The sequence below is a fragment of the Cellulomonas humilata genome, assembly GCF_013359775.1.
Lineage (GTDB): Bacteria > Actinomycetota > Actinomycetes > Actinomycetales > Cellulomonadaceae > Cellulomonas > Cellulomonas humilata.
In genome coordinates, this window is record NZ_JABMCI010000065.1 from 115,343 (window position 1) to 171,356 (window position 56,014).

General features: G+C 73.3%; 59 protein-coding genes (2 of these 59 cut by a window edge). 19 read left to right on the forward strand and 40 right to left on the reverse strand.

Annotation, left to right across the window (positions count from 1 at the left end; all coding sequences use genetic code 11):
* The 5 genes in view from HP550_RS11575 to HP550_RS11595 are tightly spaced (at most 20 nt apart) and all read left to right on the forward strand, a layout consistent with a single transcriptional unit that may run on beyond the window.
* Positions 1 to 760, forward strand: the 3' portion of a protein-coding gene (locus tag HP550_RS11575; RefSeq protein WP_175347842.1) for a GuaB1 family IMP dehydrogenase-related protein. 695 nt of this gene lie to the left of the window's left edge; the window shows 760 of its 1,455 coding nt (coding positions 696-1,455); its start codon lies off the left edge, out of view; it ends in the stop codon at positions 758 to 760.
* A gap of 5 nt (positions 761 to 765) precedes the next feature.
* Positions 766 to 1,458: a type 1 glutamine amidotransferase gene (locus HP550_RS11580; protein WP_175347843.1), complete on the forward strand. Its 693-nt coding sequence runs from the start codon at positions 766 to 768 to the stop codon at positions 1,456 to 1,458.
* Positions 1,455 to 2,141, forward strand: a complete 687-nt coding sequence (locus HP550_RS11585; RefSeq protein ID WP_175347844.1) for an NUDIX hydrolase — start codon at positions 1,455 to 1,457, stop codon at positions 2,139 to 2,141. The genes HP550_RS11580 and HP550_RS11585 overlap by 4 nt, the downstream gene beginning before the upstream one ends.
* Before the next feature lies 1 nt (position 2,142).
* A complete protein-coding gene (locus HP550_RS11590) occupies positions 2,143 to 3,012 on the forward strand; it encodes a phosphotransferase (RefSeq protein WP_175347845.1) in 870 nt (289 codons plus the stop codon).
* A 20-nt stretch (positions 3,013 to 3,032) separates the two neighbouring features.
* A complete protein-coding gene (locus HP550_RS11595) occupies positions 3,033 to 3,470 on the forward strand; it encodes a DUF1801 domain-containing protein (RefSeq protein ID WP_175347846.1) in 438 nt (145 codons plus the stop codon).
* Positions 3,471 to 3,473: 3 nt separating this feature from the next.
* Here HP550_RS11595 and HP550_RS11600 read toward each other — a convergent pair whose 3' ends face one another.
* Positions 3,474 to 4,277, reverse strand: coding sequence for an LLM class flavin-dependent oxidoreductase (locus tag HP550_RS11600; RefSeq protein WP_175347847.1), 804 nt, complete (start codon positions 4,275 to 4,277; stop codon positions 3,474 to 3,476).
* On the reverse strand, positions 4,274 to 5,122 hold the full coding sequence (locus HP550_RS11605) for an alpha/beta fold hydrolase (RefSeq protein ID WP_175347848.1): 849 nt from the start codon (positions 5,120 to 5,122) through the stop codon (positions 4,274 to 4,276). The genes HP550_RS11600 and HP550_RS11605 overlap by 4 nt, the downstream gene beginning before the upstream one ends.
* Positions 5,123 to 5,204: 82 nt before the next feature.
* Between HP550_RS11605 and HP550_RS11610 the strand changes: the two genes are divergently transcribed.
* Both HP550_RS11610 and HP550_RS11615 read left to right on the forward strand, forming a co-directional pair.
* Positions 5,205 to 6,104, forward strand: a complete 900-nt coding sequence (locus tag HP550_RS11610) for a LysR family transcriptional regulator (protein WP_246280801.1) — start codon at positions 5,205 to 5,207, stop codon at positions 6,102 to 6,104.
* A gap of 67 nt (positions 6,105 to 6,171) precedes the next feature.
* Positions 6,172 to 7,497 (forward strand): hypothetical protein, encoded by a 1,326-nt coding sequence (locus tag HP550_RS11615; RefSeq protein WP_175347850.1) that lies wholly within the window; start codon positions 6,172 to 6,174, stop codon positions 7,495 to 7,497.
* Here the strand turns inward: HP550_RS11615 and HP550_RS11620 are convergent.
* The 17 genes from HP550_RS11620 to HP550_RS11700 form a co-directional block, all read right to left on the reverse strand.
* Positions 7,494 to 8,153, reverse strand: a complete 660-nt coding sequence (locus tag HP550_RS11620; protein ID WP_175347851.1) for a hypothetical protein — start codon at positions 8,151 to 8,153, stop codon at positions 7,494 to 7,496. The two genes, HP550_RS11615 and HP550_RS11620, sit on opposite strands and share 4 nt — an antisense overlap.
* The gene (locus HP550_RS11625) at positions 8,150 to 8,815 is read right to left on the reverse strand and encodes a hypothetical protein (RefSeq protein WP_175347852.1); all 666 of its coding nucleotides are present in this window, start codon (positions 8,813 to 8,815) and stop codon (positions 8,150 to 8,152) included. The genes HP550_RS11620 and HP550_RS11625 overlap by 4 nt, the downstream gene beginning before the upstream one ends.
* Positions 8,812 to 9,498 (reverse strand): hypothetical protein, encoded by a 687-nt coding sequence (locus HP550_RS11630; RefSeq protein ID WP_175347853.1) that lies wholly within the window; start codon positions 9,496 to 9,498, stop codon positions 8,812 to 8,814. Before HP550_RS11630 ends, HP550_RS11625 begins: the two co-directional genes overlap by 4 nt.
* 49 nt (positions 9,499 to 9,547) lie before the next feature.
* The gene (locus HP550_RS11635; RefSeq protein ID WP_175347854.1) at positions 9,548 to 10,372 is read right to left on the reverse strand and encodes a class I SAM-dependent methyltransferase; all 825 of its coding nucleotides are present in this window, start codon (positions 10,370 to 10,372) and stop codon (positions 9,548 to 9,550) included.
* Positions 10,369 to 10,929, reverse strand: coding sequence for a hypothetical protein (locus HP550_RS11640; RefSeq protein ID WP_175347855.1), 561 nt, complete (start codon positions 10,927 to 10,929; stop codon positions 10,369 to 10,371). Before HP550_RS11640 ends, HP550_RS11635 begins: the two co-directional genes overlap by 4 nt.
* Positions 10,922 to 11,581 (reverse strand): hypothetical protein, encoded by a 660-nt coding sequence (locus HP550_RS11645; RefSeq protein ID WP_175347856.1) that lies wholly within the window; start codon positions 11,579 to 11,581, stop codon positions 10,922 to 10,924. Before HP550_RS11645 ends, HP550_RS11640 begins: the two co-directional genes overlap by 8 nt.
* Complete coding sequence (locus tag HP550_RS11650) at positions 11,578 to 12,342, reverse strand: hypothetical protein (RefSeq protein WP_175347857.1); 765 nt, start codon at positions 12,340 to 12,342, stop codon at positions 11,578 to 11,580. The genes HP550_RS11645 and HP550_RS11650 overlap by 4 nt, the downstream gene beginning before the upstream one ends.
* 4 nt (positions 12,343 to 12,346) lie before the next feature.
* Positions 12,347 to 12,793 (reverse strand): hypothetical protein, encoded by a 447-nt coding sequence (locus HP550_RS11655; RefSeq protein ID WP_056090752.1) that lies wholly within the window; start codon positions 12,791 to 12,793, stop codon positions 12,347 to 12,349.
* 66 nt (positions 12,794 to 12,859) lie between these two features.
* Positions 12,860 to 13,390 carry a hypothetical protein gene (locus HP550_RS11660; protein WP_175347858.1) on the reverse strand — a complete coding sequence of 177 codons (531 nt, stop codon included), beginning with the start codon at positions 13,388 to 13,390 and terminating at the stop codon, positions 12,860 to 12,862.
* Positions 13,380 to 14,369: a hypothetical protein gene (locus tag HP550_RS11665; protein ID WP_175347859.1), complete on the reverse strand. Its 990-nt coding sequence runs from the start codon at positions 14,367 to 14,369 to the stop codon at positions 13,380 to 13,382. The genes HP550_RS11660 and HP550_RS11665 overlap by 11 nt, the downstream gene beginning before the upstream one ends.
* Before the next feature lie 2 nt (positions 14,370 to 14,371).
* Complete coding sequence (locus HP550_RS11670) at positions 14,372 to 14,947, reverse strand: hypothetical protein (protein WP_175347860.1); 576 nt, start codon at positions 14,945 to 14,947, stop codon at positions 14,372 to 14,374.
* Complete coding sequence (locus HP550_RS11675) at positions 14,944 to 15,426, reverse strand: hypothetical protein (protein ID WP_175347861.1); 483 nt, start codon at positions 15,424 to 15,426, stop codon at positions 14,944 to 14,946. Before HP550_RS11675 ends, HP550_RS11670 begins: the two co-directional genes overlap by 4 nt.
* A 12-nt stretch (positions 15,427 to 15,438) precedes the next feature.
* On the reverse strand, positions 15,439 to 16,506 hold the full coding sequence (locus HP550_RS11680) for a polyprenyl synthetase family protein (RefSeq protein WP_175347862.1): 1,068 nt from the start codon (positions 16,504 to 16,506) through the stop codon (positions 15,439 to 15,441).
* A 71-nt stretch (positions 16,507 to 16,577) separates the two neighbouring features.
* Positions 16,578 to 19,322 carry an aconitate hydratase AcnA gene (gene acnA, locus HP550_RS11685; protein ID WP_175347863.1) on the reverse strand — a complete coding sequence of 915 codons (2,745 nt, stop codon included), beginning with the start codon at positions 19,320 to 19,322 and terminating at the stop codon, positions 16,578 to 16,580.
* A gap of 203 nt (positions 19,323 to 19,525) precedes the next feature.
* Complete coding sequence (locus HP550_RS11690) at positions 19,526 to 19,696, reverse strand: translation initiation factor 2 (protein WP_175347864.1); 171 nt, start codon at positions 19,694 to 19,696, stop codon at positions 19,526 to 19,528.
* A gap of 80 nt (positions 19,697 to 19,776) precedes the next feature.
* On the reverse strand, positions 19,777 to 21,045 hold the full coding sequence (locus HP550_RS11695) for a methyltransferase domain-containing protein (RefSeq protein WP_175347865.1): 1,269 nt from the start codon (positions 21,043 to 21,045) through the stop codon (positions 19,777 to 19,779).
* Entirely contained in the window at positions 21,035 to 23,038 is a 2,004-nt protein-coding gene (locus tag HP550_RS11700) for an amino acid permease (RefSeq protein ID WP_175347866.1), read from the reverse strand. The genes HP550_RS11695 and HP550_RS11700 overlap by 11 nt, the downstream gene beginning before the upstream one ends.
* Before the next feature lie 101 nt (positions 23,039 to 23,139).
* Here HP550_RS11700 and HP550_RS11705 point away from each other — a divergent pair, with 101 nt between their 5' ends.
* Together HP550_RS11705 and HP550_RS11710 are read left to right on the forward strand one after the other, a co-directional pair.
* A complete protein-coding gene (locus HP550_RS11705; RefSeq protein ID WP_175347926.1) occupies positions 23,140 to 23,790 on the forward strand; it encodes a potassium channel family protein in 651 nt (216 codons plus the stop codon).
* Positions 23,787 to 24,461 (forward strand): NAD-binding protein, encoded by a 675-nt coding sequence (locus HP550_RS11710; protein ID WP_175347867.1) that lies wholly within the window; start codon positions 23,787 to 23,789, stop codon positions 24,459 to 24,461. Before HP550_RS11705 ends, HP550_RS11710 begins: the two co-directional genes overlap by 4 nt.
* Here the strand turns inward: HP550_RS11710 and HP550_RS11715 are convergent.
* From HP550_RS11715 to dut, 4 genes are all read right to left on the reverse strand, one after another.
* Positions 24,394 to 25,065, reverse strand: a complete 672-nt coding sequence (locus tag HP550_RS11715) for a DUF3159 domain-containing protein (protein ID WP_175347927.1) — start codon at positions 25,063 to 25,065, stop codon at positions 24,394 to 24,396. The two genes, HP550_RS11710 and HP550_RS11715, sit on opposite strands and share 68 nt — an antisense overlap.
* Before the next feature lie 79 nt (positions 25,066 to 25,144).
* The gene (locus HP550_RS11720; protein WP_056090724.1) at positions 25,145 to 25,513 is read right to left on the reverse strand and encodes an OB-fold nucleic acid binding domain-containing protein; all 369 of its coding nucleotides are present in this window, start codon (positions 25,511 to 25,513) and stop codon (positions 25,145 to 25,147) included.
* Entirely contained in the window at positions 25,510 to 26,259 is a 750-nt protein-coding gene (locus HP550_RS11725) for a DUF3710 domain-containing protein (protein WP_343048141.1), read from the reverse strand. Before HP550_RS11725 ends, HP550_RS11720 begins: the two co-directional genes overlap by 4 nt.
* 64 nt (positions 26,260 to 26,323) lie before the next feature.
* Positions 26,324 to 26,794, reverse strand: a complete 471-nt coding sequence (gene dut, locus HP550_RS11730) for a dUTP diphosphatase (protein WP_175347869.1) — start codon at positions 26,792 to 26,794, stop codon at positions 26,324 to 26,326.
* A 38-nt stretch (positions 26,795 to 26,832) separates the two neighbouring features.
* Here dut and HP550_RS11735 point away from each other — a divergent pair, with 38 nt between their 5' ends.
* A complete protein-coding gene (locus tag HP550_RS11735) occupies positions 26,833 to 27,312 on the forward strand; it encodes a DUF3093 domain-containing protein (protein WP_175347870.1) in 480 nt (159 codons plus the stop codon).
* A 91-nt stretch (positions 27,313 to 27,403) separates the two neighbouring features.
* Here HP550_RS11735 and HP550_RS11740 read toward each other — a convergent pair whose 3' ends face one another.
* The 3 genes from HP550_RS11740 to HP550_RS11750 all read right to left on the reverse strand — a co-directional run bounded on the left by HP550_RS11740 (position 27,404) and on the right by HP550_RS11750 (position 29,350).
* On the reverse strand, positions 27,404 to 27,703 hold the full coding sequence (locus HP550_RS11740) for a DUF4193 domain-containing protein (protein ID WP_056090713.1): 300 nt from the start codon (positions 27,701 to 27,703) through the stop codon (positions 27,404 to 27,406).
* Positions 27,704 to 27,862: 159 nt separating this feature from the next.
* Positions 27,863 to 28,705, reverse strand: a complete 843-nt coding sequence (locus HP550_RS11745) for an inositol monophosphatase family protein (RefSeq protein ID WP_175347871.1) — start codon at positions 28,703 to 28,705, stop codon at positions 27,863 to 27,865.
* Positions 28,706 to 28,717: 12 nt separating this feature from the next.
* Entirely contained in the window at positions 28,718 to 29,350 is a 633-nt protein-coding gene (locus HP550_RS11750) for a trimeric intracellular cation channel family protein (RefSeq protein ID WP_343048142.1), read from the reverse strand.
* Between the two features lie 117 nt (positions 29,351 to 29,467).
* Here HP550_RS11750 and sepH point away from each other — a divergent pair, with 117 nt between their 5' ends.
* Positions 29,468 to 30,511: a septation protein SepH gene (gene sepH / locus HP550_RS11755; protein WP_175347872.1), complete on the forward strand. Its 1,044-nt coding sequence runs from the start codon at positions 29,468 to 29,470 to the stop codon at positions 30,509 to 30,511.
* A gap of 37 nt (positions 30,512 to 30,548) precedes the next feature.
* On the opposite strand, the gene HP550_RS11760 is transcribed toward sepH, so the two are convergent.
* From HP550_RS11760 to HP550_RS11775, 4 genes are read right to left on the reverse strand one after another with little or no spacing between them, the layout of a single operon-like run.
* Entirely contained in the window at positions 30,549 to 31,208 is a 660-nt protein-coding gene (locus HP550_RS11760; RefSeq protein WP_175347873.1) for a thymidine kinase, read from the reverse strand.
* Entirely contained in the window at positions 31,208 to 32,404 is a 1,197-nt protein-coding gene (locus tag HP550_RS11765) for an alkaline phosphatase family protein (protein ID WP_175347874.1), read from the reverse strand. The genes HP550_RS11760 and HP550_RS11765 overlap by 1 nt, the downstream gene beginning before the upstream one ends.
* Positions 32,401 to 32,976, reverse strand: coding sequence for a DUF5998 family protein (locus HP550_RS11770; RefSeq protein WP_175347875.1), 576 nt, complete (start codon positions 32,974 to 32,976; stop codon positions 32,401 to 32,403). Before HP550_RS11770 ends, HP550_RS11765 begins: the two co-directional genes overlap by 4 nt.
* 59 nt (positions 32,977 to 33,035) lie before the next feature.
* Complete coding sequence (locus HP550_RS11775) at positions 33,036 to 35,771, reverse strand: bifunctional acetate--CoA ligase family protein/GNAT family N-acetyltransferase (protein ID WP_175347876.1); 2,736 nt, start codon at positions 35,769 to 35,771, stop codon at positions 33,036 to 33,038.
* A 103-nt stretch (positions 35,772 to 35,874) separates the two neighbouring features.
* Between HP550_RS11775 and HP550_RS11780 the strand changes: the two genes are divergently transcribed.
* Positions 35,875 to 38,349 carry a DNA gyrase/topoisomerase IV subunit A gene (locus tag HP550_RS11780; RefSeq protein WP_175347877.1) on the forward strand — a complete coding sequence of 825 codons (2,475 nt, stop codon included), beginning with the start codon at positions 35,875 to 35,877 and terminating at the stop codon, positions 38,347 to 38,349.
* A 9-nt stretch (positions 38,350 to 38,358) separates the two neighbouring features.
* Here the strand turns inward: HP550_RS11780 and HP550_RS11785 are convergent, their stop codons facing one another.
* From HP550_RS11785 to HP550_RS11795, 3 genes are all read right to left on the reverse strand, one after another.
* Positions 38,359 to 39,105 (reverse strand): lysoplasmalogenase family protein, encoded by a 747-nt coding sequence (locus tag HP550_RS11785; protein WP_175347878.1) that lies wholly within the window; start codon positions 39,103 to 39,105, stop codon positions 38,359 to 38,361.
* A 119-nt stretch (positions 39,106 to 39,224) separates the two neighbouring features.
* Positions 39,225 to 40,256, reverse strand: a complete 1,032-nt coding sequence (locus tag HP550_RS11790; protein ID WP_175347879.1) for a GNAT family N-acetyltransferase — start codon at positions 40,254 to 40,256, stop codon at positions 39,225 to 39,227.
* Between the two features lie 49 nt (positions 40,257 to 40,305).
* Positions 40,306 to 42,432: a DNA gyrase subunit B gene (locus HP550_RS11795; RefSeq protein WP_175347880.1), complete on the reverse strand. Its 2,127-nt coding sequence runs from the start codon at positions 42,430 to 42,432 to the stop codon at positions 40,306 to 40,308.
* Between the two features lie 162 nt (positions 42,433 to 42,594).
* Between HP550_RS11795 and HP550_RS11800 the strand changes: the two genes are divergently transcribed.
* On the forward strand, positions 42,595 to 42,804 hold the full coding sequence (locus HP550_RS11800; protein ID WP_056092095.1) for a DUF7455 domain-containing protein: 210 nt from the start codon (positions 42,595 to 42,597) through the stop codon (positions 42,802 to 42,804).
* A gap of 126 nt (positions 42,805 to 42,930) precedes the next feature.
* Entirely contained in the window at positions 42,931 to 43,299 is a 369-nt protein-coding gene (locus HP550_RS11805; RefSeq protein WP_175347881.1) for a hypothetical protein, read from the forward strand.
* Between the two features lie 22 nt (positions 43,300 to 43,321).
* Here the strand turns inward: HP550_RS11805 and HP550_RS11810 are convergent, their stop codons facing one another.
* Both HP550_RS11810 and HP550_RS22740 read right to left on the reverse strand, forming a co-directional pair.
* A complete protein-coding gene (locus HP550_RS11810) occupies positions 43,322 to 43,600 on the reverse strand; it encodes a YciI family protein (protein ID WP_175347882.1) in 279 nt (92 codons plus the stop codon).
* A complete protein-coding gene (locus HP550_RS22740) occupies positions 43,597 to 43,722 on the reverse strand; it encodes a hypothetical protein (RefSeq protein ID WP_281362183.1) in 126 nt (41 codons plus the stop codon). The genes HP550_RS11810 and HP550_RS22740 overlap by 4 nt, the downstream gene beginning before the upstream one ends.
* A gap of 254 nt (positions 43,723 to 43,976) precedes the next feature.
* Here HP550_RS22740 and HP550_RS11815 point away from each other — a divergent pair, with 254 nt between their 5' ends.
* Entirely contained in the window at positions 43,977 to 44,678 is a 702-nt protein-coding gene (locus tag HP550_RS11815; protein ID WP_175347883.1) for a 3-keto-alpha-glucoside-1,2-lyase-like domain-containing protein, read from the forward strand.
* Positions 44,679 to 44,759: 81 nt separating this feature from the next.
* Here HP550_RS11815 and HP550_RS11820 read toward each other — a convergent pair whose 3' ends face one another.
* From HP550_RS11820 to HP550_RS11835, 4 genes are all read right to left on the reverse strand, one after another.
* Positions 44,760 to 46,313: an RNA polymerase sigma factor gene (locus tag HP550_RS11820; protein WP_343048143.1), complete on the reverse strand. Its 1,554-nt coding sequence runs from the start codon at positions 46,311 to 46,313 to the stop codon at positions 44,760 to 44,762.
* 219 nt (positions 46,314 to 46,532) lie between these two features.
* The gene (locus HP550_RS11825; protein ID WP_175347884.1) at positions 46,533 to 46,928 is read right to left on the reverse strand and encodes a universal stress protein; all 396 of its coding nucleotides are present in this window, start codon (positions 46,926 to 46,928) and stop codon (positions 46,533 to 46,535) included.
* Between the two features lie 96 nt (positions 46,929 to 47,024).
* Positions 47,025 to 48,149, reverse strand: a complete 1,125-nt coding sequence (locus HP550_RS11830; protein ID WP_175347885.1) for a DUF4192 domain-containing protein — start codon at positions 48,147 to 48,149, stop codon at positions 47,025 to 47,027.
* Positions 48,150 to 48,245: 96 nt separating this feature from the next.
* On the reverse strand, positions 48,246 to 52,121 hold the full coding sequence (locus HP550_RS11835) for a phage tail protein (protein ID WP_175347886.1): 3,876 nt from the start codon (positions 52,119 to 52,121) through the stop codon (positions 48,246 to 48,248).
* A gap of 142 nt (positions 52,122 to 52,263) precedes the next feature.
* On the opposite strand from HP550_RS11835, the gene HP550_RS11840 reads away from it, so the two are divergent.
* Entirely contained in the window at positions 52,264 to 52,815 is a 552-nt protein-coding gene (locus HP550_RS11840) for a hypothetical protein (RefSeq protein ID WP_343048144.1), read from the forward strand.
* Positions 52,816 to 52,825: 10 nt separating this feature from the next.
* Positions 52,826 to 53,947 carry a polyprenyl synthetase family protein gene (locus HP550_RS11845; RefSeq protein WP_175347887.1) on the forward strand — a complete coding sequence of 374 codons (1,122 nt, stop codon included), beginning with the start codon at positions 52,826 to 52,828 and terminating at the stop codon, positions 53,945 to 53,947.
* A 5-nt stretch (positions 53,948 to 53,952) separates the two neighbouring features.
* Here the strand turns inward: HP550_RS11845 and HP550_RS11850 are convergent, their stop codons facing one another.
* Positions 53,953 to 54,366: a helix-turn-helix domain-containing protein gene (locus tag HP550_RS11850; protein ID WP_175347888.1), complete on the reverse strand. Its 414-nt coding sequence runs from the start codon at positions 54,364 to 54,366 to the stop codon at positions 53,953 to 53,955.
* Positions 54,367 to 54,510: 144 nt separating this feature from the next.
* Between HP550_RS11850 and HP550_RS11855 the strand changes: the two genes are divergently transcribed.
* Both HP550_RS11855 and pknB read left to right on the forward strand, forming a co-directional pair.
* Positions 54,511 to 55,656 carry a LysM peptidoglycan-binding domain-containing protein gene (locus HP550_RS11855; RefSeq protein WP_175347889.1) on the forward strand — a complete coding sequence of 382 codons (1,146 nt, stop codon included), beginning with the start codon at positions 54,511 to 54,513 and terminating at the stop codon, positions 55,654 to 55,656.
* Between the two features lie 48 nt (positions 55,657 to 55,704).
* On the forward strand, positions 55,705 to 56,014 hold the 5' end (the start) of the coding sequence (pknB, locus tag HP550_RS11860) for a Stk1 family PASTA domain-containing Ser/Thr kinase (protein WP_175347890.1). The gene runs 1,727 nt beyond the window's last position; the window shows 310 of its 2,037 coding nt (coding positions 1-310); its start codon is at positions 55,705 to 55,707; its stop codon lies off the right edge, out of view.

A 56,014-nucleotide genomic window follows, 5' to 3' on the forward strand; every position in this document is an offset into this window, starting at 1 on the left:
CGTCAAGCAGAAGGCCCTGGAGCTGCTCGAGGCCGGTGTGGACGTGCTCGTGGTCGACACCGCGCACGGCCACCAGCGCAAGATGCTCGACGCGCTCGGCGCGGTCCGCTCGCTCGACCCGCAGGTGCCGGTCGTGGCAGGCAACGTGGTCACCGCCGACGGGACCCGCGACCTCATCTCCGCCGGCGCGGACATCGTCAAGGTCGGGGTCGGGCCGGGCGCCATGTGCACCACGCGCATGATGACCGCGGTCGGCCGGCCCCAGTTCTCCGCCGTGCTCGAGTGCGCGGCCGAGGCCCGGCGGCTGGGCAAGCACGTGTGGGCCGACGGGGGCGTCCGCCACCCGCGCGACGTCGCGCTGGCGCTCGCGGCCGGTGCCTCGCAGGTGATGGTCGGCTCGTGGTTCGCAGGCACGCACGAGTCCCCGGGCGACCTGCACGAGGACGGCAACGGCCGGCTCTACAAGGAGTCGTTCGGGATGGCGTCGGCACGTGCCGTCGCCGCCCGCACGAAGGGCGGCTCCGCGTTCGACCGCGCGCGCAAGGCCCTGTACGAGGAGGGCATCTCCTCCTCCCGCATGTTCCTGGATCCCCGCCGTCCGGGCGTCGAGGACCTCATCGACACCATCACCGCCGGGGTCCGCTCGGCGGCGACGTACGTGGGCGCCACGACGATCGACGAGCTGCACGAGCGCGCGGTCGTCGGGATCCAGTCGGCCGCGGGCTACGAGGAGGGGCGTCCGCTGCCCGACGGGTGGTGACCGGCATGCGTCCCGTCCTGGTCATCACGCACGCGCCGCACGAGGGCCCCGGCCTCATCTCCCGCGGGCTCGACGCGCCGCTGCGGGTGCGCACCGTCCTCGATCTCGAGGACGCGCGGCTCCCCGCGCTCGACGAGGTGTCCGGCGTCGTGGTGATGGGCGGCCCCATGGACGCCGACGACGTGCGGGGTCACCCGGGTCTCGCCGCCGAGCGCGCGCTCCTCGCGGCCGCGGTCGACGCGGACGTCCCCGTGCTGGGCGTGTGCCTCGGCATGCAGCTGCTCGCGCTGGCGCTCGGCTCGCACCTGCACCTGCGGGCCGCCACGGAGATCGGGTTCGCCCCCGTGGACATCGACGTCGAGGACCCTGTCCTCGGCGCGCTCGGCACCCGGCCCACCGTGCTGCACTGGCACTCGGACACCGTCGACCTGCCGCCGGGCGCCACGCTCCTGGCCTCGACCGAGGCCACGCCGGTGCAGGCGTTCCGCGTCGGCAGCGCGCTGGGCCTCCAGTTCCACCCCGAGCTCGACGCCGGGATGCTCGACCTCTGGCTCTCGACGCCGGACATGGTCGGCGAGCTCGGCGACGACGAGATCGAGGAGATCCGCGCGGCCGGCGGCCGGCACCTGCCCGGTCTGGTCCCCGCCGCCGAGAAGATGTTCGCCGGCTTCGGGGAGCTCGTCCGGGCGCGGGGATGACCGACCCGACGCCGGAGGTCGGCGGGGCGCGCGCCGAGCTGCTCGACCTGTGCGCGCGCGGCGTCGACTGGCGGATGGACCCGGCCCGCGTGCTCGAGGACGCCTCGACGGCCCGGCCCGCCGCGGTGCTGGTGCTGTTCGGCGCACTCGACGCCGCCCCCGCACGCACCGAGTCGCCGGCGGTCGCCCGCGACCTCGACGTGCTGCTCCAGCGGCGCTCCCGGACGCTCGGGCACCACGCCGGCCAGATCGCGTTCCCCGGCGGGCGGCTCGAGAAGTCCGATGCCGGGCCGCGGGAGGCCGCGCTGCGCGAGGCCGTCGAGGAGGTCGGCCTGGACGCGTCGGGAGTCGAGGTGCTCGGCACGCTCCCGCCCTTGCCGGTGCCCGTGAGCAACCACCTGGTCACCCCGGTGCCGGCGTGGTGGACCCATCCGTCGCGGGTCGCGGCGGTCGACCACGCCGAGACGGTCGACGTGTTCCGGGTCCCCGTCGCCGACCTGCTCGATCCCGGCAACCGTGCGAGCGTCGAGCACACCCGGTGGGGCCGGACCGTCCGCACCCCGGCGTTCACGGTCGACGGCAGGCTGGTCTGGGGGTTCACCGGGATCGTCCTGGCCAGGATGTTCGACGCGCTCGGCTGGGCCGTGCCGTACGACGTGCACCGGATCGTGCAGGCCCGCTGACGTGGTCCACCCGATCCCGGAGATCGAGGTCACCGAGAGCCTCGCCCGCACGCTCCTGCGCGAGCAGCACCCCGACCTCGCCGACCTCCCGCTGACCTGGTCCGGGACCGGCTGGGACAACGCCCTGTGGCGCGTCGGGGAGGACCTGGCCGCCCGGTTCCCGGTGCGGGAGCTCGCCGCTCCCCTCGTCGTGCACGAGCAGCGGTGGCTGCCCGTCCTGGCGCCGCGGCTCCCGGTCGACGTGCCGGTGCCCGTGCGGGTCGGGACGCCCTCGGGCACCTACCCGTGGGCGTGGAGCGTCGTGCCCTGGTTCGACGCCGTCGCGGCCCACCGGACCCCTGTGGCGGGCCGGGCGGCCTGGGCGCCGCAGCTGGCGGACGTCTTCGTCGCGCTGCACCGCCCGGCCGCCGACGACGCGCCGGTCAACCCGTTTCGAGGCGTCCCGATCGGCCCCCGCGAGCAACCCCTGCGCGATCGTCTCGAGCAGCTCGACCTCGCCGACGCGGACCGCATCCTCGAGCGCTGGCGCGACCTGGCGGCCGCTCCCCCGTGGGACGGCCCCGCCCTGTGGCTGCACGGCGACCCGCACCCGGCCAACCTCCTGGTGCACGACGGACGGCTGCGGGCGGTCATCGACTTCGGTGACGTGACGTCCGGGGACCCGGCCTCCGACCTGTCGACCGCCTGGCTCACCTTCGACGCCGAAGGGCGGGAAGCGTTCCGGGAGCGGCTGGCCCATGACGACGCGACGTGGCGGCGCGCCCAGGCGTGGGCGCTCCACATGGCGGTCGTCCTGCAGATGCATCCCGTGGACCACCCGACGCTCGCGGAGATCGGACGCCACGGGATCGGACAGGTGCTCGCCGACTGATCTCGCGGAATACTGGCGCCATGGCGAACGACCCGAACAAGACGATCCCGACCGACGTCGCCGTCGACGCGTTCCTCGAGACCGTGGAGAACCCCGTGCGTCGTCGGGACGCGATACGCCTGGTCGAGCTGATGACCCGGGTCACGGGTGAGCAGCCGCGGATGTGGGGGCCGACCATCGTCGGGTTCGGCGCCTACCACTACCAGTACGCGTCGGGCCGGCAGGGCGACGCGATCGCCGCAGGGTTCTCGCCGCGCAAGGCCGCGATGACGGTCTACCTCGCCGACGGTGTCGAGGCGCACGCCGGCCTGCTCGCGGACCTCGGTCCCCACACGACCGGCGCGAGCTGCCTCTACATCAAGAATCTCGACACGATCGACCTCGGCGTCCTCGAGGAGGCCGTCCGCCGCTCGTACGCGACCGTGAGCGCGGAGTCGTTCGGCACCGACGCCGGCTGACCGTCAGCTCGACGGTCCCGCCCGCACCATGCCTCGCACGGCGTCCAGGCGGAGCGTCGTGGGGTCGACGTCGGTGAGGACCCACGTCGCGCCGGCGGCCACCCAGGGCGCGGGATCCGTCTCGGGCGCCAGGTCGATCGCGACGTCGTAGGACCGGTCCGGGTCGGTCCGTAGCGCTCCCACGCGCGTCACCGCCTCCGCCAGCTGGTCCGGGGACGTGAGGTTCACGGGGAAGAAGCCGTCGTGACGGGCGGCGCGCCGCAGAGGCCGCAGGTTCCCGGGGAACGCGGCGACCCAGACCGGGGTGTCGCCGCGCACCGGGGTCGGGGAGAAGGTCATGCCGTCGACGAGGTGGTGCGTCCCGTGATGGTGCACGGCCTCACCGGTCCACGCCGAGCGCAGGATCTCGAGCGACTCGTCGAGCATCTCGGCGCGCGTCCGGTCCTCGACGGGTTCGCCCGTGCGTGAGTATTCGCCGGCGAACGAGTCGCTGCCGACGCCGACGCCGAGGACCAGGCGCCCGCCGCTGAGCCGGTCGAGAGCCACGGTCTCGCGCGCGACCTTGGTCGGCCGACGCCGCGCCAGGGGGCTCACCATGGGTCCGAGCACCAGGCGGCTCGTCACCGCGGCCGCGGCCGCGAGGCTCACCTGGGGGTCGCCCACCGCCGTCACCGGCGTCCGCCAGGCGATCTGGTCCCACACGAAGAACCCGTCCCACCCCGCAGCCTCGGCCTCGACGGCGAGACCGGCGACGACCCGGGGGTCGGCGAGCTCGTCGAACAGCGGCAGCCACACCGCGGACCTCATCGTGCGTCCCGCGGCGCTGTGTGCTCCAGCAGCGCCGCCGTGAACTCGTCCCACCGGGCCTGTGGCAGCTCGTGACCTGCACCCTCGAGCACGACCAGCCTCGCCCCCGGGATGGCCTCCCGCAGGGCGTACGCGTGGGCCAGCGGGAAGACCGGGTCCAGCTCTCCGTGGACGACGAGCGCGGGCACCCGGACGTCGCCGAACCCGCCGCGCACCGGACCTGGGGTGTCGATCGCGAAGTGGTTGTTCGCGGCGCTCGGGTCCGTGGCGCGCGCGAGGTCGACCTCGACGAGCCGACGCACGTGCGCCTCGTCGAACAGGGTGGACGGGCCGTGGTAGGCCCGGATCACCGCGACCGTGTGGTCGACCCAGGCGTCGTGGTCGTCGAGCGCGGGGGCGGGCGACTCGACCGCGTCCCGGAACGCAGCAGTCGGGCCGGGCAGGCCGGCGTCACCCGTCGTGGTCGACATGAAGGTCACGCTCGCGACCCGGTCGGGGTGGTCGACGGCCAGGATGAGCGCCGTCCCGCCCGACATGGAGCGGCCGACCACGTGGACCGTGTCGAGGCGGAGCGCGTCGACGATCGCGACGGCGTCGTCGGCCAGGTCCCTCATGTCGTAGGCCGGATGCCCCCCACGGGACACCGTCGACCGTCCGGTGTCCCGCTGGTCGTAGCGGATCACGAACCGGCCGCCGGCGGCGAGCCGGTCGCACAGCTCCTCCTCCCACCCGATCATCGACGCGGCCGCGCCGTGGATGAGAAGGACGGCCGGGTCGCCGCGGTCGCCGGCGGTCTGGACGCAGAGCTCGACGTCGCCGACCTGGATCATCGTCTCGGGGTTCATGGGAGCGACGCTAGGACGGGTCCGTCACCGTGAAAAGCGATTGTTCCTGATGCTGATCATCGCATGGAGCGATACTGGGGCCATGCTGGACCTGCGCCTTCTCGCCGCTCTCGACGCCGTGGCCCGCACGGGCACGTTCGGGGCCGCCGCCGCCGAGCTCGGCTACACGCAGTCGACGCTGAGCCAGCAGGTCGCCGCCCTGGAGCGACGTGTCGGGGGCGCCGTCTTCGACCGTCCGGGTGGAGCCCGTCGACCCCGGATCACACCACTCGGCCGCCTCGTCCTGGCGCAGGCGAGAACCCTGCTCGAGGCCGACTCCGCTGCCCGGGACGCCATCGACCGCTTCCACGCCGGTGCCGGGCGGGTGGACGTCGGCACCTTCCAGACGGTCACCAACGTGCTGCTCCCGATCCTCCTCGACCGGCTCCGGGTCGAGCACCCGGACGCGGACGTCCGCCTGTTCGAGGACGAGACCGAGGAGCCGCCGCTCGAGCTGCTCGACCTCGCGTTCCTCGACGTCCCCGGCCCGGGCGATGCCGACCACCTCGAGGTCTTCCGGGACGAGCACGTGCTCGTGGCTCCGCGCGGCTCCTTCCCGCCCGGACCCGTCGCGCTGGCCGAGCTCGCCGGAAGGGCGATGGTGGCCCTCCCACCGATCTGCGACCAGGCCGTGGTCGAGGCGGCCCTCGCCCGGGCAACGGTCGCGCCCGACATCGTCTTCCGGACCGTGGACAACCAGGGCATCACCTCGATGGTCCGGGCGGGACTCGGCTCGGCGGTCATGCCGGTGCTCTCCGTGTGGGGGCAGCGCCACGACGAGGCGCTGTCGTTCCACCGCCTCGAGCCGGCGGTCCCGGACCGGGTCGTGCGGGTGGTGTCACGGGGCACCCTGTCACCGCTCGCGTCGCGACTGAGGGAGCTGTCCGTCGACGCCGGTCAGCAGCTCGTGCGCGACCTGGCGGCCGACGGCCCGGTGTCCTGAGCGCTCGTCGCTCCCGCGCTGCGGGTCGGGGCCGCACTCGACCGCCAGGCAGGTCATGATGTCCGGCGTGACCGACGCACCGACCCCCGTCCCCGCCGCCGCGCCTGCGGGCCTGCGCGCCTGGCTGCGCGACCTCGGTGCCGTCGTGGCGCACGGGGCACGGCTCTGGATCCGTTCGTGGCCGCTGCTGCTCGTGATCGCGCTGCTCGCCGTGGCCGGGCGGCACGCCGCCGGCTGGGCCGCCGTCAACGCGTCGACCGTCAACAACACGCTCGGCTGGGCGGTGCTCGTCCTCGCGCCGCTGAGCATGGTCGCGGGGATCGTCGCCATGCTGTACGTGCTGCGCCGCGACCTGCCCGCCCTCGACGCCCTCGGCCGCACACGGGGGCCCGACGACGCCGCGTCCGGGCACGAGCGCGGACTGGTCGACGTGCTGGCCTCCGTGTTCGTCCCGTTCCTGGCGCTGTACGCGTCCTACGGGCTGCTCGACGAGGACCGGGCGCGGTTCCTCAACACCGCCGTCTACCGGGAGTTCGTCGAGCGCTCCCCGTTCTCCGCCGACCGGGCGGACGGTTCGTTCGTCGACCTCGCCACCGGGTGGGGGCTCGTCGCCCTGGTGGTCGTGGCAGTCGTGCTGCGCTGGCTGCTCGGCCGGTGGGAAGGCCGCAGCCACCGCCGCGTGCTCGCCTTCGCGGGTGCCTACGTCGAGGCCTTCTGGCTCCTGGTCGTGGCGGCGTTCGCCACCCAGCTGCTGGACAGCGTGTGGGCATGGGTCGAGAGCCGGCGCGCCGTGGCGATCGTGCTCGACTGGTGGCTCGACGTGCTCGACGCGCTCGGCCCGGTGGCTGCGCCGGTCGACGCTGCCGTCGACGCGGTCGCGGGCGTGCTGGGCAACCTGGACGACCTCGTCGTCATCCCGCTCGCGTGGCTCACCGTCGGCGCCGTCGTGTACGGGCACAAGCTCGCGGCGCCGCCCAAGCCCGAGCCGCGCGTGCGCGTGGCGGCGTGGCAGCGGGTGCCGGCGCCGGTGCGTCGCTGGACGACCGAGGCCGCGGCCCCGGTCGTCGGCGACGTGCGCGGGCGGTTCACGGCGCTCGCGGACGGGCTGCGGCGGCTCGCGATCGCCGGTCTGGGCCCGATGCTGGTGTTCGCGCTCGCGTTCCTCGTCGCCACGCGGGTCGAGGAGGGGATCCTGCTGCTCGCCCGCGCGATCAGCGGGCCGCAGGACGTCGACACGTGGCTCGCGTTCGCCCCGATGGTGTCGTCCGTCGCGACGGCCGTCGGGCTGACCCTGACGATGGCGCTGCTCGCGGCCGGCGTGGACCGGATCCTCGCGGGCCAGGCGGCGGCCGCGGCTCGCGTGCCGGTTCCCGCGGAGCCGACCGAGGTCTAGCGCGCCGCCTCGAGCAGCACGTACCGCGGCTTCTGCCACCACACCACGACGTCCGCGATCTCCACGCCGTCGGGCACGACGACCACCGGCGAGACGGACCAGGTGGCGGGCCGCGGCAGGGCGTCCGGGTCGGTGAGGGCGTCCTCGAGGTCGCCCAGCGGCGGCCACGGGCCGGGCGCGTCCTCGGGGACGCACGGCATCGGCGACTGGAGCGCACCCCAGCCGCTCGCGACGTACTCGTACCGGGTGCCGGACGCGTCACGCACCGCGACCGAGCAGCCCGTGAGGACGACGTCGGGGTCCGCGCTCAGCGTGAGGTCCACCCGCACCGCACGGGTACCGGTGGGCAGCTCCATGTCCTCGGGCAGGACCGTCGCGTCGGCGACGCCGTCCAGGCGCACCTGCACGTCGACCGGCAGGGTGCCGCCAGAGCCGTCGTAGACCCGCTGGTGGAGCTCGGCGGTCCCGCCCTCCCCGGCGGTGACGGGCTGGCGCAGGTCCTGCTCCCACCACAGCGTGCGGACGCGGTCGCCCGCCGCGACGAGCGCGAGGGCCAGCGCCACCGGCAGCGCGACGAGGGCCCAGCGGTTGCGACGCCACCAGGTCCCGGACGTCGTCGGCGCGGCGGGGGTCGGGTCGACGGTCTGCGTGCTCACGGCTGCTCCGGCGGCTCGTCGGACTGCGGGCCGGCGAGCACGGGCGTGTCGTCCGCCGCCCACGCGTCCGCGTCGGCCTGCGTGAGGCCGAGGTCGATGTCGGCGACGTCCTCGCGGCGCTGGTCCTTCTGCTCCAGGCCGATGCGCAGGTGCGCCCCCGGCAGGGCCTCGGGCGGGACCTCCACGCGCAGCGTCGCGTAGCGGGCGATCCCGGGCTGCGCCGTGCCGGGGAGGAACCACGAGCGCCCGCCGGTGAACACCACGTAGGTGCGGCCGTCGCCGCCGAGCAGCTCCGCAAAACCGAGCGCGCGCGGCTGTCCGGTGGCCTCGATGGTCAGCGGCACCGTGAGCCACACGCCCGGCGTCGCCAGCAGCGACCCGTCGTCGGGGTCGAGGACCGTGGAGCCGGCAGGCTCGCCGGCGGTCAGGCGCGCGTACCGGAGCTCGACCGGCTCGCCGACGACCGCCGGCCGCAGGAACGACGCCTGCACGCGCTCGTCGACCGGGAACGCGGTGACGACGACGTGGCCGACGGCGAGCGCCGCGAGCACGGCCGCGCCCGCACCCAGCGTCTGCGCGGTCGGGCGGCGCACACGCGGGGCGACCGGGACGGGCGGGGTGGTGTCGGGAGTGGCGGCGGGGGTGGCGTCGGGGGTGCTCATTCGTCGCCCTCCTCGTCGGCGTCGGAGACGGCCTCGCGCACGTCGAGCTCGCCCCGCAGCGCCGTCGTCGGGTCCCACCACGTCACGGTCGGGTCGAGGCTGCCCTTGCGCCACGTGTGCTGCTGGAGCAGCACGGTCGCGGTGGTGGGCGGGGCGACGGACCCGTCCTGCTCGAACAGGAACGCGGCCTCGTAGGTCAGCCCGGGCTGGACGGGGCTGAGGGACGAGCCGTCCTCGAGCAGCGCGATCGACGTGGACGTCACGCCCGGGACCAGCACGCCGGGCTCCTTGACCAGACCGTCGACCCCGGTGAGCGTCAGTGCGTCCCGCAGGGTGACCCCCAGCACGCCGGCATCGCTGGTGTTGCGCACCGTCGCGACGACGCCGACCCAGCGGTTGCCGTCCTCGGACAGGTACTGCCCCGGCAGGTCCGTGGTCCACACGACGCGGTGCACGGTCAGCTCGAACGGGGCGACCTCGACCGCGGCGTCGACGGCCAGCACCTCGGGGCCGTCCTGCGCCTGCTCCTGGAGCCCGCCGAACGCCGCGGTGACGGCGAGCAGCGCGACGGCGCCGCCGATGCCGATGCGGCGCAGCGGCTGGTCGAGGACGCGACGCGCGACCGTGCTGCCGCTCTGCCGCGCGCGGGCGCGCAGGTCGGGAGGGGCGGCGGGTCCGGGCACGCGGCCGAGTGTAGGTGCGACGCCGGGTCAGGGGCGTCAGGTGACCGTGTCAGTCCGGGACGCGCGCCAGGGCGATCCCGAACCCCGGCAGCAGGTCGTACCAGCGCACGTCGACGAACCCGGCCCCCTCGAGCAGCACGCGGAACTGCTCGGGCGTGTGGAAACCGATCCACCCCGGGTCGCCGGCCAGCGAGAGCGCCGACGCCAGCCCGACGAACCACGACGGCCCGGGGTCGATGATCGCGTAGTGGCCGCCCGGCCGCAGGCACCTCCGGATCCCCGCCGCGGCGGCCGCCGGGTCCGGGTAGTGGTGGTGCGCGAGGCAGTTGTAGACCAGGTCGAACGCCCCGTCCAGGTCCCGCGGCAGGTCCCCGACGTCGGACTGGACGAACGCCGTGTTGTCGAGGCCGGCGGCCCAGGCGGCCCGGTGCGCTCCGACGACCATCCCGGCCGCGAGGTCGACGCCCACGACCTCACCGTCCGGGACCCGGCGCGCGACGGCCCGCAGCTCCCGGCCCGGGCCGCACCCGGCGTCGAGCACGCGCGCGTCGGGCGTCAGCAGGGGCGCCAGCATGTCGAGGGCCTCGGAGAAGAGCGGGACCGAGAACGGGCGCACGTAGAAGTCGTAGGCCTCGGCGAGCCGGTCGAACTCCTCGACCAGGCCGTCGTTCTTGGTCGGCGCGTCCAGGAGCCGCGGCCCTCGCTGCGTGCGGCTGAGCAGCGGTCCCCCGCCGGGAGTCGGCGGGATGGCGTCCACCACGAGCGCCTCGCCGCGGGCGCGGGCTGCCTGGCGGGTCGCGCGGGCCGGGTCGGAGACGAGCGCGGCCCACGACCACATCGACGCCGCGAGCACGCCGCTGGCGGCCTCGCTCATGCGTCGGTGCGCCGCAGCACCACGGCGATCGTGCCGGCGGGGATGCCTTCCACGCGCACCGTGCTGCGGTGGTCGACACCCGCCACGACCGTGTCCGGCACGGTGGCCCGCAAGGAGACGACAACCGACTCCTTGGCGCCCAGGTCGAGCGTCGACGGTGTGACCGTGACCTCGACGTCGACCGGTTGCCCGGACGGGTCGCGGAACGGGTCGACGACGACCACGCCCGCCGCCGCGGCGTCCAGCACGTTCTCGACCTCGAACGCTCCCGCGGCCTGGGCTCCCGCCGGTCCCTCCAGCACGAGCAGCGCCGCGGCAGGCGCCAGCGCGTCGTCCGCGGCGTGCTGGTGCGGGGCGGGGGCGTCGTCGTGGCTGTGGGTCGCCGGACGACCGGGGGTCTGGAGCGAGACCACGCCGGGCGCCGCCTGCACCACCGCGGTGACCTCGGCGAGCCAGTCGGTGACCAGCGCGCCCCAGGCCTTGTAGTAGGAGACGTTGGCGTCGACGATCCGGCGCACCAGGTCGTCGGCGCCTGCGGTGGGGCGTGGCTCAGCCATGGGCGACCGGCACCCGGCCCTGGCGCGGCTGCGGGCGGCAGCAGGGCTCCTTGTAGAAGTGGTCGTACCAGTGGTGCACCGTGTCGGGCTCGTCGAGGACCGCGACCTCGTGGACGCACGCGCAGCCGCCCTCGGACGACGACACCTCCCACCGCACCACGTGGTCGCGGCAGCCACGCACCCAGAGCAGCGCCGACAGGGACTCGGACGTGTCGTCGGGCAGGTGCACCGTGGCGGTGAACGTCGCCGTCTCGTACGGCCCGATCTGCTGCTGCACCGGTGCGACCGTCACGGCGCCAGAGTCCGCCCCGGTGACCCGGACGGCGACGAACCGGCTGGCGGGCCACTCGTTGGTCACAGCCAGCCGCAGCGTCATCGTGGCGCCCGGGCAGCCGTGCGCGGTAACCGTGGGCAGCTTCTCCGGCAGGAAGCACGCGTCGGGGATCGCGCACCCGCACGGCTGCGTGCCCAGGGACATCTGCGGCAGGCTCAGGGCCCCTGTGTCGACCTTGCCGACCGCAGAGACGACGTCCGACACGGGGGTGGACGACCGCATGGCGTCCAGCACCGACCGCCCCAGCTTCAGGCCCGCGCACACCACCGCGTCGAGCGCGGCCGTCGTCTGGTCGGTCATGCTCTGCTGAGTGCTCACGATGACCCCTTCGCTCGTGTGCTCCGCGTCCGGGTCGTCGGCGCTGGCGCCGTGACCTGGACCTCGACCCGTACTCGCACCCCGGCGACCACCCAGGTGCCCGCATGCTCGCCGGCACCCAGCCCGGCGGGGACGTGCACCTCGGCCGCCACGAGCGCGTCGGCGGCCGGCGCGAGGGTCCCCGCACCGTCCGTCACCACCACCCGAGCCGCCTCGGACTGCCGCGCGGCCACGGTGTCGGCCACCACCGCCCACCGGTCCAGACCCGTCGCCTTCCCGCTGAGGCCGGCGGCGATCGCGTGCTCGAGCGTCTCGCGCTCCTCGAACGCCAGGACCGCGACCTTGGCGATCTCGACCGGCACGTTCCCGCGGTTCACGGCGTGCACGGACACGGGCACGATCGCGCCGGCCGGCCCGGAGACCGGGACGACGAGCGGCCGGACCTCGACCGCCTGGAACCCGAGCACCTCGATCCGCACGTCGATCGCCCCGCCGTCCCAGAGCAGCTGCGCGCCCCGCTCCCCCGCCGGCGCGTCGTCGGCCAGCAGCAGCCGGACCTCGGTCCGGGCCGGGCCGGCCGGGGCCGTGAGCACGCGCGCGGTCGACAGGACCTCGTCGGGCTTCTTCGACGCCGGCGGCACCAGCACGATCGAGGTGCGCTGGTCGGGGGGCACGTCGACCACCCCCACCACCGCACCGGGCGGGCCGACCAGGCGCGAGACCCGGACGTCGCTGGCGGCGGCACGGCCGGCACGGGCCACGGTCTCAGCCGTCCTTCGGGTCGAGGTCGTCGTCGCGGTCGGTGTACCCGCAGCGCTCGCACGGGCCGGCCTTGTAGGCCTCGGAGATCATCTGCGCCTCACCGCACAGGCGGATGCTGAGCAGGTCCATCCCGAGCAGGCTGAGGCCGACCGTGAAGTCGGCCGGCAGGTGGGCCCGCGTCTCCGGGAGCTCGGTCACGGCGAGGTTGAGGTTCACCGGGTTGAGCGTGACCGGGTTGAGGGTGATCGTCGCGTTCAGGGGATTGAGCGTGACCGGGTCGATGCCCATCTGGATCTTGGGGATCGGCTCGTGGATCGTGATGCCGAACTCGTTCGGGATGCCGGCGACGGTCACCGGGCCGATGGCCCCGATGTGGTCCACCACCACCGGGTTCATCGACACAGGCCCGATCGAGCCGAGGTGCCCGTCGAGGTGGACGTCCGAGCCCATGGCTACCCCCAGGTTGCCGCGCGGGATGTCGTCACCAAGCAGGATCGACCCGGACAAACTCGGGCGTCAACCAGCCGCGCCGCCCAGTTCGTCCGCCAGCAGGTCCAGCTCGGCCAGGAGCGCGATCTCCACGGGACCGATCTCGGTCGGGTACCAGGACGCCCGCGTCGCCGGCCGGGGCGCCACCGGTGCACCCGCGAGGAGCTCGTCGGCGAGCGTCTGCAGCGCGGGCAGCCGCACCGAGGCCGCGATCAGCACCTCGACCACCGCGAAGATCGCCGCCACCTCCTGCACGGTGCCGACGACCTCGATCCGACCCGTCAGCACGGCGTCCCGCACCTCGAGCCGCGCGTCGAGCAGGTCGGCGACGGTCCCCCGGTCGGTCCGGCCCCAGCAGCGCGGCCCGTCGCCGACCGCGGACGTCACCCGCAGCCGCCCGTCGCCGTCGAACCGCACGTCCACCGCCTCGTCGTCCAGGCCGATCCGCGCCTCGTGCGCCCCGGCGAGCCGTCGCACCCGGGCGGCCGCGTCGGGGTCGCCCGCGTCCAGACCGGCCACGAGAGCCGCCACGAAGGCCGCCAGGCCCCTATCCGGCACGCTCGACCACCCCCAGCCCGACCGAGTCGACCCGCACCCCGGCGATCAGGCCGACGCAGCGGAACGCACCGACGAGCTCGTGCAGGAAGGCGAAGCCGGGCTGCGCGGGCTCGGCCATGACCAGCTGGGCCACGTCCCGCACGTCGAACTCCAGGTCCAGGGCGTCGAACCCGTTGCTCGCGTGCACCACGACGCGTGACGGGAGCCGCTCGGCCGTGCGGTCGGTGTGCAGCGCGGCGAGCGCCCCCGGCAGGCGTCGCGACGGCCAGAGCCGCCCGGACGTCTCCACCAGCACCTGGTCGTCGACGAACCGGACCACGCGACCGCGGACCTCCACGGTGAGCAGCACCAGGCCGGTCGTCGTGTGCGCGCGGTTCGTCATGCGCGAGAACACCACCAGCACCCCGTCCGGCGCGTGCCAGCAGGCCCAGTCCCAGCCGGCGTCGTCACCCCACCACCACCGGCCCCAGTTGTGGTCGGCGTAGCCCCCGGCGCCGTCCATCGTGACCGTGCGGCCGGGCAGCCCAAGAGTGCCGGCGACGCTCAGCCTCGGGTAGACGGCCCAGCCGAGATGCCCCGAGCCGAACGGCATGACCGACGTCGCGCTGAGCTCCGGCCCGACCGGCACCCCCTCCAGGGAGAGGTCCACCTGGTCCCTCGGCAGGCGCGCCCGCGCGGCCACCCGCGCCCCCGACGGGTCGACGGCCACCGCGACGCCCGCCGTGGCGAGCGTCAGCACGTCCGTCCCGACCGCGTTCGCCGGCACCACCTCCGCGTTCCCGGCCCAGCCCACCCCGGGCACGTGCACCAGCGCCGCGCCCACCGCGCGGGACGCCTGCGCGTCGGGGTCGCCGTGCACCGACACGTTGACCAGCGCGATCACGCCGGTCTCGTGGTCGAAGGCGTTGACGTGCAGCCACTCCTTGTACGCGCCCCGCGACGGGTCGTTCGCCGGGGGGCGCCGCAGGTGGTCGCGCACGGTCAGCGCAGGACGCCGCCGTCGACCCGCGCGGGGGCGGGGCGACCGGGCACCACCGTGGCGGTCGGGACCCCGGAGCTGTCCGCCAGCGCCTGGACGAGCGCGACCGTGTCCGTGGCGAGCACCCACATCCCGACCATGAGGTCGAGCGGGTCGATGTGTTCCGGGCCGGCCGGACGGTCGGCGCCGGTGGGTTCCGGGACCAGCGGCGGCAGCTCGAAGGTCTCGGCGAGGTCGTCCACCAGCAGCAGCGCGGCGTCGTTGCGCAGCTGGTCGAGGACCCTGCTCGGCGGCATCGTCGACAGCCACCGGTCGATGCCCAGCTGCTTCCACAGCAGCGCGGCGTTCGTCGCGGGGCGGCCGTGCGCGAGCCCGTCGCGCAGCGCGCGCCCCTCCGCGGTCTCCGCCGCCTGCCGGCCGAGCGCCGCGACGCCCGCCGCCAGCGCGCCGACCACGTCGGCGCCGGACACCAGCGGGAGCGCCGCCAGCCGGCCGGACAGCGATGCGACGAGCGCGGCCGTCGTCCGGCCCGCCCGGTCGGGCTCGTCGACCAGCCGGACCTCCGCCCGGGCCGTCACGCGACGACCTCCGTCACGGTGACCTCCAGCGGCACGCCGGCCGGGTGCAGCCCGCGCAGGGTCACCAGGCCGCGGTACAGCCCGGGTGGCACGTCTGCGGGCACCCGCAGGCGGACGGTGACGCGGGCCTGCTCGGCGGGGGCGAGGAGCCGGAACGCCGGCCGCGCGTCGGCGTCGACGAACCAGGTCGTGCCGTCGTCCCCGACCAGCGGGGTGAGCACCGCCGCCAGCGCCGTGTGGACGCGCTGACGGTTCTCGACGTCGAGCTGGACCGAGGTCCGGCCACCCACCGGCACCGTCACGGCCAAGGCGTCCGGGGCGTCCGGTCGGAGCACGGTGCCGGGGCTGTGCGGCTCGAACATGCCCTGCACCCGGCGCAGGTACCGCAGCGTCTCGTCGACCATCCGGCCCTGGAACTCGGTCTGGAGACGCAGGATCTCGCTCAGCGTGTCGCCGGCTCCGTGCGGTGGCTCCGTCATCGACTCCCCCAGCTAGAGCGTCCGGTCGATCACGTAGTGCAGCATCTCGCGCAGAAAATGACGATAGTCCGCCGAGTCGTCGTCGCGGGAGGGGCCGAGCACGCGGGACTCCAGCTCGAGGGCCTTGCGCGAGTAGCGCTGCGCAAGCGCACGCCCGTGGTCGATCGACCCCTCGCGCTCCATCGCCGCCGCGAGCCACGCCACTTCACCAGCGTCCTTGTCCGGCCGCGCGACCGTCAGCAGGCGCAGGGCACGCTCGCGATCCGCAGCGCCGACCGTCCGCAGGAAGTGCAGCAGCATGACGGTGCGCTTGCCCTCCCAGAGGTCGCCCGCCGACTCCTTGCCGTACGCGCCCTCGTCGGCCACGAGGTTGAGCACGTCGTCGGTGATCTGGAACGCGACCCCGGCGTGGAACCCGAGCGCGACCAGGTCCAGCAGCTCGTCCTCGGTGGGCCGGCCCTCCCCCGGCGGGCTGCCGCAGATGACGCCGATGCGCAGCGGCGCGATCACCGTGTACCAGCAGGTCTTCTTGTAGACCATGCGCACGTAGTCTCGGTCCTCCAGGTCGAACGTGCCGGCGGCGATCCAGTCGAGCTCGATGGCCTGACCCTCCACGGACTCGCGGGCCATCCGCTCGAACTCCCGCAGCACCAGCAGCGCCTTGCGCACCCCGACGGTCGACACGTTCTCCAGCAGCACGCCGACCGACAGGATGTTCGTCGCGTCGCCCACGTTGATCGCCACGGGAACGCCGCGGTCGGCGAACAGGGTGGCGCGTCCGCGGCGGAACGTGGAGGCGTCCTCGATGTCGTCGTGCACCAGGAAGCCGTTGTGCAGCAGCTCCAGCGCCGTGGCGGAGCCGAGTGCCTGCTCGGTCCGGCCACCCGCGGCGATCGCCGCGCTCAGGCAGATGGCGGGACGCAGCCCCTTGCCCTCGCGCAGCGGGTAGTCCGCGACGAGGTCGTACAGCGGGCCGTAGCCCGTGGCCCGACGCCGGAGGACCAGCTCGGCGATCTCACCGCGCACGAGGTCGCGCGCGTCGGCGAGGACGCGCGCGACCAGCCGTTCGTCGTGGGCCATGGGGCCGTCCTACCGCACGACGACGGCCCCCCACCACCGTGCGGTGGTCGAGGGGCCGTCGATCGGACGGATCAGGACGCGACGAGCGAGCGCAGCACGTACTGCAGGATGCCGCCGTTGCGGTAGTAGTCCGCCTCGCCGGGGGTGTCGATGCGCAGCACCGCGTCAAACGCGACGACCGTGCCGTCGACCTTCGTCGCCGTCACCGAGAGCGTGCGCGGGGTGGTGCCCTCGTTCAGCGCGGTGACGCCGGTGATGTCGAACGTCTCTGTGCCGTCCAGGCCGAGCGAGTCGGCCGACTCGCCCTCCGGGAACTGGAGCGGCAGCACGCCCATCCCGATGAGGTTGGAGCGGTGGATCCGCTCGAAGCTCTCGGTGATGACCGCCTTGACGCCCAGCAGGCTGGTGCCCTTGGCGGCCCAGTCGCGCGACGAGCCGGAGCCGTACTCCTTGCCGCCGAGCACCACCAGCGGGATGCCGGCCGCCTGGTACGCCTGCGCGGCGTCGTAGATCGACGACTGCTCGCCGGTCAGCAGGTTCTGCGTGAACCCGCCCTCGACGCCCGGGACCAGCTGGTTGCGCAGCCGGATGTTGGCGAACGTGCCGCGGATCATGACCTCGTGGTTGCCGCGGCGCGAGCCGTAGGAGTTGAAGTCGCGGCGACCGACACCGTGCTCGGCGAGGTAGAGACCCGCCGGGCTGTCGGCCTTGATCGAGCCGGCCGGGCTGATGTGGTCGGTGGTCACCGAGTCGCCCAGCTTGGCCAGCACGCGCGCACCGTGGAAGTCCACGACCGGCGACGGCGCCGCCTGCATGCCCTCGAAGTACGGGGGCTTGCGGACGTAGGTGGACTCCTGGTCCCACTCGAACGTGTCGCCCTCAGGGGTCGGCAGCGCGCGCCACCGCTCGTCGCCCGAGAAGACGTCGGCATAGTCCTTGGTGAACATCGCGCGGTCGATCGAGGCGTCGATCGTGGACTGCACCTCGTCGGGCGTCGGCCAGATGTCCCGCAGGAAGATCGGCTGACCGGCCTCGTCGCGGCCCAGCGGGTCAGCCTCGAAGTCGAAGTCCATGGTCCCGGCCAGCGCGTACGCGATGACCAGCGGCGGGGAGGCCAGGTAGTTCATCTTGATGTCGGGGTTGATGCGCCCCTCGAAGTTCCGGTTGCCCGACAGCACGGCGGCCACGGCGAGGTCGTGCTCCTGCACGGTCTCCGAGACCTTCTCGTCCAGCGGGCCGGAGTTGCCGATGCAGGTGGCGCAGCCGTAGCCGACCAGGTGGAAGCCCAGCTTCTCGAGGTAGGGCCACAGGCCGGCCTTCTCGTAGTAGTTGGTCACCACCTGCGAGCCCGGCGCCATCGAGGTCTTGACCCATGGCTTGGCGGTCAGGCCCTTCTCGACGGCCTTCTTGGCGACGAGCGCGGCGGCGATCATCACCGACGGGTTGGACGTGTTGGTGCACGACGTGATCGACGCGATGGCTACGGCCCCGTGGAACAGGTCGAACGACCGGCCCTGGGTGTCCGTCGTCGGGTAGACCCGGGTCGCGGACGACGTGATCGCCGGCGAGTCGGACGCGGGGAACGACTCGCGCTCGGCCTCGTCGACCCCGTTGGTGACCTCGGGCGCGTACGTGGGCAGGTCGCGCTGGAACTGCTCCTTGGCCCGCGACAGCTCGATGCGGTCCTGTGGGCGCTTCGGTCCGGCGATCGACGGGACCACGGTGGACAGGTCGAGCTCGAGGTACTCGGAGAACACCGGCTGGACGTAGCCGTCCGACGTCGGGTCCAGCCACATGCCCTGCTCCTTGGCGTACGCCTCGACGAGCGCGAGCTGCTCCTCGGAACGGCCGGTCAGGCGCAGGTACTCGATCGTCACGGAGTCGATCGGGAAGATCGCGGCGGTCGAGCCGAACTCCGGGCTCATGTTGCCGATGGTCGCGCGGTTGGCCAGCGGCACGGCCGCGACACCCTCGCCGTAGAACTCGACGAACTTGCCGACCACGCCGTGCTGGCGCAGCTTCTGCGTGATGGTGAGCACGATGTCGGTGGCCGTGACGCCCAGCGGGATGGTGCCGGTGAGCTTGAAGCCGACGACGCGCGGGATGAGCATCGACACGGGCTGGCCGAGCATGGCCGCCTCGGCCTCGATGCCGCCGACGCCCCAGCCGAGCACGCCCAGGCCGTTGACCATCGTGGTGTGCGAGTCGGTGCCGACGCAGGTGTCGGGGTAGGCCTTGCCGTCACGCACCATGACCACGCGCGCGAGGTACTCGATGTTCACCTGGTGCACGATTCCGGTGCCCGGCGGGACGACCTTGAAGTCGTCGAACGCCGTCTGGCCCCAGCGCAGGAACTGGTAGCGCTCGAAGTTGCGCTCGTACTCCAGGGCGACGTTGCGCTCGAACGCGTCGGCGCGGCCGGCCACGTCGATCTGCACGGAGTGGTCGATGACCAGCTCGGCGGGCGCCAGGGGGTTGATGCGGCTGGCGTCGCCACCGAGCTCGACGACGGCCTCGCGCATCGTGGCCAGGTCGACGACGCAGGGCACGCCGGTGAAGTCCTGCATGATCACGCGGGCGGGCGTGAACTGGATCTCGGTGTCGGGCTGCGCGTCCGGGTCCCACTGCGCGAGCGCGCGCACGTGGTCGGCGGTGATGTTGGCGCCGTCCTCGGTGCGTAGCAGGTTCTCCGCGAGCACCTTGAGGCTGAACGGCAGGCGCTCGACCCCCGGCACGGCCGAGAGACGGAACACCTCGTACGAGGCATCACCGACCTCGAGTGTTCCCTTCGAACCGAAGCTGTCGACGCTGCTCACGGGGGCTCCTTCGCTGGCGAGTCTGCCGGTGTTCCTGTCCGGGGATGCAAGTCACCCGGACCGCTGGGCGGTGCGACCTCCCAGCCTAGGCGCGGCGAGGATCGCGATTTATCTCGACATCAAGATACATGCTCACGGGCCCCCGCGCACACGCGTCCACGTCGGCGTGGCGCGTGTGCGCGAGGGCCCGCGGGCTGTCTCGGTCAGCTCTGCGCGGCGCGCTCCGCGTCCACGGCGTCCTGCGCCTTGCGCTCCGCCTCGATCGCCCGCTCGTGCGAGCGCGGGTCGTACTCCGGCGTGCCCTGCTTGTGCAGCTCCTGGGTGACCAGCCGCTTCGCCTCCGCCAGTCGGCTGATCGCGTCCTTGTCGCTCACCGTGCCGCTCCCCTCTGCCGGGCCGCTCCGGTCCGGCTACGCGTTCCACGCTAGTCCGGGGGCCGCCGGCGTGCACCCAGTCAGCGGGTCAGGACGGCGACGGCCTCGACGTGGTGCGTCATGGGGAACAGGTCGTACGCCTTCAGGTCCGCCAGCGCGTACCCGGCGTCGGCGAACAGGGCGATGTCGCGGGCCAGCGCGGCCGGGTCGCACGCGACGTAGACCACCCGCTCCGGGCGCAGCTCGGTGATCCCGGCGACGACCTTGCGGCCCGCCCCGGTGCGCGGCGGGTCGAGCACGACCGCGTCGGCGTGCACCACGTCGGAGTCCGAGTCGACCTGGCCCGAGAGGACCTGGGCGACGTCGCCGGCGTGCAGCTCGACGTTCGAGCGGTCGTGCAGGTTGCGCCGCGCATCCTTGACCGCGCGAGCGTCGCCCTCGACGGACACCACCTCGCCCGTCGGGCCGACGGCGTCCGACAGCGGTGCGGTGAACAGGCCGGACCCCGAGTAGAGGTCCAGCACGGCCGCCCCGTCCACGTCTCCGAGCCCGGCGAGCACCGCGCTCACCAGCAGGTCGGGGGCCTCCCGGTGCACCTGCCAGAAGGCAGCGCCCGCCACGCGGAACTCGTACCCGACCTCACCGTGCTGGACGTGCTCCTTGACCGCGGTGCGCGCGTTGGGCCGGCCGTCCATGCGACCGCGCCCGAGGTCGAAGGGCGCGCCGTCGACCAGGACGAGCGGGGCGTCGCCGCTGGACGGGGCGATCGCCTCGACCCGCGCACCGCCGGACCAGCGCCGGCCGAACAGGTCGAGGGCCGCGATCGCCTCGTTGGCCAGGGGCATCGAGTCGAGCAGACGCACGTCGTGCGAGCGGAAGCCGTGCATGCCCGCCCGGCCCTCGGCGTCCGTGACCAGGTCGATCCGGGTGCGGTAGCCGAGGCCGCCACGCTCGTCGTCCCCCGGAGCGGCCAGCACGGGGACGTCCAGGTCCAGCTTGGCCAGGCGGCGCAGCTGCTCGGCGAGCACCGCGGCCTTCCACGCGCGCTGCGCGGGCAGGGAGACGTGGGCGAGCTCGCCGCCGCCGACCCCACCCGGACCGGCGGCCGGCCAGGCCGACTCGACGCGGTCGGGCGACGCCTCGAGGATCTCGACGGCGTCGGCGCGCCAGAACTTCGCCGTCTCCCCCGCGTCGGTCAGGCGCGCGCGGACCCGTTCGCCGGGCAGCGTGTGCCGCACGAAGATGACGCGTCCCTCGTGGCGCGCCACGCAGTGACCGCCGTGGGCCACCGGGCCGATCTCGAGCTCGACGAGCTCGTCGACGCGGTCGGGTGCAGAGTCAGTAGCCACGCGGAACGGTACCCCGGACCGGCTCCTCGAGCCCCGTCTGCCCCTCGGTGGACGCCAGCTGCCAGGGCACGGAGGCCACCACCACGCCGGGGGTGAACAGGAGCCGCCCCTTGAGCCGGAGCGCGCTCTGGTTGTGCAGCAGCTGCTCCCACCAGTGCCCCACCACGTACTCGGGGATGTAGACCACGACGAGGTCGCGGGGGCTGTCGCGGCGGATCGAGCGGACGTAGGTGAGCACCGGTCGGGTGATCTCCCGGAACGGGGAGTCGAGCACGCGCAGCGGCACCGGGATGTTCATGGCCTCCCACTGCTCGCGCAAGGTCACCACGTCCTCGGGGTCGACGCCGACCGTCAACGCCTCCAGGAGCTGCGGCCGCGACGCGCGGGCGTAGGCCAGCGCGCGCATCGTCGGGCGGTGCAGGTGCGACACCAGCACGATCGCGTGCACGCGGCTGGGCAGCGCCCGGGCGGCCTCGGCGTCGGTGCCCAGCGCCAGCTCGGCGCGCACCAGCGCGTAGTGGCGGTGGATCGACTGCATGAGGACGTAGATGACCGCCATGGCCAGGATCGCGATCCACGCGCCATGGGTGAACTTGGTGATGAGCACGACGACGAGCACCGTCGCGGTCATCACCAGGCCCACAGAGTTGATGATCCGCGACCGCTTCATGCGCGTCCGGGCCGCCGGGTCCGGCTCCGTGCGCAGGTGCCGCGTCCAGTGCCGCACCATGCCCAGCTGGCTCACCGTGAACGACACGAAGACGCCGACGATGTACAGCTGGATCAGGCGGGTGACCTGCGCGTCGAACGCCCAGATCAGCACGATCGCCGCCAGCGCCAGGGTGACGATGCCGTTGGAGAACGCCAGCCGGTCGCCGCGGGTGTGCAGCTGGCGGGGCAGGTAGCCGTCGCGCGCCAGGATCGAACCCAGCACCGGGAACCCGTTGAACGCGGTGTTCGCCGCGAAGAACAGGATCAGCCCGGTGACCACCGCGATGAGGACCGCCACGAAGGGCACGTTCTGGAACACCGCGGCCGACAGCTGGCTGATCACGGGGTGCTGGTCGTAGCCCTCGCCCACGGGCACGCCATCGCGCAGCAGCTGGGTCTGGGGGTCGTCGGCGAAGATCACGCCGGTGGCACGGGAGAGCAGCAGGATCGACATGATCATGACGATCGAGAGGCTGCCCAGCAGCGCCAGGGTGGTCGCGGCGTTCTTGGACTTCGGCTTCTTGAACGCGGGGACGCCGTTGCTGATGGCCTCCACGCCCGTGAGGGCGGCGCAGCCGGAGGAGAAGGCGCGCAGGATGAGGAAGAAGCCGGCGAGGCCGGTGAGCCCCTGGTCGAACGCCGCGTCGGGCGCGAGCTCGAAGCCGGAGCTCTCCGCCATCGCCAGGTTGCCGGTGAGCAGCTGGACCGATCCCACGACCGCCAGAGCGCCGATCGCGAGCATGAACATGTAGACCGGGATGGCGAACAGGCTCCCGGACTCCTTGACGCCGCGCAGGTTGGCCACCGTCAGCAGCACGACAAGCCCGACCGCGAACGCCGCCTCGTGCCCCCGCAGCGCGGGGAGGGCGGTCGCCGCGTACTGCGCGGCCGACGAGATGGACACCGCGACGGTCAGCACGTAGTCGACCAGCAGCGCACTGGCCACGGTGACGCCGGCGTTCTTGCCCAGGTTGGTCGTCGCGACCTCGTAGTCACCTCCCCCGGACGGGTAGGCGTGCACGTTCTGCCGGTAGGAGGCGACGACGACGATCATCACCGCGACGACGGCCAGGCCGACCCACGGCGAGACCACCAGGGCCGTCATCCCCGCGAGGGAGAGCGTCAGCAGGATCTCGTCGGGCGCGTAGGCCACCGACGAGAGCGCGTCCGACGCGAACACGGGAAGAGCGATGCGCTTCGGGAGGAGCGTGTGGCCGAGCCTGTCGCTGCGGACGGGGCGTCCGAGCAACAGGCGTTTGGCGGCATCCGAGAGGTCCGACACGATGCGCAATGCTAGGCCCGCGCGCGGCAGCCCACACCACCGCCCGCGGCGCGCCGGTCGAGGCGGACGGTATAGCGTGCCCCACTGTGCACTTCGTGATCATGGGATGCGGCCGGGTAGGCGCCACGCTGGCCAAGAGCCTGGAGGACAACGGGCACTCCGTGTCCGTCATCGACCAGAACCCCGAGGCGTTCCGGCGCCTCGACCCGGAGTTCGGCGGCAACAAGGTGACCGGCCTCGGCTTCGACCGGGACACCCTCACTCAGGCGGGGATCGAGGACGCGTTCGCGTTCGCGGCCGTGTCCGACGGCGACAACTCGAACATCCTCGCGGCTCGCGTGGTGCGCGAGACGTTCGGCATCGAGAACGTGGTCGCCCGCATCTACGACCCGCACCGCGCCGAGATCTACCAGCGCCTGGGCATCCCCACGGTCGCCACCGTGCGCTGGACCGCGCACCAGGTGCTCCGCCGCCTGCTGCCCATGGGCGCCACCGACGAGTACCGCGACTCCTCCGGACAGATCCAGCTCTCGCAGGTGGACGTCCACGAGGGCTGGGTGGGCAAGCCGCTGCGCGTGCTGGAGGAAGCCACCGGCGCCCGGATCGCGTACGTCACCCGCTACGGCGACGGCCTGCTGCCGACGTCGACCACCGTCCTGCAGGAGAACGACACCGTGCACGTGCTCATGCGGGCGGACGCCTCCGCCCTGGTCGAACGCATCCTCACGAGCGCGCCGGCGGTGACGGCGTGAGGGTCGTCATCGCGGGGGCCGGCTCTGTCGGACGCTCGATCGCGCGCGAGCTGCTCGGGCACGGCCACGAGGTCACCCTGATCGACCGCCAGCCGTCGGCCATGCGCGTCTCGCAGGTCGCCGACGCCGAGTGGCTGCTGGCCGACGCCTGCGAGCTGCCCACCCTGCGCCAGGTCAAGGCCGACGAGTGCGACGTGGTGGTGGCCGCCACCGGCGACGACAAGGCCAACCTCGTCATCTCGCTGCTGGCCAAGACGGAGTTCGGCGTCCCGCGCACGGTCGCCCGCGTGAACAACCCGAAGAACGAGTGGATGTTCGACGAGGCCTGGGGCGTGGACGTGGCCGTGTCGACGCCGCGGATCATGACCGCGATGGTCGAGGAGGCCGTCACGGTCGGCGACCTGGTGCGCATCTTCACGTTCCACCAGTCCCGCGCAGACATCCTCGAGCTCACGCTCCCCGACGACTCGCCGCTGGCCGGCGTGCGCGTCGGTCAGATCGAGTGGCCCGCGGACACCGTGCTCGCGTGCATCGTGCGGGACGCGCGACCGATCGCCCCCAGCCCCGACGACACGCTCGAGGGCCGGGACGAGCTGCTGTTCGTCACGGCTCGGGAAGCGGACGAGGCCGAGCTGGAAGCGCTGCTGACCCACGGACCAGCGACCAGCTGAGCCAGAGGGTCAGCGCGGTCAGCGGCAGGCCCATGGCCAGCTTGGCCGTGCCGAGCCACGCGACCTCGTCGGCCAGGTACAGCGGCACCTGGACCGCGAGCCGGACGCCGAACATCGCCACCCACGGCCACGTGGCGAGCGCGTAGCGGCGACGCAGCACCGGATCGGCACGCCACGCCACCGCGGCGCCCCACGAGCCGTTGCTCGACAGCGGCCCCTCGGCCCGGAACAGACCCATGACGAGACCGACCAGAGGCCAGCCGGCGAGGATCGAGACCAGCGTCGCGAGCAGGTACGCGACGTTGACCCAGAGCCCGTAGGCGAAGTAGTCCGAGGCGTCGCCGGACCGCCACGCCCAGATCACGCCGATACCGACGCCCACGAGTCCGGAGAACGCCTGCGTGACGGGCGTGCGCTGCACCAGCCGCACCACCACCGCGACCACTGCCGCGCCCGCCGCGGCGATCAGCGCCGGCGTGAGCCGCTGGCCCGACGCGAGGTACACCACGACGAAGAGCAGTCCGGGGGCGACCGACTCGACGACCCCACGCACTCCCCCGACCGCGTCGGCGACCGAGAACTGCTCGGCCGTGAGCGCGCGCATCCCGCGCAGGCCACCCTCCTCGGGCGGTACGACGTCGTCGATCGCGTCGATCCCCTTCAGGGGATCGGCCGCCTGGTGGTCACTCACCGGGACGCGGCCGCAGCTCGTAGCGGGGGTTGAACACGGTGCGACGGCCGTCGATCAGGCACACCAGGCCTTCGATCTTCAGTCGGCGACCGGGCGTGACGCCGGAGATCTCCCGGCGGCCCAGCCAGACCAGGTCCAGCGACCCGCTCCCGTCGTACAGCTCGGCCTCCAGGGCCGGTACGCCCTCGCGGGGCCGCAGCGTGACGGACCGGATGACGCCGGAGACGCTGGCCCGCGAGCGGTCGCGCAGCTGCTCGACGGGCGTGCACCCCACCGAGCGGTGGGCGTCGGCGCGCTCCTCGTCGGCCTCGATCTCGGCCTGGGACGCGACCGCCTTCTTCAGGCGTTCCTTGAGGCTCATCGGATCTCCGTGATCTCCGGACCCCGGCGCAGGGGGTCGAAGTCGGGCACCGCCGGGGCGGCGTCGGGCGGCGCGGCGGCCTGCAGGTTCGGCGTCCCCGGTCCGGGCAGCCGCAGGGTGAGCAGGTCGCGGGGCGGACGCGCGTCGGTGCCCCGGACCACGACGATGCCGGCGAAGAGCTGCTCGAGGGCCGTGGCGGCGGCCGGGTCCACGGCGGCGCGGCCGGTGATCACACCGCGCACGAACCAGCGCGGACCGTCGGCGCCGACGAAGCGGGCGGGACGGTGCCCGGTGCGCCCCTCAGGGGTCCGCACGGGGAGGCGCGCCAGCAGCTCGCGGCCGAACGGTCCCGGGAGGTCGTCCGCCGAGCCGCCCTGCTGCGTCACGGACTCGGCGATCTCCGCCCGGATCTCGTCCCAGATGCCCTCGGTGCGGGGTGCGGCGAAGGCCTGCACCTGGAGCGACGAGCCGTCGATGAGGATCGACGCCGCGGACACGACGTCCGTGGCCTTGTCGATCTCCATCCGCAGCTCCATGCCCTGCACGCCGGGCACGAGGATCGCCCCGAGGTCGACGCGCGGGACGTCGTCGTCCACCTGCGAGGCGTCCCACGGGCCACCCGTGCGCTCGACCGGCGCGGACGGGAGGTCGTCGCCGGGCTCGTCGACGACGGCAGGCTCGTCGACCTCGGTCTCCACCGCGTCGTCTGGGGCGGAATCCTTTCCACCACGCCGGAACAGCGCCACGTGCTCACTCCTCTTCGACGCGCTCGCGCGCATCAGTTGCCAACAGATCGACAGTAGTCCCGACCTAGACGCTCGGTGCAGCCTTCCAGCCGCCGCTGGAGCCGAAGCCACCGTCGCCGCGGTGCGAGCCGGGCAACGTCTCGGCCTCCACGAAGCGGACCCGCTCCACCCGCTGGACCACCAGCTGCGCGATCCGGTCGCCCCGGTGCAGCTCGAGCGCGTGCTCCACGTCCGTGTTCAGCAGCGTGACCGCGATCTCGCCCCGGTAGCCGGCGTCGACGGTGCCAGGGGCGTTCACGATGGTGAGACCGTGCCGCATGGCCAGCCCGGAGCGCGGGTGCACGAACGCGGCGAACCCGTCCGGCAGCGCGATGGCGACGCCCGTCGGCACCGTCACGCGTCCCTGGGGCGGGATCACGACGTCGATCCTGGAGACCAGGTCGGCGCCGGCGTCGCCGGGGTGCGCGTAGGCGGGCGCGGGAAGGTCGGGGTCGAGGCGCAGGAGGAGAACCTCGGGGCTGGGGTCGGCCGTCACGGGGCCCGACCCTACCCGCCGGATGGGATGCTGGGTGCATGCCCGAAGCTCCCAGCGGCACCCCGCTGCCCTCGTCCCAGACCGCCGCGCCCACGTACGCCGAGCGGCTCTGGCTCGGCCCGCTCGGGTGGGTGCTGCTCGTGGCCTTCGCGCTCATGGTGTTCGTCGCGTTCGTCCCCGTCGACGTGCGTGCCGCCGCAGCCGTCGGGGTCGCCGTGCTGGCCGTCGGCGTCCTCGTGCTCGCCGGTGCGGCGCCTCGCGTGGAGGTGCGGGAGGGCACGCTCCGGGCCGGCGGTGCGCACATCCCGCTGGCCCTGCTGGGGCCGGCCGTCCCGCTCGACCCGGCCTCGACGACCGCGGAGCTGGGGCCGCGCCTGGACGCGCGCGCCCACCTGTGCCTGCGCGGGTGGATCCACACCGCCGTGCGCGTCGAGGTGCGCGACCCGCAGGACCCGACCCCGTACTGGGTGGTCTCCACCCGCCACCCAGCCGAGCTGGCTGCGGCGCTGAACGGCTGAGGGCCCGCCGCGCTGACATGCCGAGGGCCCGTCGCCCGGTGGTGCTGGGCGACCGGCCCTCAGGTCAGTCGTGGAACGTGGGTGGAGGCGATCAGGCCGCGCACTCCGAGCAGACGGGTCGTCCGTCGCGCTCGTAGGCGAGCTGGCTTCGGTGGTGCACCAGGAAGCAGCTCGAGCAGGTGAACTCGTCCGCCTGCCGTGGCAGCACGCGCACCGAGAGCTCCTCGCCGGACAGGTCCGCGCCCGGGAGCTCGAACCCTTCGGCCGCCTCGGTCTCGTCCTCGTCCACCACGCCCGAGTTCTTGTCGGAGCGCCGAGCCTGGAGCTCCTGGAGCGAGTCCTCGCTCAGGTCCTCCTCGGTCTTGCGCGGGGCGTCGTAGTCGGTAGCCATGTGTGGCGTCACACTCCGTGTCTGGATGGAATCTCGTACGCGGGATCAATGCACGCGACGTGCTTTTGTTCCCGCGCGCGGTGGGATTCTGCACCACTTTCGAGCGTTGAGCGAACCGGACGCGTGACCGATTTCGTCGCGGTCGGTGTGGGAGCGTTTTCAGGCGTCCGAGTCGGCGTCCAGGCTTTCGAGGATCGACCGCAGCTCCTCGACCGCACCCGGTACCCCCGCGACCGTCATCGCCTCCTGCGCCTGCCCGCCCCGCAGCCCTGTGACCTGCGCTCCCGCCTCCTGGGCGATCAGCGCACCGGCCGCGAGGTCCCACGGCTGGAGGCCGCGTTCGTAGTACAGGTCGAGCCCGCCGGCGGCCACCGCGCACAGATCCAGCGACGCACAACCTGCGCGACGAATATCACGTACCCGCGGCAACAGTTCTGCGACGATTCGCCCCTGCACCCGCCGCCTGGAGGCGACGTAACCGAAGCCGGTGCCCACCAGTGAGTCGATCAAGGAGCGGGGCGGGTTCACCCGTAGCACCCGCCCGTCGAGCGTCGCACCCAGGCCGAGGCCTGCGGTGAACGACCGTCCGTCCTCCGGGGAGAAGACGGCGCCGGCGAGTGCGGTCCAGGTCGCCGGGTCGGGAGCGACGGTGGGGTCCGGACCCATGACGGCCGCTACGGAGACGGCGTAGGGCGAGTGCCCGTAGAGGTAGTTCACGGTGCCGTCGATCGGGTCCACCACCCAGGTGATCCCGGAGGTGCCGGGGTGGAAGGCCTCCTCCTCACCGAGGATCGCGTCGTGCGGCCGCAGCTCCGCCAACCTCGTGCGCAGCAGCGCCTCCGAGGCGAAGTCCATCGCCGTCACCACGTCCTGGGCGCTGGACTTCGTGGCCGACACGGTGACGTTCCGCCGACCGTCGCTGACCAGCGCACCGGCCTCGCGGGCGAGGGCCTCGGCGATCTCTACGAGCGCGCGGACCTGGTCAGGGGTGTGGGGGGTCACGCGCCCATCCTGTCAGCGAACGGTCCCCCGCCACGGTCCGGGCGCCTTCAGCTGGTACCGCAGCGCACCCACCCGCAGGGCGAACACCGCGGCCACCACGGCGACGCTGGTCGCGGTGGTGATCGCCTCCTGCCACCACAGGACCGCCGTCGCGGTGGACCCCAGCAGCGCGGGGATCGCGTACAGCTGCCGGTGGTGGAGCACGACGGGGACCTCGCCCGACAGCAGGTCGCGCAGCACGCCGCCGCCCACCCCGGTCATCACCCCGACCACCACCGCGGCCGTCAGCGTGGTGCCGTACTCGAGCCCCTTGATCGTCCCGACGACGCTGAACAGGGCCAGGGCCCCGGCGTCGAGGACCTCGATGAAGCGCCGCGCGCGCTCGAGCCGGGGGTGGAAGAAGTAGATGACGGTCGCGCCGAGGACGGCGGTCATGATGAACCGCCAGTTCGAGATGCCCACCGGCGGCACGGCCCCGATGAGGACGTCGCGCAGCATGCCCCCGCCCAGGCCGGCCGCCCAGGCGAGCACGATGATGCCGAACACGTCGAACTGCTTGCGGACCGCGGCGAGCGCCCCCGACATCGCGCCGACGAAGACCCCGATCAGCTCGAGGATGGGCTCCAGCGGGATGTCCGTGTCCACGCCGCAGATCATGACAGCGCGGCGCGTCGGCGGCGTGATCCCGCGCCGCACCGGCCCGGGTCCGCGCCGTCGAGCCGGATCGGTGGCAGGCTCGTGCCCGAGTTACCGGGAGGTCGCATGGGTGAGCTGGAGCTGGTGGGTCTGCACGAGGACGGGGAGCACCTCGTCCTGGTGGCCCCGGACGGCGCACGCTTCCGCGTGCGCATCGACGAGCCGTTGCGCGCCGCCGTGCGTCGCGACCGGCCGCAGCTCGAGCAGCTGCGCGCCGAGAGCGCCGGGACGCTGAGCCCTCGGGAGATCCAGGCCCGTATCCGCGCCGGCGCGACGACGCAGGAGGTGGCGGACTCCGCCGGCCTTCCCGTCGAGCGCGTCCGCCGGTACGAGGGACCGGTCCTTGCCGAGCGCGAGCACATCGCCGAGCAGGCGCGCGGCACCCGCGTCGGGCGGGAGTCCGGTGCGCCGACCCTCGGTGACCTGGTGACCGACCGGCTCGCCGCACGCGGTGTCGAGCTGGCCTCGCTGGCGTGGGACGCCGCCCGGGAGTCCTCCGGGCCCTGGGTCGTCCTCGCCCGGTTCGCCGTGGGCGACTCCGAGCACGAAGCGCGCTGGACGTTCGACCCCGCCAAGCGGACGGTCGTCGCCGTCGAGGACGAGGCCCGGTGGCTGTCCGAGACCGAGCTCGCCGACGAGCCGGTGTCGCGGCGCCACCTGGCGGCCGTGCGGGACGTGGTGTTCGACTTCCAGGGTGACGGCGCTGCGCTCCGCGGCCCGCACGACGCACCCGGACCGGTCGAGCCCGAACCCGTCCCGGACCCGCAGGAGCAGACGGCCTCGCTCCTGGACGACCTGCGCAGCCGGCGCGGTGTCCGGCAGGCGGTCGAGCTCGGCGACGACGACGACTCCGAGGAGTTCGAGGGCTTCGGCCCCCAGCACGCGTTCGACTTCGGCCGGCTGGACACCTCGGTGCCGGGCGCTCATCCGGTCGACGCGGACGACGCCGCCGAGGCGCAGGTCTACCCCGCGCCCGTCGCCGTCCCGGAGCCGGTCACGACGCCGGCGGCTGCCGCCGAGCACGACGAGAACGAACGCCCCCGCGCCCGCCGCGGACGCGCCAAGGTGCCCAGCTGGGACGAGATCGTCTTCGGCGCAAAACCAGAATGACCGGCGGTCGATGACCAGCGGTCGGTGACGCCGGCGCTCAGAGGCTGAGCTCGTCCACGGACGTGAGCGTCTGCGGGCTGGGCGAGGAGGCGCGGGCGGCCGCGGCGGTCATGCGGCGCATGTGGTGCCGTCGGCACAGAACCTCGTAACCGACCTCGTCGGCGCCCGCCTCGACGTCGCCGACCACCACCTGCGCGCCCTCGACCACCATGGTCCCGCCGATCGTGCGGGCGTTGTGCGTGGCCCGCGCCCCGCACCAGCACAGCGCGCGCACCTGGAGGATCTCCACCCGGTCGGCGAGCTCGACCAGGCGGGCGGCCCCCGGGAACAGCCGGGCGCGGAAGTCGGTGGAGATGCCGAAGACGTAGACGTCCACGCCCAGCTCGTCGACCACCCGGGCCAGCTGCTCCACCTGCGCGGCGGTGTAGAACTGCGCCTCGTCGCCGATGAGATAGTCGACCGGCCGGCCGTGCGTGCGGCGGGCGATGACGTCGGACCAGAAGTCGGTCGAGTCGTCCACCTCGTGCGCGCGCTGCGTCAGCCCGAGGCGGGAGGAGATGGTCGCGGTGCCCGCGCGGTCCTGCCGCGTGAACAGCACCCCGTCGCGTCCGCGCGCCGCGTGGTTGTGGTGCATCTGGAGCGCCAGCGTGGACTTGCCGCTGTCCATCGTGCCGGAGAAGAAGACCAGCTCGGCCATCAGGCGACCACCAGGCACGGAACAAGCATCTCGAGGGCGGTCAGGGAGCCGTGCACCCCGACCAGGTCGAGGGAGGCCGGCGTCTGGGTGCGCGAGTCCACGACGGTGGCGCGTCCGGTCATGGCGACCACCACGTCGCCGATCACCGGGAGCACGTGCGCGGAGACGTCACCGAACCAGGAGTCGTCCACGGCCTCGGTGCGCGTGGCGACGACCGCAGCGTCCCCGAGCACCTCCCGCCACCGCCGTGCCACCACGCCAGGGTCGACACCGGCACGCAGGTGCAGGTGCAGCGCGCGCGGCTCCCCCGCCACCAGCTCGACACCGTCGCCCAGCACGGGATCCGTCGCCACGTCCCAGCGCAGCGACCGGTCGACGTCGACCATCCCGTGGTCGGCCGTGATGACCAGCACCGTGTCCCGCGGGAGCGCCCGGGCGAGCCGTCCGAGCTCCGCATCGAGCTCGGCCAGCGCGTCGCCCCACTGCCAGGAGCCCCACCCGTGGCGGTGCCCCGCCTTGTCGACGTCGCCCCAGTACAGGTAGGCCACCCCGGGCCGGCGCAGCGCCTCGATCGTGGCGTCGACGCGCGAGGCGAGGGACTCGGCCGCCTTGTAGGTGGGGCCACGCAGAGCGGCCTCGGTGAGCCCGGAGCCGGAGAACCGCACCGGCCCGATGCTCGTCACGCTCGTGCCGGCCGCGACGAGCCGCTCGAACACGGTCGTCTCGCGCTGCCACTCGCGGGCCGGCGGGAGCCCGGTCCAGCTCACGAGGTTGCCCAGCTGACCGCTGGCGGGATCGCGGACCGTGTACCCGAGCATCCCCGTGCGACCGGGCGGCAGCGCCACCCCGAACGTACCCATCGCGGTGGCGGTGGTGGAGGGGAACGTGCTGGTCAGAGGGGCGGAACCGGCGAGCCGCTGCCGCAGGAAGGGTGCGTGACCCGCGCGCTCGGCGAGGTTCCCGTGCCCGAGGCCGTCGACGAGCACCACGCAGACGCGCGACGCGTCGGGCAGCCCGAGGGTCTTCTGCGCGAGGTCCGCGTCCGGCACGCCCTGCACGCCGATCGCGCCGGCGACCGCCGGAAGGACCCGGCCGAGGCACGGGTACCGGGAGGCCGGCGCCACGAGGTCCGCCGCGTCGAGCGCGTCCTTCAGCCGCGACGGCGCCGTCGGGCGAGGAGTCTCGAGATCGGTCATCGCGCCCGTGCGCTCGCCGCGGACAGCTGACGCGCGAACGCGGTGGCGGCGCGCACCGAGTCGAGCCCCTCTGCGGCGGCGCTCACGCGCACCACGACGTCGTCGGGCGCGAGCGTGCCGGTGAGCCCGTGGTCCGCGTCGCAGCTGGGGTCCCCGCACGTCGCAGGCTCGAGGTCCACCCGGGAGACCGCCCCCCAGCCGATCACCAGCGTGAGCTCCTGCGCAGGCTGCCCGCGCTCGTGCTTCTCCGGCAGGGGCACCACGTGGGTGAGCGCGACCGACGTCAGCTCGGCCAGCGGCACCGCCTCGGTGGTCGCCGACGCCGAGGCCGACGGGTGCTCGGAGTCGGCCGGGTGGTCGTCGACGTGGGCGACGACCAGGCGCGTCGGGGTCAGCACCAGCACCGTGACGTGGCGGCGGACCTCGGCGGCGTCGAACGTCGTCTCGGGGTGGACCAGGTGAGCCACGACCTCCTCGTCGGCGAGGGCCACGTCGAGCACGTCGACGACGAGCTCCGGGTAGTAGCCGGCACGGTGGAGGTCCTGGTGCAGGGCGGGAGCAGCAGCGGGCACCCGCCCATCCTCCCACCTCGACGGCCGTGGCCAGCGACCGGGTCCCCGTCCGGCCACGCTCACACCCTCGACAGCCGGCGGGTGGCGTCCGCGCGGTCGGCCCGCGACACCGCGGCCCGTGCGCCCAGCACCACCGCTCCGTGCTCGGAGACGACCACCGGGTTCAGCTCGAGCGACCGCAGCTCGGGCAGGTCGTCGGCGAGGACGGCGACCCGCGCGATGAGGTCCTCGAGGGCGGCCACGTCGAGCGCGGGCAGGCCGCGGTAGCCGAACAGCCGGGGGGCCGCCCGAGCGGTGCGGACCAGCTCGGCGACGTCGACGTCCGTGAGCGGCGGGACACCGTAGGCGATGTCGCCTAGCAGGTCCGACGCGTCACCGGCGAGGCCGAAGCTGATGATCGGCCCGAACAGCGGGTCCTCCACCGACCGCACGACGCACGCCGACCCGTGCGGGGCCATGGCCTGCACCTCGAGCGGCGCGTCGACGTCGCCCTGCTCGTGGCCCGCAGCCAGCGTCAGCACCTGCTCCACGTCCGCCCGCAGCTCGGTCTCGTCGGCTACGTCGAGCCGCACGCCGCCGAGGTCCGCGCGGTGCCGCAGGGCGGGGACCGTGGTCTTGATCGCGACCGGCCACCCGATGCTCTCCGCGGCGGCCACGGCCTCGTCGGCGTCGTGCACCCGGAAGGACGGCAGGACGCTGACGCCCACCGTGGCGAGCAGCTCGGAGGTCCGCTCGGGGCTGAGCGCCAGGGCCGCGTCGCCCGACGCCTCCGCCTCGAGCCACCCCGCCACGAGCCGCCGGGCGGCACGCGTCTCGACGCCCTCGGGATGCAGGGGACGGCCCCGGTCCCCGTCGCGCCACTGCGCGTACCGGGCGGCGTGCCCGAGCGCCAGTGCGGCGTCCTCCGGCGTGCTGTAGGCGGGGACGGTCCACTCCCGGCCGTCGTCGTCGGTGGCGGTCAGCTCGGGGGTGAGCCCGTGCAGGTCGTAGATGCACGCCACGGTGGTGCGGCCGGAGCGCGCGGCGGTCCGTGCGACCGCCTCCTGGAGCACCGTGTCGGGCCCGCCGACCGTGGGGATCCGGACGACCACCACGACGTCGCTGTCGGGGTCGCCGTACAGCGCGTCGACGGCGGCGTCCACGCGCTCGGGTGGGGCATCCTCGGGCAGCAGCTGGACGTGCCCGCTGACCACCAGCCCGGCGGCCGCGACGGCCTCCGCGACGAGCGCCGCGACGGACGCCGAGCTGGCCAGGATCGCGGTGCGCCGGCCCGCGGGCAGCGGCTGGTGCGCGAGGACCTGCGCCACGTCGAGCATCTGGTGCGTGTTCTCGACGCGGACGACCCCCGACTGCCGGAGCATCTCGGCGAGGGTCCGCGGCGGGGCGTGGGTGGGGCGCACCGCGTGGCCCGGCGGCACCACCTGCCCGGACCGCCCTGCCGTCACGACGATGACTGGCTTGAGGAGCGACAGGCGTCGGGCCACCCGCGAGAACTTCCGGGGGTTCCCCAGCGACTCGAGGTACAGGCCGACGACGTCCGTGTCGACGTCGTCGGCCCAGAACTGCATGAGGTCGTTGCCGGAGACGTCCGCCCGGTGCCCGGCGGAGACGAACTGCGAGAGGCCGATCCCCCGTCGGCGGACCGCCGCGAGCAGCGCCACCGACAGCGGCGCGGACTGGCAGAAGAGCCCGATCCGCCCCGTGGGCGGAGGCGCGTCCGCCAACGACGCGTTCAGCTGGAGACCGCCGGCGCGCGCGGACAGGATGCCGTAGGAGCCCGGGCCGACCACCCGCATCCCGGCCCCGTGGGCGACGCGCAGCAGCGCACGCTGCCGGTCCAGCCCGTCCGGGCCCTCCTCGGCGAAGCCCGAGGTGAGCAGCACCACGCCGTGCACCCCGAGCCGGGCCAGGCCGCGGACGACGTCGGCCGCCTCGTCCGACGGCACCGCGACGACCGCCAGCTCGACCGGTCCGGGGACGTCGGCCAGCGCCGCGTGCATCGGCAGGGCCGGGTCGCCGGGGACATCCACGGCGTGCACCAGCACGGACGGGTCCGCCACCAGCAGGTCCGCCAGCACGCGCGCGGCCAGGCGTCCGGCCAGGGTCTCCCCCGCGTCCACCCCGGGCCCGACCACGACGACCGAGCCCGCGTGCAGCAGGTCCCGCATGGAACGAGCCTCGGCGCGGTGCTCACGGTCGGCCATCACGGCGAGCGAGCGGTCGGTGGGGTCGATGTCGAACCCGACCGCGACGATGCCGTCCTCCGTGCGTTGCCGCACCTCGTACCCGGCGTCCTTGAACACGCCGATCATCCGGCCGTTCTGCGGCAGGACCTCCGCGACGAACCGACGGACGCCCCGCTCCCGGGCCGCGGCGGCGAGGTGCTCGAGCAGGACGGACCCCAGGCCGCGCCCCTGGTGGGCGTCGGCGATGTTGAACGCCACCTCGGCCTCGTCGGTGCCGATCCGGTCGTACCGTGCGACCCCGATGATCTGGTCCGCGTCCTGCGGCTCGGCGCCGCTCGACACCGCCACGAGCGCGACGCGGTCCAGCTGGTCGACGTTCACCAGCCGGGCGAGGTCACGCTCCGGCAGCCGCTCCAGCGGGGCGAAGAACCGCATGTACGTCGAGCGCTCCGACTGTCCGACGTGGAACGCCTGCAGCGCGTCGGCGTCGTCGGGACGCAGGGGGCGGACGTGCGTCGTGGAGCCGTCGTGCAGCACGACGTCCGCCTCCCAGGCGGCCGGGTACACCGGACCCGGGCTCGGGTGGTCGTCGGCCGTGACGTCTGCCATGCCCCTGACGGTAGTGCGGCCAGCCGCGCGCCGCGGCCCGTCCAGGCCCGGGACGGGCCACAATGGTCGCCGCACCGCAGACCGGCACCGAGGAGCAGCACCCATGGCGCGTCGCCCCGCGACCCCCGAACTCCCGCCCGAGGACCTCGTCGAGCGCATCGTCGACATCGACGTCGCGACCGAGATGGAGGGCTCGTTCCTCGAGTACGCCTACTCCGTCATCTACTCCCGGGCCCTGCCCGACGCCCGCGACGGCCTCAAGCCGGTGCAGCGCCGGATCCTCTACCAGATGTCCGACATGGGCCTGCGCCCCGACCGCCCCTACGTGAAGTCGGCGCGCGTGGTCGGCGAGGTCATGGGCAAGCTGCACCCGCACGGCGACGCGGCGATCTACGACGCGATGGTCCGCCTCGCGCAGCCGTTCTCGCTGCGCCTGCCGCTGGTGGACGGGCACGGCAACTTCGGCTCGCTCGACGACGGCCCCGCCGCCCCGCGGTACACCGAGGCCCGCATGGCGCCGTCCGCGCTGGCGATGACCACCGGGCTCGACGAGGACGTCGTCGACTTCGTGCCCAACTACGACAACAAGCTCACCCAGCCCGAGGTGCTCCCCGCCGCGATCCCGAACCTGCTGGTCAACGGCGCGGCCGGCATCGCGGTCGGCATGGCCACCAACATGGCGCCGCACAACCTCGTCGAGGTGGTCGCTGCGGCCCGGCACCTGGTCCTGCACCCCGACGCCACGCTCGAGGACCTGCTGCGGTTCGTCCCCGGCCCCGACCTGCCGTCGGGCGGCAAGATCGTCGGCCTGGAGGGCGTCCGCGAGGCGTACCGGACGGGCCGCGGCGCCTTCCGCACGCGCGCCACGGCCCGCATCGAGAACGTCACCGCGAAGCGCAAGGGCATCGTCATCACGGAGCTGCCGTACACGGTGGGCCCGGAGAAGGTCATCGAGAAGATCAAGGAGGGCGTCCAGAACAAGAAGCTCTCCGGCATCTCGGACGCCGTCGACCTCACGGACCGCCAGCACGGGCTGCGGCTGGTCATCGAGATCAAGACGGGCTTCCACCCCGAGGCCGTCCTCGAGCAGCTCTACCGGTACACGCCGCTGGAGGACTCGTTCTCCATCAACAACGTCGCGCTCGTCGACGGGCAGCCGCGCACGCTCGGGCTGCGCGAGCTGCTGGTCGTCTGGGTGGAGCACCGGATCGTCGTGGTCCGCCGGCGTTCGCAGTTCCGGCTGGCCAAGCGCCTCGAGCGCCTCCACCTGGTGGAGGGCCTGCTCGTCGCGATCGTCGACATCGACGAAGTCATCCAGGTCATCCGCACGTCCGACGACGCCGACACGGCCCGCGCCCGGCTGCGCAGCGTGTTCGACCTGTCCGAGCCCCAGGCCGAGTACATCCTCGAGCTGCGGCTGCGTCGGCTCACCAAGTTCTCGCGCATCGAGCTGGAGAAGGAGCAGGAGCAGCTGGCACTGGAGATCGCGGAGCTGCGCGAGATCCTGGGCGACGAGGCCCGGCTGCGCACGCTGGTCTCGGCGGAGATGGCCGAGGTCGCGGCCACCTACGGGACCCCGCGCCGGACCATCCTGCTCGAGTCGGCGGGCGGCACCTCGATCACCGGCGCCCCCGCACCGCGCGGTGCCGCGGCTCCGTTGGAGATCGCCGACACCCCGTGCTGGGTGCTCCTGTCCGGCACCGGGCTGCTCGCTCGCACCGCGTCGGAGGACCTGCCTGCGCGGGTCGAGGGCGCGCGCCGGTCGAAGCACGACGTCGTGTCCGCGTCCGTCGCCACCACCGCACGCGCCGAGGTCGGCGTGGTGACCTCCCAGGGCCGCATCGTCAAGGTGTCCGTGCTCGACCTCCCCGGCCTTCCCCCGACCGACGGAGCACCCTCCCTCTCCGGCGGCGTCCCGCTCGGCGAGGTGGTGACTCTCCTGCCGCGCGAGCGCGTGGTGGGCCTCGCGTCGCTCGCGTCCGGCGCGCCGACGCTCGCGCTGGCCACCGTGCAGGGCACGGTGAAGCGGGTCTCGGCCGGCGACGTGCCCGGCAACCGGGACGCCTGGGAGGCGATCTCGCTCAAGGACGGCGACGAGGTGGTCGGCGCCGCCGCCGTGACCGACACCGACGAGCTCGTGCTCCTGGCCTCCGACGCGTCCCTCCTGCACTTCCCGGCGTCGGCCGTCCGGCCGCAGGGCCGTGCCGCGGGGGGCATGGCCGGCATCAAGCTCGCCGGCGGCCAGCGGGTCGTGGCGTTCGGCTCCATCGGTGCTGACGCCGCATCCACCGCGGTGGTCGTCACGGTGGCCGGCGCCTCCGGTGCGCTGCCCGGCACCCAGGCGGGCTCCGCGAAGGTCACCCCGTTCGACGTCTACCCGGGCAAGGGTCGCGCGACGGGCGGGGTGCGGGCGCACCGGTTCCTGCGGAACGAGGACACGCTGCTCCTCGCCTGGGTCGGCGCCGCGCCGGCCTGGGCGACGGGCTCCGGCGGTCAGCCGATCGAGCTGCCGCCCCTCGACCAGCGACGCGACGGGTCGGGGACCCCGCTCACCGCCCCGGTGCACGCGATCGGCTGACCCCGCCCCTCAGACGAGCGCGACCACGTTGTCCCGTACCGGAGGCCGCTGGACGAACGTGCGGACCGGTGCGGGCTCGGGTGCCTGGCGCTCGGCCACGTTCCGGGACACCACCGCCGCGGCGATCAGGCCCTGCCCGGTCACGTACGTGAGCATGACCCAGAACCCCTGCCCGGCAAGCTCCCACGACGGCACGAAGGCCTCGAGCGCGATCAGCGCGTCGCTCACGAGGAAGACGGCGCCGCCGATCGCCGCGACCCGGCCGAGGCCGGTGGAGAGCACGGCCATCGCGGTCAGCACACCGCCGTACACCGCCACGGGCACGAGCAGGCTGCCCGCACCGGGGGCGCAGAGCGCGACCAGCGCGACGAGCACCGCGGCGTACGGGAGGAGCAGGACGGGCCGCCGGTGCACGACCGACGCGCGCACCGCGGGGGCGAAGGCGACGACGTAGGCGGTCTGCGCGAGCAGGAAGAACCCGACCATCACGAGGAACGCGGCATCGTCCCCGACCAGAGACGGGACCAGGTCGCCGAGCCACGAGAGGCCCAGCGCCACCAGCACCCAGGTCACCAGGTGGCCGCGCGGCCACCGGGTCGCCGTGACGACGACCGCACCGAGTGCCGGCATGAGCAGCCACTGGCTGACCTGCGCGAACGCCTCCGCGCCCGCCAGCTGCGCGATCAGGTGCACGAGCACGAGCACGGCGAGGACCGCGACCCATGCACGCGCGGCTCTGGACAGCGAGCGTCCCACGACGACCTCCTCGAAGCCGGGCGCCCTCGTCCGGCGACAGAAACGGCCGGACGTCGTCGTCCCGCCGCGCCGATGCTAACGCGCGGCGAGCACCTCGTGAGACGGATCGGCCACGTCGATCACAGCTCGATCGAGAACATCGTCGAGCTGTGGAACACCGCGTACCCGAGGCCCTCGTACAGCCGGTGCGCGCCGGACTGGTTCGCGGTGTCCACGCCCAGCTCGGCCATGTCCATCCCGTCCGCCCGGTACGCGACCATCACCGTGGCGAGGAGCGCCGCCGCGAGCCGACGGCCACGCCATGCGCGCCGCACACCGAGCAGGTCCGTGTAGCCGGCCTTGTAGCCGATCACGGGCCAGTCGTGCTCGAACCTGCTGGACAGCAGGTACCCGGCCACCTCACCGGTGGCGTCGTCGATCGCGACGAAGCTCCACGTCGGGGCGAACATGCTCCGACCCTGCGCCCACTCGTCGGCCGTGCGGGGCTCGCTCCCCCAGTGGTCGGCGAACGCCTCGTTGTGCGCGAGCCGCACCTGCTCGTCCAGCTCCGGGGTCCACGGCACGATCCGGAGCCCCGGGGGCACGTCGACCGGCGGGAGCTCGACGTCCAGCGGGCGACGCATCTCCGCGTAGTACCGCGCCGGCGTGAACCCGCTCGCGCGCAGCAGGCGGATGGTGGTCTCGGCGTTGTCGTGCACGAACACCGCGAGCCGGCCCGGCAGGTCCTTGCCCGAGGCCGCCAGCCGCTGCCGCCCGCGCGCCGTCTCCCAGGCCAGCACCTGGCGACCGATCCCCCGGCCGCGCCACTGCGGGTCGACGCAGCCGTCGAGGAACGCCCTGACCACCCGGGCGTCGCCGGGTGGCTGGTTGACGCGCGCGTAGGCGCGGATCACCCCGTCGGCGTCGACCCCGGCGAGGGTGTCTCGCGCGTGGTCCTTCCAGGCGCCGTCGAACTCGTCGTCGATCTCCTCCGCCGAGGTCCGGTACGGGGCTGACTCGGCCTCTTCGACCGCCGTGACGAGCCGGGTGAGGGCGGGCACGTCGTCGCGCGTGAGCGGACGCCAGGTGAGGCCGTCGGTGCCCGTGGGCACCGGGGCGTCGGCGGGAGCTGCGGCGCGCTCGGCGATGGGCGCGAGGTCGGTGGCGGTCACGACCACCACGATCCCCGGCCCGGCGCCGCCACGGCAACCGAAATGCCGGTCAGGCGTCGATACGGCTGCGGTCCAGCCCGTCCCCGCCCGCGACGATGAAGTCCTTGCGCGGGGCGACGTCCGAGCCCATGAGGAGCTCGAAGACCTCCTCGGCCCGCTGCGCACCTTCGACGGTCACGCGGCGCAGCGTGCGGTGGCGGGGGTCCATGGTGGTCTCCGCCAGCTGGTCCGCGTCCATCTCCCCGAGGCCCTTGTAGCGCTGGATGTCGTCCTTGTAGCGCTTGCCGGCCCGGTCGAGCTTCTTCAGCGTCGCCGCCAGCTCGGCCTCCGAGTACGTGTACACGTACTCGTTCTTGCGTCCGCCACCGCCGATGACCTCGATGCGGTGCAGCGGCGGCACGGCCGCGTACACGCGGCCGGCCTCGACCAGCGGGCGCATGTAGCGGAACAGCAGCGTGAGCAGCAGGGTCCGGATGTGCGCACCGTCGACGTCGGCGTCGGTCATCAGCACGATCTTCCCGTAGCGCGCCGCCTCCAGGTCGAACGAGCGGCCCGACCCGGCACCGACCACCTGGATGATCGCGGCGCACTCCGCGTTCTTCAGCATGTCCGTGATGGAGGCCTTCTGGACGTTGAGGATCTTGCCGCGGATGGGCAGCAGCGCCTGGAAGTCGGAGCTGCGCGCCAGCTTGGCGGTGCCCAGGGCGCTGTCCCCCTCGACGATGAACAGCTCGCTGCGCTCCACGTCGTCGCTGCGGCAGTCGGCCAGCTTGGCGGGCAGCGAGGACGTCTCCAGGGCGTTCTTGCGCCGCGAGATCTCCTTCTGCTTGCGCGCGGACAGGCGGGCGCGCATCTCGCCGACCACCTTGTCCAGCAGCAGCGACGAGTGCGCCTTGTGGTCCCGCTTGGGCGAGCTGAAGATCGCTGCGAGCTCGGTGTCGATGACCTTGGCGACGATCGCACGGACCGGCCCGGTGCCCAGCACCTCCTTGGTCTGCCCCTCGAACTGGGGCTCGGCCAGCCGGACGGTGACCACGGCGGTCATGCCCGCGAGCACGTCCTCCTTCTCGATCCGCTCCGAGGTGTCCCGGGCCGAGATCTTCAGGCGCCGCGCGTTGGCGTCGACCGCCTTGCGCATGGTGCGCAGCAGCCCGGCCTCGAACCCGGCCAGGTGGGTGCCGCCCTTGGGCGTCGAGATGATGTTGACGAAGCTGCGCACCTCGGTCTCGTACCCGGTGCCCCACCGCAGCGCGATGTCCACGTCGCAGGTGCGCGAGACCTCCTGCGCGGTCATGTGGCCGCGGTCGTCCAGCACGGGGACCGTCTCGACGAACGCCGCCGATCCCGTGAGGTGCCAGGTGTCCGTCACCGCGGTGTCCGGCGCCAGGTGGTCCACGAAGTCCACGACGCCGCCGCTGTGCAGGAACGTCTCCTCGTGCGGCCCGTCGGCCCCCGGCGTGCCGGGGATGCCGCGCTCGTCGCGGACGGTCAGCGTCAGACCCGGGACCAGGAAGCTCGTCTGCCGCGCGCGGGTGACCAGCTCGTCGTACGCGAACACGGCCGTCTTGGGGAAGATCTGCGGGTCAGCCCAGTACCGGACGCGCGTGCCCGTGCGTCCCCGCGCCACCTTGCCGCCGACCGCCAGCTCCGAGCCTGAGACGAACGGCTCGAACGGGTTGTCCGGGCCGATGCCGGCGCGGTCGTCGAACGTGCCCGGCTCGCCGCGGTGGAACGTCATGCGGTGGGTGCGACCGCCCCGGTCGACCTCGACGTCCAGGCGCGCCGACAGGGCGTTGACCACCGAGGCGCCGACGCCGTGCAGCCCACCGGACGCGCCGTAGGAGCCGCCACCGAACTTGCCGCCCGCGTGCAGCTTGGTGAACACGACCTCGACGCCGGTCAGCCCGGTCTTCGGCTCGATGTCCACGGGGACGCCACGCCCGTTGTCGCGCACCTCGACCGAGGAGTCCGCGTGCAGCACGATCTCGATCCGGTCGCCGTAACCGCCCAGGGCCTCGTCCACCGAGTTGTCGATGATCTCCCACAGGCAGTGCATGAGACCGCGGCTGTCGGTGGTGCCGATGTACATGCCCGGGCGCTTGCGGACCGCCTCCAGGCCCTCCAGCACGGACAGGTGCCGGGCGGTGTAGCCGGACTGCGGGGAGGTCGTCGTCACGGGCCGATGGTAGTCGCCGGCCCTGACAGGACCGCGGCACCATGCCGCCGGACACTGCTGTGTTGCGGGCTGGTTACAGTCCACTACGCGGTGAGCGAACCACCCGCTCCTGGTGCGTGGGATCGACGACGGGGATGGTTCTATGGACTCGTGACCGGGACCATGACGCATCCACTGACCGCGGCCGACCGCTGCGACCGCTGCGGCGCACAGGCCTATGTCCGAGTTGTTCTCCCCGTGGGAGAGCTCCTCTTCTGTGCGCACCACGCGCGCGAGCACGCACCGAAGTTCGCCGAGCTGGCCACCCACGTGCAGGACGAGACCGACCGCCTGCTCGCCGAGCACGGAGCGGGAGCCGGCGCCGCGACCTGACGTCCCGGCACCACACCACGACAACCGCGCGAGGCCCGGACCTTCTGGTCCGGGCCTCGTCGTCTACCCCTAGGCTCCGGTGATCGGGCATCGACGCCCGACGGTCCCCCGACAAGGAGCTGCCACGTGAGCGATCCCGTCTTCGACAAGTCCGAGCAGCTCGAGCTCGTGCGCCGTGGCCTGCTGGACGGCGAGGAGATCCTGGCCGTGTACGACTGCATCGGCACCGGCACGGGCTTCGTCGGCCTGACCACCCTGCGTGTGGTGCTCCAGGACAAGAGCTTCGTCGGCAAGCGCATCGCGGTCACCTCGATCCCCTACCGGCACGTCCGCTCGGTCTCGGTGGTGAGCAACACGTCCCTGGTCGGCAAGTTCGCCTCGAGCAGCAGCATCGCCATCGACGTCGGCAGCGGCGCGGTCCACGAGGCCGACTTCCGCGGCGCGGAGAAGGCGCAGAGCGCCCACGACCTGATCCTCTGGTACATCACGCGCTGAGGTCGGGCCAGCACGTGTGATGTCAGGCCAGCACGTTCGTCCAGGCGAGTACGCGGTAGGACGTCATGAGGCCCTGCACGACGAAGGGGTCGGTCGTGGCGAACTCCTGCGCGGCCTCGCGCGTGGTCAGCAGGCACATCGACCCGTTCACCTCGGGCTGCTCGAACGTGCCGATGGCGACCAGAAGGCCGCGTTCGGCGAAGTCCTCGTAGTGGGCGACGTGCGCGGCCATGAGCACCGGTGCGAGCTCCAGCACGCACGGCACCGACTCGTCGAGCACCACGTAGCGCACCTGCCTCATCGCGCGCCGCCCTCGGCGTGGGCGACCAGCCGGGCCAGGATCATGCCCCAGCCACGCACGTACGAGCCGCCGCGGTAGCCCTCCGGCAGCGCGCAGGCACCGCCCAGCTGCTCCTCGGTCATCCGCTCCCAGCCCCACCCCACACGTGCGTGGTGCCGTCGTTCCAGGTTTCGACGACGTTGCCGCCGAGCCAGCCCGGCCCGACGGCGTCATCACTGCCCGGGACCTTCGCCTCTGCCCGCGCCTCCTGCCTCCGTGGGGACGATGACGTACGACCACCGGAAGCCGGGGAGGCCGGCTCCCGACGACGCGCACGGGAGGTGCTGTGATGAGCAGGTTCGACAGAGGTCGACGGAGCAGGGCGCGGTGGACTGCCGTGCTCGCTGCCCTCGTCCTGATCGCGATGGCAGGAACGGCGCAGATCGCCACGGCGGGCCCGGTCGGCGGGGACGGCCGAGCGGGCCAGAGCCGCTCCGCGCTGTTCCAGGACTACTTCACGACGCCCGGCAGCGACTGGACCTTCGTCAAGCGGGCTGGACAGATCGCGCAGGGCCGCCTGGTCATCGACGGCGACTACCTGCCCGGCGCGATCGACCGGGACGGCACCGCGGTCACCCACGTCGGCGACCGCGCCTGGCGCAACTACACGTTCAGCGCCACCTACGACACGGAGAACGTCGGCGGTGGCCAGCCGGGCGTGCACATGGCCTTCTTCTTCTTCCGGGTCCAGGACGCCACGCCGGGCTCCGAGGACTACTACCGCGTCGAGCTGTGGGATCCCGGCCAGGAGTCGCCGAAGGGCGGCGGCGGCATGCTCCCCGACGGGCTGCTGCTGATCGAGCGCTACGACAACGGTGTCCCGACGTATCTCGCGGACATCGAGCACGTCGCGACGGTGACGGGCGGCAACGCGGTGGAGATCCGGGTCAACGGCGCCCACATCGAGATCCGCACCAACGGGGTCCTCGTGGCCTCGGTCAAGGACCCTGCGCCGCTGCGGCACGGCGGTGTCGGCGTCGGCCAGATCTGGGAGAACAACGGCACGTTCGACGACGTCCGCGTCACCCGGACCTTCTGACCACTCCCCAGGAACGCCGGAGGCCTCCGACCCCGCGTCGATCGCAGTGGGGTCGAAGGCCTCCGGAGTGCGTGCAGTCGGTCAGTCCAGGTAGTCGCGGAGGACCTGCGAGCGCGACGGGTGCCGCAGCTTCGACATGGTCTTCGACTCGATCTGCCGGATCCGCTCACGCGTCACGCCGTAGACCTTGCCGATCTCGTCGAGCGTCTTCGGCTGGCCGTCGGTCAGGCCGAACCGCATCGACACCACGCCGGCCTCACGCTCGGAGAGCGTGTCGAGCACCTGGTGCAGCTGCTCCTGGAGGAGCGTGAAGCTCACGGCATCCGCCGGGACGACGGCCTCGGAGTCCTCGATGAGGTCACCGAACTCGCTGTCACCGTCCTCGCCGAGCGGCGTGTGCAGCGAGATGGGCTCGCGGCCGTACTTCTGGACCTCGACCACCTTCTCGGGGGTCATGTCGAGCTCCTTGGCGAGCTCCTCGGGCGTGGGCTCGCGGCCCAGGTCCTGGAGCATCTGCCGCTGGACGCGCGCGAGCTTGTTGATGACCTCGACCATGTGCACCGGGATGCGGATGGTGCGGGCCTGGTCGGCCATGGCGCGGGTGATGGCCTGACGGATCCACCACGTGGCGTAGGTCGAGAACTTGTAGCCCTTGGTGTAGTCGAACTTCTCGACCGCGCGGATCAGACCGAGGTTGCCCTCCTGGATCAGGTCCAGGAACAGCATGCCGCGGCCGGTGTAGCGCTTGGCCAGCGAGACGACCAGACGAAGGTTGGCCTCGAGCAGGTGGTTCTTGGCCCGGCGACCGTCGTTCGCGATCCACTCGAGCTCGCGCTTGATCTTGGCTTCCATCGCGATGCCGGCGTTCAGGCGCTCTTCGGCGAACAGCCCGGCCTCGATGCGCTTGGCGAGGTCGACCTCCTGCTCGGCGTTCAGCAGGGCGACCTTGCCGATCTGCTTCAGGTAGTCCTTGACCGGGTCCGCCGTGGCGCCGGCCGTGACGACCTGCTGGGCGGGGGCGTCGTCGTCGTCGGCGTCGGAGTAGACGAAGCCGCTGTCCTCGGTCTCCTCCTCCTTGGCCGCCGGCTTCTTCTCGCCGTCCTCGTCCTCGTCGTCGGAGTCGGTGGTGTCCTCCGCGACCTCGACCACCTCGACGACGTCGACGACGACGACCTCTTCGATCGCCTCGATGTCCGGCTCCTCGCCGTCCACGACCTCGACGTCGCCGTCGACCGGCTCGGTCGCCGCCTTCTTCGCGGCGGCCGCCTTCGCGGCCGTGGGCTTGGCGGCGGTGGTCTTGGCCGTAGCCGTGGTCTTGGCGCGCGAGGTCTTGGCAGGTGCGGCGGCGCCCTCCTCGGGTGGCACCACGGCCTTGGTGGACGGACGAGCCTTGGCGCTGGTGGCGGCGACGGCACGTGCGGGAGCCGCAGGCTCACGCACGCCGATGCCGGCGGTGGAGAGTCCACGGACGACGGCGCGCAGACGCTTGGCGTCCTGGACGTCCGCCTGCTCGCACGCGGTGCGCAGCTCCTCGGCGCCCACGGTGCCGTGGGTGCGCCCACGCAGGACGAGATCCTGGAGGGCGGGGTGCTCGAACTCACGCGGAAGAGCGGGATGCGGGGTCTGGGACGACACGAACGACCTTTCGGCAGCGCGACACCCGGAACGGGGCCGGGAGGTAGATAGATATTGTACCGACCTCACGGGCCGGTCGGCGCTATCACGGGCACGACGACACGGCCGTCGAGGACGGCGGTCATGGGGTTCTCGGTGTCAACGAACGGCAGGCGCCAGAGATTCCCGCCGCGCCGGACCCGATGACGGGTCCCGCTGCGTGAGACGTACTCGCCGGTGTCAGCCGGGTCCGGGCTTCACGGTGAGCACGGGGCACGGCGCGTCGAAGAGCACGCGCTGCGCGTTGGCGCCGAGGATCAGCTTGCCCACCGGGCTGCGCCGGCGCAGCCCCAGGACCACCAGCTGGGCCCCCACCTCCTCCGCCGTCGCGATGAGGTCGTCCGCGACGTCGCCGCCCGTGAGCAGCCGCACCTCGTGGTCGACGTCCGCGGAGGCGAGCTCGGCCCGCACCTTCTCCAGCTCCGCCTCGACGGCTGCGCGCTGCTCCTCCGGCTCGTCCGGGCGTGCGCTCACGACGACCACGACGCGTGTGTCACGCTGCCGCGCTTCCTCGATCGCCGCCCCGAGGGCCGCCCGACCTTCCGGAGTGGCCAGATAGCCGACCACGATGCCCATCGGTCCTCCCCTCGTCCCGCGGCAACACCGCCGTGTGCGTGACGCTACCGGAGCGAAGGGGTCGCGACGAGCGCACCGCTCGCATCTCGCCGCAGGTCAGTCCGCGTGCCGCACCCACCCGGGCGGGACAGCTGCGCTCAGCGCGTCGTCGAGGAGCTCCGCCAACCGGTACCCCGGCTCCGCGTCGAGCGCCCCGTCCAGCAGCACGCGCGCGCGGGCGCCGTCCCCACGCCACCACGCGAGCAGGGCCAGGAGCGTCAACGCCGGCGCCTGTGCGCCGGTCCTGCCGCGGGAGACCACGGCCTCCAGCACGGCCTCGTGCACCGCCGTCGCCCGGGCCGGCGGCACGACGCCGCGGACGGGGTCGATGATCATGGACATCGCCACGCCGAGCGCGGCGTCGAGCTCCGGCGTCGACTCCGCACCGCGCACGCAGCGCTCGGCCAGGTCCGCCGTGCCGGGAACCAACGCGACCAGCACACCGTCGCGCACCCGCCGGTCGGCCAGCCCGGCCTCGACCCGACCCCACGGCGCTCCCCCGGTTCCCGGCCCCTCGGTCTCCACGAGAGTGACCGCGGTGCGCCATGCCGCCAGCGACTCCTCCCGCCACCGGGAGACCGCGTCGGCGCCGGAGACGAGGGCGTCCTCCCACCGGCGCTCCCAGCGACGCCGCACGCGGGCCACCGATCGACGAACCTCGCCGTGCTGCGGCCGGATCCGGGCGATGTCGTCGCGAGAGTCCGCGACCGCCGACCCGGCCAGCACCAGCGTGGCACCCACCTGGGTGGAGTCGAGGTCCCGCAGCGGCCTACCACCCGGCGGGCAGCAGTCGTCCGCGCAGTCGAGCGCGAGGTAGCCGCTCGGCGTGACCACCCAGACGAGCACGTCCCCGAGCGAGGCCGCGGCCGCATCCTGGAAGTGCCGCGCCGCGGTCTGCGCCGGACCGTCGGAGCCGCGGGGGTCACGATCCGTGTAGAGCACGAGGATGCCGCGACGGGCCCCGTCCCGACCCAGGTGGGCGACGAGGGTGCGGGCGAGCATCGGCCCTGCGGACGCGTCGGCGAGGTGGGGCAGGTCCACCCGGACGACGAGTCCGACCGCACCGCGCGGCGGCCGCAGGCTCACGGCGACGGCGCTGTCCGCGGGCCGGAACCCGAGCCGGTGAGGGACGAGCGCGAGGATCTCCCGGGGTTCGCTCACCCGGAGCGTGGTGGTCTGCATGGCGAGATCCCATAGGACTCCGGACGCGCGGCGGCCCCCCGCGCACGCATCTGTGCACGACGTCGGAGATCCGGCGGGATGTGGGCGGCTCGACGGTCAGCGGCGCGCGGCGGCTCGACGGGCCGTCACGCGCGCGTGCACGTCGGTCTCGATGATCTCCAGGTCGAGCTCGACCGGGTCCTCGTGGCCGCCGGTCGAGCGAACCGACTCCCCCAGGGCCTCCTCGATCTGCTGCTCCGCGTAGAGCCGCGCGATCTGGCGTGCCGCAGCCGCGTTGCCCGCCTGCCGCGCGATCCGCTCCTCGACGCTCCCGGGTTGACCCCCGGCGCGGACCTCGGCCGAGATGCGCGCGTAGCGGCGCGAGATGGCCGATCGCGGGTAGATGTCCCTGTTCTGCGCGACTTCGTCCAGGTGCTCGACGTCGAGCGAGAAGACGTCCCGACCGCCGTAGAGCGTCTGGATCGCCGAGGCTGCCGTCCTCAGTCGCCGCGCCAGCCCCATCTCCTCGCGCGACGTGGCCGCGGCGTCGATGCTCGAGTGGAATCGGCGGCGTGCGGCATCGCGCTGCGGCGTCGTCGCGCCGGGCGCGGCGTCGATCCACCGGTCTCCCATCGACCTGATGCGCTGGATCGAGATCTCACTGAGCTGCACGGGCACGGCTCGCATCTGGCCGAGCGCGGCGCCGGCGCCCGGTACCCGACCGGTCTGGAGCCCGGCCATCGACTCCTCGTTGACCTTGCCTGCTGTGTCCTCCCACACGGACACCGCCTGCTCCCCTTCGCCGTGCTCGTCCAGCGCGACGTCGGCGGTATCTCCCTCCTCCCGCTGCACGTGCACGTGGAACGTGTGACCGTCGCTGGCGACCAGCTCGGCGTGGCCGAGCTGGTGCCGCTGCCGCAGGCCCGCGAGCCCGGCGCGCACCGATCCCTGCGTCGCGTTCGACGCCCGCAGGAGTGCGTTGGCATCCCGGAGCGCGGAGGTCACGCCACCGTCCCTGACCGACTCGACCTTGCCCTTCACCCACGCCTTGCCCGCCGCGACCTTGGCCTTGACCTTGCCGCTGATGCCCTTCATCCCCCTGATCAGCGGCCCGGCGAGCTTGAGCCCCGTGGCGATGACGAAGTCGAGGGCCTTGGTCACCGGCTTCTGGAGGGTGTCGATGATCTGCCGGATCTTCTGGCCGATCCCGCCGAGGCCGATCGCGCTGGCGAGGAACCCGATGATGAGCGGGACCATCTGGCCCAGGACGTCGTCGATCTTGGCGATCACGCCGGAGACGTTCCCGCGCACGATGTCGGCGACGGAGTCGAGCACGGTGTTGACGAACTGCATGATCCGGCTGCCGTTGGTGATGAAGAACATCACGACGTCGTAGATCAGCTTGCACGCCTTGATGAACGCGGCGGCGGGGTTGAGCAGGCCGATGAGCCAGGTGATCCCCGCGGTGATGATCCTGGTGATGACGAAGTCCTTGACCTGCTCGAGGATCATCTCCTTGAGGTCGCCGAGCTTCTCCACGAGCATCTGCCACAGCCCGCCGACCCCCTCGGCGGCGAAGACCTTGAAGATCTCCACGCCCTTCTCGGCGGCGCCCATGGCCTTCTCGCCGATCTTGCGCACGATCCGGTTGCGGATGGTGGTCCACGTGAGGCCGAACAGCGAGGCGAGCAGCTGGACGATCCCCTTGAGGTCGAAGGTCTCGGGGAGCTCGACGCCGCCCTCGGCGAGTGCACCGAAGAGCCAGCTCATGAGGCCCTTGCGCAGGTGCTCGAGGATGTTGTCCTTGAACTTGAGGATGCCGCCCTTGACGCCGGCGATGAGGTTGCCGAGGAACCCGATCGGGTCCTTGACGATGTCGCCGACGACGCTCGCGGCCCTGGCCAGGACGCCGGTGAGCATCGCGACGAGCTCGCGGATCGTGTTGATGACGGCCTTGATGGCGCCGATCGCCTTGTCGACGAGGCCCTTGTTCGCGGCCTGGAGCTCCTCGATCCGCTCGTCGAGCCCCTTGCGTGCCTCGACGTACTTCGTGGCGAGGGCGTCGACGACGGCGCTCTGCTTGTCGGCGACGTCGCTCTCGAGCTGCTCGAACTTCTCGCCCACCTCGGAGGACGCCTGCGCGCCGACCTTCTTCAGGTCCGCGGGCAGCCCCTTCACATACGTGGCGATCTCGGCCTTGCCGCTCGCGATCCGCTTCTTGGCCGCCGAGAGGTCGGCGGCGACGATGTCGGCGACGCGGGAGATGACGCCGTCCATCTCCTTGAGGTACAGCTCGCGACCGGCGGCGTAGAACTCGTCGACCTTCGACGGCATCCCGAGCAGCTTGTCCTTGGCCCAGCGCAGTCCGCCCAGCCAGCCGCCGTAGCGATCCTTCTTGTAGGCCGACATCTTGGCCGAGACGAAGGACTCGAATGTCGCCCGGGCACCCTTCTCGCCGGTGTCGAAGGCCGCGTCGACCTTGGGGTCGAGGCCGTCGAGCAGCAGCTTCACGTCTGCCTCGGTGGCGGTGAAGATCGCCTGGACCTTGGCGGTGACCTCCGCGCGCCGTTCTTCGTCCTTGGCCTTCGCCGCCCCCTTGTCCGCGACCACCTTCGCCAGCGCGGCCATCTTGGCGCCCCGCATACCCGTGACGGCCTCGCCGGTCTGCTCGGTCGCGTCGGTCTTGTGCTGGGCGATCACCTGCTGCTCCTGCGCGCGGAACTGCGCGGGGGCGGCGTCGGCGTGCGCGGCGGCGGCCTGCTTGTCACCGAGCGCCTGCTCGAACTGGGGCTCGCCCGACTGCGCGAGCTGCTGGTCGGTGACCTCGGCCTGGGCCATCTCGTCGTTCGCCTCGTGCCGGCCGGCCTCGAGGTTGATCTGCTCGGGCGGGGCGGGTTTCGGTGCGGCGCCTGCCCCGGGCACCGGGGCGACCTGGCTGGGCTGCTCCGCCGGCATCGGGCTCACCGGCTTCGGGACCGCCGACGACGGGTCCGGGGCGGCCGCGGTCGCCGACGCGATCCCCTGGGCCTGCCCGTCGGCCCCCTGGGAGACGAGGCCCTTCACCTCGCCCTTGACCTCGCCGGCCTTGCCGGACTCCTTGTATGAGTCCGCTTCCTTGAGGGTCTTCGGCGACTTCGCCTCGATCGCGGTCTTCACCGCCGCGATGAACGCCTTCTTGTCGAACGCGCCCGGCTGCTGGGCGTCCATCGCGTCGACCTTCGCGGCCTTCGCCTGGCCGGCGACGTCGTCGGTCGGGGGCACGGCGGCGTCCTGCGCCTCCGTCGCCTTGGACGCCGCCGACGGGTGCGCCTTCGCTCCTCTGGCCGAGCCCGCCAGGCCGCCGCTGACCGCGCGGAACGCCGGGTCCTGCGCAGGACTCGTCCCGGCCGGCGGCACCGGTGGCAGCAGCCGCGCGTCGGCGGGCAGCACCCCGGGTCCTGCTGCGGCGGGCCCCCCACCGGCGGCGCCCGTGCCCGGGGTCGACGCGGACGGCCCGTGGCCACCCGTGCCGGCACCCTTGACGCCTGCTCCGCCCTTGACCCCCGCCCGGCCGAGCGGGCTCTTCGCAGGTACCGGCTTGGGCGGTGCCACGGGCTTCTTCGACGGCACGGACTCAGGACCGAACCCCGTGCGCGTCACTGCCAGCGCCGAGGCGGGAGGCTTCGGCCCTTCCAGGTCGACGGGCACACCGGTGTCCCGTGCCGCGACCAGGCCCTTCTCGACGACGTCGATCGCAGGCTCGTCCTGCCGGATCTCTCGCAGCGCCGAGTCGATCGCCCCGGTGGCCTGCGAGCTCGGCCCCCGCAGCTTCGCCGCCATGAGCGCGCTCACGGCCGCGTTCCCGGCTGCCCGCTGCAACGCCAGCAGACCCAGCGGACCGCCGGCGGCGCGCGACGGCCCGCCGACGGCTCTTCGCCGACCCTCCACCAGGGCCCCACCCACGGCACGCGTGGGATCCCGCGTGGAGCCGGCCGGCCGGTGCGCACCGGGCATGTGCCGAGCGTGCCCGCGGACGCGCTGCCCGGCCCCGCTCTCGAGGGTGCTCGGGAGGGCACCCGCCGCTGCCCGAAGGGGCGGCCGGACGGCTCGTCGGTACGGACCCGCCCCCGCAGCGTGTGGCGGCTACCCTGTCGCGGTGCCCCGACCCGTCCCCCTGACCCGCGCCCGGCCGCGCGCTGCTGCTGCCGCAGTCGCGCTGCTGGTCGGCTGGTCCGTCGCGGCGTGCACGACCAGCGGGCCCGGGCAGATCTCGCCCACCGGCACCGCGGTGGCGTCCCTGACGGCCGCGCCGGCGCCGACGGAGTCGCTGCTGCCCGACGCCACGACCAGCGCGAACTCGGCGGTCGGCGAGGTCGTCGACGGCTTCCCGGCGGCGCTCGTGCCGGTGCCCGCGGGCGCCGAGGTGCTGCTGTCCTCGGCGGAGCCGGTGGCGGGCACCGACCTGACCCAGGTGAGCCTCAACCTGCTCACGGACCAGGACGCGGCCGGTCTGCTCGACGCCGTCCGCGCTCCCCTGGTCGCGGCCGGCTTCACGGAGTCCACGCCGCCCGCGCCCGAGCCCGGGCTGGCGGCACAGTCGACGTTCACGCGCGGCGACGGCTCCGAGCTGTTGGTCGTCGGCATCCTCGACCGGGACGACGAGCGCACGCTCACGCTCGGCGGGCGGGTCCGCGCGACCGCGCCGTAGGCTGCCCCGCGTGAGCACAGCGACACCCTCCCTCGTCGACGTCGAGGACGTCAGACCTCGTATCGACGCCGTGTTGACCAGCCACGTCGCCCAGCTGCGCACCGTCCTGTCGGCCGCCAGCGACGACGCGGACGTGCTGGCCGACGCCGTGGCGCAGATCCTCACGGGCGGCAAGCGCCTGCGGGCCGCGTTCTGCTACTGGTCCTGGCGTGCGCACGGCGGGGTCCCCGGTACGCGGGAGGCGGAGGCCGTGCTCCGGGTGGGCGCCGCGCTCGAGCTGTTCCAGGCGGCCGCGCTCTTCCACGACGACGTCATGGACGACTCGGACACCCGCCGCGGGTTCCCTGCGGCGCACCGGGCGTTCGCGCACCTGCACGCCCGGCACGGGCTGACCGGCGACGCCGAGAGGTTCGGGATGTCGGCCGCGATCCTGCTGGGCGACCTCACGCTCATCGCGAGCGAGCAAGAGTTCGCGCGCGCCCTGGGCCAGCAGCCCCGCAGGCGCGCCGAACGCTCCCGGGCCGTCTTCGACCTGATGCGCACCGAGGTGACGGTGGGCCAGTACCTCGACGTGCTGGCGCAGGCGCTCCCCTGGGGCGACGACCCGGCCGGCGACGAGGTCCGGGCCCGCGAGGTCATCCGCGCCAAGGCGGCGCGCTACAGCGTCGAGCATCCGATCGTGCTGGGCGCGGCGCTGGCCGATGCCGGCGAGGACGAGCTGGACGCCTGCCGCGCCCTGGGCCTGCCGCTCGGCGAGGCGTTCCAGCTGCGCGACGACCTGCTCGGCGTGTTCGGCGATCCGCAGACCACGGGCAAGCCGGCTGGCGACGACCTGCGCGAGGGCAAGCGGACGGTGCTGACGGCCCGGGCGGTCGCGCGCGCCCGGGCGGGGTCCGACGACGCCACGGTGCAGCTGCTGCGGGACCGGCTGGGCGACCGCGCACTGAGCGAGGCCGACGTGACGGTGCTCGCCGATGCCATCCGGGCCACCGGGGCGCCCGACGACGTCGAGGCGCTCATCGAGGACCTCGCGGACCGCGCGTTCTCACTCATGGACGCGCGCCCGTGGACAGATCCCGCCCGTGCTCAGCTCATCGGTCTGGCTCACGCGGCCGTCGACCGCCACGCCTGACCCCGTCAGAGCTCCGCGGCGGCCCGTCGTCGGATCTCGGTCTTGCGGCCGGCGCGCAGCGCGTCGATGGGGGTCCCCGGCAGTGAGTCGTCGGGCGTGAAGAGCCACTTGATGGCGGCCTCGTCGGTGAACCCGGCGTCGGAGAGCACCGTCAACGTGCCCTGCAACGAGGCGAGCACCGCCCACGGCAGGTCCGGGTCCCGGTTGGTCGGCTGCGCCGGGTTGGCCAGGTGTCCCGGCACCAGGAACGCACCCGGGACGTAGAAGATCCGGGGGTCGCCACGGCGGACGCCGATGATCCGGCGCTCCTGCACGATCCGGCGCACCTTGGAGGCGTCGAGGCCGAGCCGGTCGGCGATGTCGGGGACGGTGAGCCACTCGTCGACCAGCCGGTCGAGGGTCTCTGGAGAATCGTTCACCCGACAAGAGTACGCATCCGCGAATTACACAGGCGCAATTCACCCGTGCGCTTTCCCCGCGTGCCGTATTCGGATACGTTCGCATTCTGTCACTCCAGTCACACAGGCACCATCCGTTTACTTACGCACCATGAGGTAGGTCCCATGTCGCAGCACGCCACCGCCCGCCGAGTCGCCACCGGAACCGGCGCGACCCTCGCGCTGGCCGTCGTCGGCGTGACCGCGACCGGCGGTGCGGCCCACGCCGACGACGCCTACACGGTCCGCCAGGGGGACACGGTCAGCCACATCGCGACGCGCACCGGCACCACCGTGGCCGCCATCGCCCGGGCCAACTCACTTGCCGACGCCTCGCGCATCCGGATCGGGCAGGTCCTGTCCATCCCGTCCGGGTCGGCGCCCGCCGCCGCGCCCGCCGCCGCTGCTCCGGCGCCCGCGTCCGGGAGCTACACGGTCGCCTCAGGGGACACGGTCAGCCACATCGCCGCGAAGCTGGGGACCTCGGTGCAGGCGATCGTCGCCGCCAACGGTCTCGACGCGCGCGCCTTCATCCGCGTCGGCCAGACGCTGACGGTCCCGGGCTCCACGGCAGCCACCGCCGCGCCCGCCCCGGCCGCCGTCGCGCAGGCAGCCGGCTCCGTCTCCCACACGGTGCGGTCCGGCGAGACGGTCACCGCCATCGCCGCCAAGCACGGCGCCACCGTCGCCGCGGTGATCGCGGCCAACGGGCTGGACGCCCGCGCGCTGATCCGCATCGGGCAGACGCTCACCGTCCCGGTCCCGGCCGCGGCCCCGGCGGCCGCTGCCGTGGGCAACACCTTCGCCGGCCGCACGTACTCGGACTCCGTCGTGGCCGCCGCGAACGCGAACCTGGCCACGCTGCGCAGCACGGGGGCGCCCTCGAAGGCGGAGATGCAGGCCAAGATCGCCGCGACCGCACGCGCGATGGGGGTCGACCCGGCGCTGGCCCAGGCGATCGCCTTCCAGGAGTCCGGCTTCAACCACGCCGTCGTCTCCCCCGCCAACGCCATCGGGACGATGCAGGTGATCCCGACCTCGGGCCAGTGGGCGTCGGACCTCGTCGGTCGTCAGCTCAACCTGCTGAACCCCGACGACAACGTCACTGCGGGCGTCGCCATCCTGCGCGCGCTCGTCAGCAACGCCCCCGACCTGCCGACCGCCATCGCCGGCTACTACCAGGGCGCCACGTCGGTGAAGAAGAACGGCATGTTCGCGGACACGCGGCGCTACGTCGCCAACGTCCAGACGCACATGACGCGCTTCCGCTGAGGTCGCGCCTGCCGCACTCGCGGGGCTCTCGACCGTAGACTCCCTGCCGTGGGAGCCACTATCACCGACCCGTTCGTCGGCCGTCTGGTCGACAGCCGGTACGAGGTCGTGTCCCGCATCGCCCGCGGGGGCATGGCCACCGTGTACCTGGCCGTCGACCGCCGGCTGGACCGCGACGTCGCGCTGAAGGTCATGCACGCCCACCTGGCGGAGGGCACGTCCGGCTCGGACTTCGTCGCCCGCTTCCGGCGGGAGGCCCGCACCGCTGCCCGACTCACGCACCCCGGCCTGGTGGGGGTGTACGACCAGGGTGTCGACGGCGACATCAGCTACCTGACGATGGAGTACATCGACGGGT

Excerpts from the sequence above, each read along its gene's own strand:
- HP550_RS11595 (WP_175347846.1), top strand. The coding sequence starts at position 3,033 with ATGGCGAACGACCCGAACAAGACGATCCCGACCGACGTCGCCGTCGAC.
- HP550_RS22740 (WP_281362183.1), bottom strand. The coding sequence starts at position 43,722 with ATGACCGAGGAGCAGCTGGGCGGTGCCTGCGCGCTGCCGGAGGGCTAC.
- HP550_RS11675 (WP_175347861.1), bottom strand. The coding sequence starts at position 15,426 with ATGACGGAGCCACCGCACGGAGCCGGCGACACGCTGAGCGAGATCCTG.
- sepH (WP_175347872.1), top strand. The coding sequence starts at position 29,468 with ATGGGTGAGCTGGAGCTGGTGGGTCTGCACGAGGACGGGGAGCACCTC.
- HP550_RS11580 (WP_175347843.1), top strand. The coding sequence starts at position 766 with ATGCGTCCCGTCCTGGTCATCACGCACGCGCCGCACGAGGGCCCCGGC.
- HP550_RS11705 (WP_175347926.1), top strand. The coding sequence starts at position 23,140 with ATGGGATGCGGCCGGGTAGGCGCCACGCTGGCCAAGAGCCTGGAGGAC.
- HP550_RS11605 (WP_175347848.1), bottom strand. The coding sequence starts at position 5,122 with ATGAACCCCGAGACGATGATCCAGGTCGGCGACGTCGAGCTCTGCGTC.
- HP550_RS11835 (WP_175347886.1), bottom strand. The coding sequence starts at position 52,121 with ATGCCCGGTGCGCACCGGCCGGCCGGCTCCACGCGGGATCCCACGCGT.
- HP550_RS11780 (WP_175347877.1), top strand. The coding sequence starts at position 35,875 with ATGGCGCGTCGCCCCGCGACCCCCGAACTCCCGCCCGAGGACCTCGTC.
- HP550_RS11585 (WP_175347844.1), top strand. The coding sequence starts at position 1,455 with ATGACCGACCCGACGCCGGAGGTCGGCGGGGCGCGCGCCGAGCTGCTC.
- HP550_RS11715 (WP_175347927.1), bottom strand. The coding sequence starts at position 25,065 with ATGCGCGCGCTCACGGCCGAGCAGTTCTCGGTCGCCGACGCGGTCGGG.
- HP550_RS11810 (WP_175347882.1), bottom strand. The coding sequence starts at position 43,600 with ATGAGGCAGGTGCGCTACGTGGTGCTCGACGAGTCGGTGCCGTGCGTG.
- HP550_RS11640 (WP_175347855.1), bottom strand. The coding sequence starts at position 10,929 with ATGGCTGAGCCACGCCCCACCGCAGGCGCCGACGACCTGGTGCGCCGG.
- HP550_RS11765 (WP_175347874.1), bottom strand. The coding sequence starts at position 32,404 with ATGACCGATCTCGAGACTCCTCGCCCGACGGCGCCGTCGCGGCTGAAG.
- HP550_RS11720 (WP_056090724.1), bottom strand. The coding sequence starts at position 25,513 with ATGAGCCTCAAGGAACGCCTGAAGAAGGCGGTCGCGTCCCAGGCCGAG.
- HP550_RS11800 (WP_056092095.1), top strand. The coding sequence starts at position 42,595 with ATGACGCATCCACTGACCGCGGCCGACCGCTGCGACCGCTGCGGCGCA.
- HP550_RS11680 (WP_175347862.1), bottom strand. The coding sequence starts at position 16,506 with ATGGCCCACGACGAACGGCTGGTCGCGCGCGTCCTCGCCGACGCGCGC.
- HP550_RS11740 (WP_056090713.1), bottom strand. The coding sequence starts at position 27,703 with ATGGCTACCGACTACGACGCCCCGCGCAAGACCGAGGAGGACCTGAGC.
- HP550_RS11735 (WP_175347870.1), top strand. The coding sequence starts at position 26,833 with ATGCCCGAAGCTCCCAGCGGCACCCCGCTGCCCTCGTCCCAGACCGCC.
- HP550_RS11600 (WP_175347847.1), bottom strand. The coding sequence starts at position 4,277 with ATGAGGTCCGCGGTGTGGCTGCCGCTGTTCGACGAGCTCGCCGACCCC.
- HP550_RS11655 (WP_056090752.1), bottom strand. The coding sequence starts at position 12,793 with ATGGGCTCGGACGTCCACCTCGACGGGCACCTCGGCTCGATCGGGCCT.
- HP550_RS11855 (WP_175347889.1), top strand. The coding sequence starts at position 54,511 with ATGTCGCAGCACGCCACCGCCCGCCGAGTCGCCACCGGAACCGGCGCG.
- HP550_RS11635 (WP_175347854.1), bottom strand. The coding sequence starts at position 10,372 with ATGAGCGAGGCCGCCAGCGGCGTGCTCGCGGCGTCGATGTGGTCGTGG.
- HP550_RS11825 (WP_175347884.1), bottom strand. The coding sequence starts at position 46,928 with ATGGGCATCGTGGTCGGCTATCTGGCCACTCCGGAAGGTCGGGCGGCC.
- HP550_RS11775 (WP_175347876.1), bottom strand. The coding sequence starts at position 35,771 with ATGGCAGACGTCACGGCCGACGACCACCCGAGCCCGGGTCCGGTGTAC.
- HP550_RS11760 (WP_175347873.1), bottom strand. The coding sequence starts at position 31,208 with ATGGCCGAGCTGGTCTTCTTCTCCGGCACGATGGACAGCGGCAAGTCC.
- HP550_RS11610 (WP_246280801.1), top strand. The coding sequence starts at position 5,205 with ATGCTGGACCTGCGCCTTCTCGCCGCTCTCGACGCCGTGGCCCGCACG.
- HP550_RS11625 (WP_175347852.1), bottom strand. The coding sequence starts at position 8,815 with ATGAGCACCCCCGACGCCACCCCCGCCGCCACTCCCGACACCACCCCG.
- HP550_RS11830 (WP_175347885.1), bottom strand. The coding sequence starts at position 48,149 with ATGCAGACCACCACGCTCCGGGTGAGCGAACCCCGGGAGATCCTCGCG.